Below are 56296 nucleotides of genomic sequence, written 5' to 3' on the forward strand. Positions count from 1 at the left end.
CGTCAAGGCCAAGGACGGCCAGCCGGTGCGCGACGACGACCAGATGCTGGTGTGCAACGTCTCGCTGCATCAGGTTCAGCAATTGCTGATCCGCACTTGCGCGAAAAAGGTGTTCGAAGCCGACAAGAGCGCGCACACGGTCACCGAGACGGTGACCAAGAAGGCGCTGTTCGGCCTGATCAAGAAGACCGAACAGGTCGAGGTCACCCGCGTCGGCAACGACCCGGTCGAGGAACGCAAGCTGCGCGAGCTTTACCGCTATCTGGCCTTCGCGTGGCAATTGCCGCTGCTTTCCGCCTATCGCGAACACCTGACCTATCAGCAGATCATCGAGATCGGCGACGACGTCCTGGCGCTGGCGACGCCCGAAGCGATCGCCACGGTGGGCAAGTTCGACCCCGCCACCCTGAAGAAGGTCAAGGCCGCCGCCGGACCCGACTTCACCGACATCCTGGTCAACCGGCCCCAGGCCATCGCCGGCGTCGCGGTGTGGAACCGCGACATGTACGAATTCTACCGCAAGATGCTGGGCGACGCCGCCTGGGCGTTCTTCGCCCGCGAAAAGGACTTCTTCAACGTGGTCGCCTCGCTGGACAAGCCGGTGGCGCGGGTTTACGGCGACGTCTTGTCCTTCATCTCGTCGGAAAGCCTGGCCGAGATCCAGCGCCTCAACATCGACAAGAGCGAGGTGCTGGTGACGTCCCTGCGCATGGCCTTCGGCAACCGTCTGCCGCTGGTGCTGGGGCATCCCAACTTCGCCAAGGACATCCTGCGCAAGGTGGTGGACAACCTTTTGCACATGAGCCAGGAGAAGGACAAGCTGATGGCGTCCTTCTCGCTGACCTGCAAGGCCATGGTCCCCACCGTCAACGAATGGCTGGCCAAGCAGCCGCGGCCGTGACCCAAATCCTGCACGGTATCGCTGGCGTGGCCGGCTTGCTCGCCATCGCGCTGGCATTGTCCGAGGCCCGTTCGCGCGTGTCGTGGCGCACCGTCGTCGCCGGCCTGGGCGCCCAGTTCCTGATCGCCACGCTGCTGCTCAAGGTGCCCATGGTGCGCCCGCTGTTCATGGCGCTCAACCACGCGGTGGACGTGTTGCAGGCGGCGACGCTGGCCGGCACCTCCTTCGTGTTCGGCTATGTGGGCGGCGGCCCCGCGCCCTTCGCCCTGTCCGACCCGTCCAAGGGCTTCGTGCTGGCCTTCCAGGCGTTGCCGCTGGTGCTGATCATGAGCGCGCTGTCGGCGCTTTTGTACCATTGGCGCATCCTGCCCCTGGTGGTGCGCGGCTTCGCCCTGTTGCTGGAAAAGGGTTTCCGGCTGGGCGGCGCGGTGGGCATGGCCGCCGCCGCCATGCCTTTCCTGGGCATGATCGAAAGCCCGTTGCTGATCCGCCCCTATCTGTCCCGCCTGCAACGGGGCGAACTGTTCGTGATGATGACCGGCGGCATGGCGACCATCGCCGGCACCGTCCTGGTGCTTTACGCCACCTTCCTGTCGGGCACCATTCCCGACGCGGTGGGCCACCTTTTGACCGCGACCCTGGTCAGCGTGCCGGCGGCGGTGATGGTGGCGCGCATCATGGTGCCCGACGATTCCCGCACCGACGCCGGCAAGCTGGACCACACCACCTATTCCGGCAGCATGGACGCGGTGGTGCGCGGCACCATGGACGGGCTGCACCTTCTGGGCGCCATCATCGCCATGCTGGTCGTGCTGGTGGCGCTGGTGCATCTGGTCAACGCCGGCCTGTCGCTGCTGCCCGACGTGGCTGGGGCCAAGCTGACGCTGCAACGCATGATGGGGGTGATCATGTCCCCTGTGGCGTGGCTGATGGGCATTCCGGCCGACGAGATGGCCACCGCCGGCGCGCTGATGGGCACCAAGACCGTGCTCAACGAATTGCTGGCCTATCTCGAGCTGTCCAACCTGCCGCCGGGCGCGCTGTCCGAACGCTCGCGCCTGATCATGAGCTACGGATTGTGCGGCTTCGCCAATTTCGGGTCGCTGGGCATCATGATCGCCGGACTTTCGGCCATGGCGCCCGACCGGCGCGGCGACATCGTCGCGCTGGGCTGGCGGGCCATGGCGGCCGGCACCATCGCCACCTGCCTGACCGCCGCCACCGTGGGCTTGCTGATCTGATACAACCCTGCCGCCATCGTTCGCCAGAGCACGACCTTTCGTTTACAAGGCCGCAACAATACTGCATCTTCCTTCATCATGAGTGTCGGCCAACCGTCCAAACGACTGCTTGTCATCGAGGATAATCCCGGCGACCAGCGCCTCATCGCGATCAAACTCGCCGAGGCGCAGGTGCCGTGGAAAGCCGATTTGTGCGGCACGCTTGCCGATGGCCTGCGTCTGGCCGCCGGCACCCCTTACGAATGCATCCTTGCCGATCTGGGCCTGCCCGATGCCTCGGGGCTGGAATCGGTCATCCGCATGAAGGCGCAATCCCCGGACATCGCCTTGGTGGTGCTGACCGGGTTGGACGACGAACGGGTGGCCCAGGACGCCATCCGCGCCGGCGCCCAGGATTACGTGGTCAAGTCGCTGGCCGGACTGGAGCTGCTGCCGCGCGTCATCCGGCACGCCATCGAGCGCCAGCAGGCCCAGGTGCAACTGGAGCTGTCGCACCACACCACCCAGGCGTTGCTGGATGCCAGCCACGACGTCGCCATGTTGCTGGACGCCGACGGCCGCATCATCACCCTGAACGTCCAGGCCGCCGAGCAACTGGGCCACCGCACCGAGGAACTGGAGGGCGAAAACCTGTTCGCCCTGTTGCCCAGGGGACTGGCGGCCAACCGCCGCGCCTATTTCGATCAGGCGCTGGAGACCGGCCGCACCGTCGAGTTCGAGGATTCCGAGGGCGCACGCTGGTTCGCCAGCCGCATCCTGGCGGTGGGAGAAGCCGGCGAACGGCGCTGCGCCTTCTATTCGCGCGACATCACCGCCGAGCGCGCCGCCGCCGAGAAACTGGCCGAGGCCAAGGAAGACGCCGAACTGGCCAACCGTTCCAAGACCGAGTTCATGGCGCGCATGAGCCGCGACATCCGCACGCCGCTGAACGACGTCATCGGCTTCGCCGAGATGATCTCGACCGAGATGCTGGGGGCCCTCGTTCCCGGCGGCTATCGCGATTATGCCGAAAGCATCCTCAATTCCGGCAGCCAGATCCTCAAGATGCTGGACCGCATCACCGACGTGTCCATGCTGGAATCGGCGCTGTTGAAGGATCAGGCCTCGTACCGCGATCTGGTCGAGCTGTCGCCCGACCTGATCTGCGTGTGCGTCGACGGCGTCATCGAACGCATCAACGCCGCCGGCCTTGGCATGCTGCGTGCGCCGTCGGCCGCCGCGTGCGAGGGCAAGTCGTTCGTGGACTTCGTCCACGCCGACTACCGTGCCCTGTTCGACGCCGGCCTTGAGGCCTTGTACGAGGAAGACCACCCGGTTCCGGTCAAGATCGTCACCTTCGCCGGACGCCTGCGCGATGTCGAACTGAACGCGGTGCCGCTGCGTCGCGACAACCGGCTGGCCACCCTTCTGGTCGGACGCGACACCACCGAGGTCACGGCCGCCATGCGGGCGGTGGCGGCGCGCGAACACCGCATCCGCGCCATCATGGACACCGTGCTGGACGGCATCGTCACCATCGACGACGAAGGCGTCATCGTCTCGGCCAACCTGTCGGTGGAGCGCATCTTCGGCTATTCGCTGTCCGAACTGATCGGCGCGCCGGTGGCGCTGCTGATGCCCGAACCCGACGCCAGCCATCACCAGGACTACGTTCGCCACTACATCGAAGGGGCCGGCGGCGGCGTCATCGGCATGGGCCGCGAGGTGATGGCCAAGCGCAAGGACGGCAGCCTGTTCCCCGTCCACCTGTCGGTGTCGGAATTGCGGCTCGACAAGCGGCGGCTGTTCACCGGCACCATCCGCGACCTGACCGAAAACAAGCAACTGGCCCAGCGCGTCGCCTATCTGGCCAACCACGATTCGCTGACGGACCTGCCCAACCGCACGCTGTTGACCGAACGGTTGGGTCAGGCGGTGGCCCTGGCGCGGGCCGGCGGGCAGCATGTGGCCTGTGTCACCGTCGATCTTGAAGGGTTCACCACCGTCAACGATTCGCTGGGCCGCGACGTCGGCAACGCGCTGCTGCGCGAAACCGCGCGCCGTCTGGGACAGGCGGCGGCGGCCAGCGGCGGCACCGCCGCCCGTCTGGCCGGCGACGAATTCGCCGTGGTGCTGCCCAACCTGCGCGACCTTTCCAGCGTCAGCCGGGCGGTGGAACAGGTGTGCGAGACCCTGGTCCATCCGTTCCACGTCCACGACACCGAACTGACGCTGGCCGCCGATTTCGGCATCTCGGTGTTCCCGCGCGACGGCGACGAGGCGTTGGAGCTGTTGCGCAACGCCGAGATGGCGCTGCATCAGGTCAAGCGCCAGCCCGACAACCATGTGGGCTTCTTCGACGCCGCCATGTCGTTCGCGGTGTCCGAGCGTCTGACGCTGGAACGTTCGCTCAAGGACGCGCTGCGCGACGGCCATTTCGAACTGTTCTACCAGCCGCAGGTGCGGCTCAAGGATTATCGCCTGGTCGGCGCCGAGGCGCTGATCCGCTGGCGTCATCCCGAACTGGGGGTGATCGCCCCCGACAAGTTCATTCCGGTGGCCGAGGAAACCGGCCTGATCGTGCCCATGGGGCGCTGGGTGCTGGAAACCGCCTGTCGCCAGATGCGCACCTGGACCGACCAGGGCCTGATGCCCTTGCGCATCGGCGTCAACATCTCGGGGCGCCAGTTCCGTGACGCCGATCTGGCCGAGACGGTGGCCGCCGCCATCGCCGAAAGCGGCATCGACGCCCGCCGCCTTGACCTGGAACTGACCGAGAGCATGCTGATGGCCGATGGCGAAGGCACGCTCAAGCTGCTGCGTGAATTGGCGGCGCTGGGGGTGACGCTGTCCATCGATGATTTCGGCACCGGCTATTCGTCCCTGGCTTATCTCAAGCGGTTCCCGGTCAACACGGTCAAGATCGACCGCGCCTTCGTGCGCGACCTGGACCATGACGAGGACGGCCGCGCCATCGCCAACGCCATCATCTCGCTGGCCCATTCGCTGTCCATGAAGACCATCGCCGAAGGCGTCGAGACCAAGGCCCAGGCCGCGCTTCTGGCCCGACACGGTTGCGACGAGATCCAGGGATACATGATCGGCCGGCCGCTGCCGGTGGCCGATTTCAGCGTCTTTGCCAGGAACTACCAAGAATCCACCTACAACGGTGGACAGGTCGGCGACGAGACCGACCAACGGGGAGCGGAGCCATGAGCGGGACCGTCGTCATCGTCGAAGACAACGCGATGAACATGAAACTGCTGGAACAGGCGTTGACCATCGCCGGGTACGACACGGTGAAGTCCTTCGACGGCGAAGGGCTGGTCGACCTGACCGCCGGCGCCAGCGCCGCGCTGGTCTTGATGGACATCCAGTTGCCGCGCCATTCCGGCATCGACCTGTTGAAGCTGCTCAAGGCCGACGACCGGACCAGCACCGTGCCGGTGGTGGCGGTGACCGCCTTCGCCGATCCCGATTCGGTGCAAAGCTTCCTTCGGGAAGGGTTCGATCAGGTCATCACCAAACCCATCTCGATCCGCCGCCTGCTGGACGAGGTCGAGCGTTACTGCGCCTGACCGTCCCGCCCGGTGCCGGTCGGCAGACGCACCACGATGGTCGTCCCCTGGCCGGCTTCCGACTTCAGTTCGACCTTTCCGCCGTGCAGTTCGACGAAACGGCGCACCAGCGACAACCCCAGACCGGCGCCGCTGTTGTGCACCGTGCGCACGAAGCTTTCGAACACCCGCGCCTGATCGGCGGGCGGAATGCCCGGCCCGGTATCGGCGACCACCAGCCGCAACTCGCCATCCTGACGCTCGGCGCCGACGGTGATGGCGCCGCCCGGCGGCGTGAACTTCACCGCGTTGCCGATCAGGTTGAACATCACCTGTTTCAGACGGCGCTGGTCGGCGACGATCCAGCCGACGTCCAGCGGACAGGTGAAATCCAGTTGCAGTTTCTTCTCCCGCACCCGTTCGCGTACCAGCGACAATACCGAAGACAGCATGGGGTGGACGTCAACCGCGTCCAGTTCCAGGGTCATCTGGCCGGCTTCGATGGCGGCAAGGTCCAGGATGTCCGACACCAGCCGTTCCAAGGCATGGCCGGCATCCGAGATGCCGCGCAGATAGTCGTGCTGGCGTTTGTTGAGCTTGCCGAAATATTCCGCCGACAGCATTTCGGCGAAACCGATCACCGAGGTCAGGGGTTTGGACACCTCGGCCGAGACGTTGGCGATGAACTCGCTTTTCAAGGTGTCGGCGGCGGCCAGGGCCTCGTTGCGTTCGATCAGCGCGCGTTCGACGCGGGCGCTGTCGGTGACGTCCAGGAAGGTCAGCAGCATGGCGCCATCGGGCAAGGGAACGGCGGTGCAGTCGAGGATGGAACCGTCCTGACGTTCCAACCGCCCTTCCTGCGGGGTCCGGCGATTGACCAAGGCCATCAACTGTTCGTGCGCCGCCGGCCACGCCGACGCCCGGTCGGGCCGCCCCTCGAACAGCGGGCGCAGCCGCTCCACCACCTCGTGCAGGTGGGGCTCGCCGGACAATTCGTCGGCTTCCAGTTTCCAGATACGGCCGAACGCCGGATTGGTGAGCTTGAGCCGGCCGTCGCCGCCGAACACCGCGATGCCCTCGTGCAGGTGGTCCAGCGTCTCGCGCTGAACCGCCTGGGCGGTGTGGTAGGAACGCTCAAGGGCCAAGGTATCGGTGACGTCCTCGTAGGTGTAGATCAGCCCGCCATAGGGATGCGGACTGACCAGCCGGCGCAAGGTGCGGCCGTCGGGCAGGTGCAGCAAGGTCTCGACCGGTTCGATCAGCGAGACGAAGCGCCTCAACTCCTCTTCCTTGGCGGCGCGATAATCGGCGGTTTCCGGCAACAGTCGGCGTTCGCGCAGGGCGTCGAGCACGCCGCCATAGGTCGGCGCCGAGGCCAGCCAGTCGCGGTCCAGCCGCCACAGCCGCACGAAGGCGGTGTTGAAGAAGGTCAGCCGGGTGTCGGTGGAATAGATGGCGATGGCGGTGGACAGACGTTCCAGCACTTCGCCATGGGCGGCGACGTGATGGGCCAGTTCCGATTGCAGTTCCTCGACACGGGTACGGTCCTGGGCGAAACCGGCGGTCAGGCGGGTCTCGCCCACCGACAGCGGCACCTCGATGACCGACGCCAGCAGCCGTTCGCCCGACAGCACCAGATGGAACTGTTCCGAGCGCGATTCGCCGGCGGCGCGGGCACGGGCCGCCAGGGCGCGGGCCTCGCGCACCAGATTGTCGGGAGCCAGTTCCACCTGCCCGGCCACCACCGCCTCGGGGCTGGCGGCATCGACCGCCGCCGCGTAGGCACGGTTGACGGTCATCAGCGACAAATCCTCGTCGCGCAGCCAGACCGGCATGGGCAAGGCGTCGATCATCGCCCGAAGAAACGCGGTATCGGAGGCCAACGCCTGAAGCGAACGGGCCAGGTCTTCGACCGTCCCGGCGCTTTCCGAGACGTCTTGCAGCCAGATCATGTCCGCCAGCGCCTCGCCCTCGGGGGTGGCGGCGCGCATGCCCACGACGCGGACCCGCCGCCCCCCTTCGCCCAGGCGCAGGTCGTGCTCGAAACCGTCGCCCTCGTTCCGCAGAATCCGAACCGCCGTCTCGAGAACGCGGGCGTCGTCGGTGGCGAAGGCCGCCAGCACGTCATCGAACGACGATTCGACACCACGCGGCAGAGCCAGCAGCACCGCCAGCCGGCGCGAACACCACGGCGCCCCCGGACCACCCTCGGGCCAGCAGAAAAACCCCTCGGGGCTGGTGGACAGACATTCCCCGAAGCGGGTCGCCGCGTCCTCGGCGGCACGCAGCCGGGCGGCGGCGCGCATCAGACGCCAGCGCTGCCACAGCGCGACGGCGGTAACGAAGGGAAAGGCCACGGCGGCGCCCAGGATGGCGGCACCCAGCGCCGGACTCATCACCACGTAATCGGCGGCAGCGGCGGCGACGGTTTCGTCCTGAGCCCACGCCGTGGACGCCACCGCCCAAACCATGGCGGTGGATACCAACAGCTTACCCAGGTCTTCACGCATGCTCCCTCTCCGACGGCAGGGCGCGCCCACGCCTTGGCGCGAGAGTGCCCCCCGTCCGTCCGAAAGGCAAGGGCCGGGCGCGACGTTTCGCCGTTGTCGCCGGCAAGCGCGCCTGTTAAACCCTGGCGGTCTCTTCAGACCAAGGATCGTGGCGATGCTGCAAAAGACCTATGACTGGATGATGGAAAAGGCCGCCCACCGGCACGCCGTGTGGTGGCTGGCCTTCATCTCCTTCATCGAAAGCTCGGTCTTTCCCATTCCGCCCGACCTGATGCTGATCCCCATGGTGCTGGCGGCCCCGACACGCTGGTTCCGGCTGGCCATGGTCTGCACGCTGTCGTCGGTGGTGGGGGGCTATCTCGGCTACGCCATCGGCTATTACTTCATGGACAGCATCGGCGCCGCCATCCTGGCCGCCCTGCACCTGACCGAGAAGTTCGACGCTTTCAAGCCGCTGGTGGACGAATACGGCGTGTGGGTGATCATCGTCAAAGGCGCCACCCCCATCCCCTACAAGCTGATCACCATCGCCGCCGGCGCCTTCCATTTCGACCTGGCGCATTTCTCCTTCGCCAGCTTCATCGCCCGCGGCATGCGTTTCTTTCTGGTCGCCGTCCTGCTGTGGCGGTTCGGCCCGCCCATCCGCGTGTTCGTGGAACGCCGGCTGAAGCTGGTCACCACCGCGCTGGTGGTGCTGATGGTGGCCGGCGTGGCGGTGCTGAAGTTCCTGTAGCTCAGGTCAGATGCTGGCGGATGATGTAGTCTTCCGCCTGCATCTCCATCAGCCGCGACACCGTGCGCTGGAACTCGAAGGCGCCGATGCCGCTGGGATACAGCGTCTCGGGCGGCGACGCGGCGGAACAGATCAGCGTCACCTTGTGTTCATAAAGCGCGTCCACCAGGGTGACGAAGCGCCGCGCCTTGTCCTTGTTGTCGGGCGACAGCGTCGGAATGCCCGACAAAATCAAGGTGTGGTAAAGCGTCGCCAGTTCCAGGTAATCGCTGGCCCCCAACGCGGCGCCGCACAATTGCTCGAAGCTGAAGCGGGCGACACCGGCGGCGGCCACCGGCACCGCCACCTTGCGGCCGTTGACCGAAAGCTCGTCGGGACGCGGCACCGCGCCCTCGGTCAGGCGGGCGAAGGCAGCATCCAGCTTGGCTTCGGATTCCGCGCCCAGCGGCGCGTGGTAGACCTGAAGCCCCTTCTTGCGTCCCAGCCGGTAATCGCGCTCGCTGTCCAACTGCAACAAATCCAGCCGCTGTTCGATCAGGCCGATGAACGGCACGAAACGGTCGCGTTGCAGGCCGTCCTTGTACAATTCCTTGGGCGCGCGGTTCGAGGTGATGACCACCACCACCCCGGCATCCAGCAAACCCTGGAACAGGCGGCCGACGATCATGGCGTCGGCGATGTCGGTGACCTGTAGCTCGTCCAGGCACAAAAGCCAGGCGTTGGCGGCAAGATCGCGCACCAGGGTCGGAATGGGGTCGTCGCCCTTGGCCCCGGCCTGGCGCCAGACATGGATGGCGGCGTGCACGTCGCGCATGAATTCATGGAAATGGACGCGGCGCTTGCCGGCGACGGCGGTGTTCTCGAAGAACAGATCCATCAGCATGGACTTGCCGCGCCCGACCTCGCCGAAAATGTAAAGCCCCTGTTTCGGCGCGCAGTCGACGCAATCGCCCGGCACCCATTGCAACGCCGGCCGCGCCGGCTTGCCGCCGATGCCGAAGCGGGCCAGCCAGCCGCCCTGGCCGCTGGCCGGGCGATAGCCGCGAATGGCCTTGGACAGGCTTTGCAGCTTTTCGACCGCCAGTTCCTGGGCGGGGTCGGGACGGATCTCGCCACTTTTCAGGCGGTCGCGATAGGTGAACAAGGGGCCTTCACTCATGGTGCACGAACATTACCGTTTTTGTGCGGCGCGGAAAAGGGGGTCAGGCCGGGTCGTCCCGCCCCTGGAGCCGGCGCCCGGCCACCAATCCGAAACGCAAGGTCATGGACTTGCGCCGCCCGGCGCTGAGCCGGCGTTCGGGGGCGTCGCGCATGACCTGGGCGTCAAAGGAATCGGCCACCATCACCCCCGCCTGTTCGGGCAGCAGGGCCAGGGGAAAGGCCGGATCGACACAGAAATAAAGCGCGTCCACCCAGTCCAGGTATTCCGGCCATTTGCGGTCGGCGGCCAAGTCCGCGACCCCCGACTTGACCTCGATTCCCCACAGTGTGCCATCGGGCAACAGGGCCATCAGATCGAGCCGGCGTCCCGACGGCAACCGGAACTCGGCGACCGCCGCCGCACCCAGATTGGCCAGGAAGCGTTGGGCACCGCGGGCCAGCCTTTCGCTGGCAGCACCTCGTCCTTCAACCCCGTCGCGCCCGACATCGTCCATGTTTCATCCTTGCTTTCAACCGCCGTTGGGTCTATGTCCCACCCCCAACCGCCCCAATGCCCGGACACGCCCATCATGATGAAGGTCATCCGCGCCAAGCTGCACGGCATCCGCGTCACCAGCGCCGACCTCAATTACCACGGTTCCATCACCCTGGACCCCGAGCAATGCGCGCTCGCCGGGATCTATCCCATGGAATTCGTCGAAATCTGGAACAAGAATTCCGGCGCCCGCATCTCGACCTACGTCATCTTCGGCAAGCCCGGCTCGCGCTGCTGCATCCTGAACGGCGCCGCCGCCCGCACCTGCCAGACCGGCGACGAGGTGATCATCGCCTCGGCCGACTATGTCAAGGGTCCCGAGGAGCTTTATGCCCTCAAGCCGCGCATCCTGACCTTCCTGCCCGACAATCAGGTGGATCAGGTGCTTTATTACGACGTGTTCCAGTCGGAACAGCGGCCCTATGATTTCCGTATCATGGACGCCGACAAGCATACCGTCGAGTCCTGCCACACCTGGCCCAACGTGGATGTGGCCGCCGTGCGCGCCGACCTTGCCGCAAAGGGCTGGAGCGAGGCGGAAATCGACGCCTTCGTCGCGTCGCACTTCTCGCTCTGACGGGGGAACCATGGCCGCCAAGACCGCCATCGTCCTGTTGTCGGGCGGCCTGGATTCCGCCACCACCCTGGCCATGGCCCAACAGGCCGGCTTCACCTGCGCCGCGCTGTCGTTCCGCTATGGCCAGCGCCATCTGGCGGAACTGGACTGCGCCCGCAAGGTGGCGGCCCGCGCCGGGGTGATCCGCCATGAAATCTGCGATATCGACCTGCGGGCCTTTGGCGGTTCGGCGCTGACCGCCGACATCGCCGTGCCCAAGGACCGCGACGAGGCGGCCATGGGGGCGGAAATCCCCGTCACCTATGTTCCAGCCCGCAACACCATCATGCTGTCCTTCGCCCTGGCCTTCGCCGAGGTAATGGGGTCCGCCGACATCTTCGTCGGCGTCAACGCGGTGGATTATTCCGGCTATCCCGATTGCCGGCCGGAATACATCGCCGCTTTCGAACGCATGGCCAACCTGGCGACCAAGGCCGGGGTCGAGGGACACCGGCTGACCATCCACGCGCCGCTGATGCGCCTGGGCAAGGCCGACATCATCCGCACCGGCCTGCGGCTGGGGGTGGATTACGGCCTGACCTCGTCGTGCTACGACCCGGACCCGGCGGGCCACGCCTGCGGCCATTGCGACGCCTGCCTGTTGCGGCTGAAGGGCTTCGCCGAAGCCGGCGCCGCCGACCCCGCGCCATACAGTCACAATTCATCACCTGAGCGTATTTGACAGCCTTCCCCCGCTCGCCCATCCTGCCTCGTCTGGACATGATTGACCCATCGGGGAGATAACGGTATGTCGCTGGCCGGTTTCGTGCGTGTGGCCGCTTTGGTGCTGACGGCAAGTGTCGCCGCCTGTGGCGGTGCCCAGAACGGCGCCCAGAACGGCCCGCCCGGACAGGCCGCGCAACCGGCCCGCCGCCTCGGTTCGGTCGCGGTCGAAGAGTTCACCCTGTCGGCCAAGGCCGACGGCATCGACCTTTACCTGCGCAACAAGCATCCGGCCGAATATTACGACGCCAAGCCGGGCAAGACCGTGCTGTTCCTCCATGGCGCCACCTTCCCCGGCTCGGTCACCTTCGACTTGCCGGTGGATGACGCCAGTTGGATGGACTGGATGGCCAAGCGCGGCTACGACGTCTACGCGCTCGACCTGCGCGGCTACGGCAAATCGACGCGCCCGCCGGCCATGGCCCAGGCCGCCGATTCCGCCCCGCCCCAGGTGGACGGCGAAGCCGCGCTCGACGATATCGCCAAGACGGTGGACTTCATCGTATCGCGCAGAAACGTCGAGCGGGTGGTGCTGGTCGGCTGGTCGTGGGGCGCCACCCTGGCCGGGTCCTATGCCGCCAAATATCCGGGCCGTGTCGACCGGCTGGTGCTGTACGCGCCGCAATGGCTGTCGGAGGGCAAACCGGCCGACGACGCGCCCAAGCTGGGGGCGTGGCGCGAGGTGCCTCTGGAATCCATCCGCAAACGCTGGACCCGCGACGTGCCCGGCAGCGAACGCGGCGAACTGGTGTCGCGCAGCACCGTGGACATGTTCCTGGCGGCGCTCAAGGAAACCGACCCCGAAGGCGCCCGCCAGACGCCCCCCGTCCTCAAGGTGCCGACCGGTGCGGTTGCCGACTGGCTGGCGAGTTGGGGCGCGGGCAAACCCTATTGGCACCCCGACCGCGTTTCGGCGCCGACCATGGTCATCCAGGGCGAATGGGACGCCGAGAACCCGCCGGACCAGGGTTTGTCGGTGTTCGCCGGGCTGACCGGCGCCCCCGACCGGCGCTATGTGCTGCTGGGCGAGGCCACCCATACCGTGTTGTTCGAAAAGAACCGCTATCGCCTGTTCCGCGCCGTCCAGGACTTCCTGGAGGAAAAATGAGCCTGCGTCAGGCGCGCACCACGCTTTCGGTGCGCACGCACGGCCAGGGACTGACCGACATCACCCGCGAGGTGGCGGACTTCGTCCGCCGGTCGGGCATCGCCGACGGCCTGTTGACCGCGTTCATCCAGCACACCTCGGCCAGCCTGACCGTCCAGGAGAACGCCGATCCCGACGTGCTGGCCGACCTGAATGACTTTTTCCGCCGGATCGTGCGCGAGGACCCCACGCTTTACCGCCACACCATGGAAGGCCCCGACGACATGCCGGCGCATATCCGCGCCGCCCTGACCTCGGTGCAAGTTTCCATCCCCGTCTTGACCGGAGTAATGGCGCTGGGTACCTGGCAGGGGCTCTATGTGTTCGAGCACCGCGCCCGTCCCCACGACCGCCGCGTGGTGCTGCACCTGTTGGGCAGTTGAACACACGGAGGATTGCGGTGAAGACTTGGTTGCCGGCGGCCATCCTGGCCCTGCTGGCCGCGCCTGTGCTCGCGGCCGATCTCGACCTTCCCGAACCGCCGCCCGGCGACTGGCTGGCCCAGGCCGACCTGTTCGGAGCGGTCGCCCAATCGGCGGACGACGACCGCGTCGTCGCTTGGGAAACCCGCCACGCCAACGCCTTGTCGGCCGGCTACCTGTTCGACCTGGCACGGCGCCTGCTGCCCCGCGATCCAGACCGGGCACTGGAATGGTATGTGGTGGCCCAGGTACGCGGCCGTTACGACGCCGGCCGCTGCGTCGACGACACCGCCGAACGCGCCGTGTCGCGTCTGGCCCGTCAGGCCAATTCCGTGTTGCGTTATGGCGAGGCACGGCGCGCCGAATTCGCCGCCGCCGGACAACGCGCCATGGCGAGGCCCGATTTGCTGGCCCATACCGTCTCTCCCGACTGGATCTGCGCCCAGGGGCTTTCCGGCATGGGCGGACGCAGTGCCGGAACCACGCCGCCCGCCACCTGGCCCAAGCTGGAAAACCGCCTTCGCAGCGAATGGAGCCGACAGTTCGAGGCCATGGCGCGGCGCTGAGCCGGAGCGTATGCTGGAACCAGCCCCGGAGGCGACGCTATGCGAATACTTGCCCTGGCGATGCTGGTGCTGGCCGGACCCGTCCTGATCCAGGAACCCGCCCTGGCCCAGGAAGCGACCGGCACCACCGCCGACACCACCTTGGAACGCCAGTCCTGGCGCGCCCAGCAAACCATCCTGACCCCGGCCGAACGGCGCGAGGGCGAGCGCCGTCTGGACGCTATCGACCTGAGAGCCAAAAGCGACCCGCGCGCCGCACGCGACATGCAGCGCATCTGGGAAGCCGACCGGGCGCTGGGCACCCAGAACCGCCCCGGCCCCGGCGGACCGTCGCTGGTGGGACCCGGCGACCGGAACTAATGCCAAATCCCGATGAGAGGAACTCATCGGGATTTGGTTAGGCCCCTCTGCCGAAGGCGGACATTGTCCGCGATGGGCCGCGCGGCTTACCGCCAACGCTGGGACTGACATACAAGGGGGCCGGGGATCGGAAGCGATCAGCGAAACTTGCGACTAGGCCCCGCCGGGAACGGCGGGGCCTTTTTCGTGCTCAATTGTGGGTGCTGACGATCTTCCACGCCCCGTCCGGCTGGCGGCAGGCGGTGCCATAGGCGTGTTCGCTGCGGCCGCCGATGGTGACGTCTTGCTGGAACTCGCGGCAATAGGCGCCGGAGCTGTCGGTGCCATCGCGCACCGCCACCACCGACCCGCTGGCGCCGCCATCGTTCCAGACGATGCGCTGGCCGATAGGGGCGGTGGCCGCCTGGATCTGGGCGTATTCGTGCGCCCGGCGCTGCTGTTCGGTCATCAGGTCCAGCAAGGACAGGGTGATGGCGGTGAAGGCCAACCATTGCCAGGCGTCGGAATCGCCGCGATAGGGGCCGTAGCCGGGATGCCAGTGGTGGGGCCGTGGGGCGGGGCCACCATGCGGCGCGGGGCCGCCGGGACCGCCGCGCGGGCCGGGATCGCGCGGGTCGAACGGCTGGGCCAGGGCGGAAGAGACGGTGGCCGCAAGAGTGACGGCCAGGGCAAGGCGAGAGAAGAAACGGCGGAACATGGCGTGGGTATCCAGGGACGAAAAAGTCCCCCCTTCGCATGGTTCAACGCGCGGGCGCGTGTTTCCCTGCGCGCGGCCGCGCGTTTTCTCCCGGATCTACTCGATCCACTCGCTTTTGTAGACGCCCCACATCTCGTCGCGTTTCAACCATCCCTGGCTGCGCTCGATCTCGACGCGGCAGAAGTCGCGGTTGCGGGGGCATTGCAAGATGCGGCCGAGAACGCCGGCCTCGACCACCGCCACCGCGTCCGAGGCTTCGGAATCCGAGGAGCGCAGGGTGTGGGACTGGCCGATCACCACCATCATGCGCCGGCCGGTCAGCATGGATTGGTGCACCCAGCCCTCGGTGCCCTGCCAATCGCGTATCTTGCGCCAGGCCTCGAATTCGGCGATGACTTCTACAGGCAGATCCTTGCGGGCGTAAATCCAGTCGATGGGATAGCGCACGCCGGGACCGGTCCGCAAATTGACCTCGTCCGAACGCAACGAGACGAAGCGGGGCAACGGCAACCCGCTGGTTTCGCCGGCCAAGGTGGGGGTCGCAACGAACAACAACCCAAGTCCGACACCAATCGCCAAGCGACGTCCCAGGTTCATCCGCGCCAAGTCCCCGAAAATGTTTCCCATCATTTGCATTATAGGGGTGGACCGGTCCACGCGGTCAAGGAGCGCACCGCTGTAACACTATCACTGGACAAGACTTCGCCATCTTGATAGGTCGAGACACTCGAACGGGGTCCCGGGAGGAGAAAAGCAATGCCACAAAAGAAGCCCCTCGTCGTCGTCACCAGAAAGCTGCCCGACGCCATCGAAACACGCATGATGGAATTGTTCGAGACGCGGCTCAACCTCGACGACCGTCAGATGACCAAGGCCGAACTGATCGAGGCGGTCAAGGTCGCCGACATTCTGGTCCCCACCATCACCGACCGAATCGACGCGGCCGTTCTCAGCCAAGCCGGCACCAACCTCAAGCTGATCGCCAATTTCGGCACCGGCGTCGACCACATCGACCTGGCGACCGCGCGCCAGCGTTCGATCACCGTCACCAACACTCCCGGCGTGCTGACCGAGGATACCGCCGACATGACCATGGCGCTGATCCTGTCGGTGCCGCGCCGTCTGGCCGAGGGCGAACGGCTGATGCGTTCCGGCGACTGGCACGGCTGGAGCCCCACCTTCATGCTGGGCCACCGCATCTGGGGCAAGCGCCTGGGCATCATCGGCATGGGCCGCATCGGCCAGGCGGTGGCGCGCCGCGCCAAGGCGTTCGGCATGTCCATCCACTACCACAACCGCAAGCGCGTCCATCCCGACATCGAGCACGAGCTCGAGGCCACCTATTGGGAGAGCCTGGACCAGATGCTGGCGCGCATGGACGTGATGACCGTGCATTGCCCGCACACCCCGGCCACCTTCCATCTGTTGAGCGCACGCCGGCTCAAGCTGATGCAGCCGCATTCGTACCTGATCAACACCTCGCGCGGCGAGATCGTGGACGAAAACGCCCTGACCCGCATGCTCCAGCGCAAGGAAATCGCCGGGGCCGGCCTGGACGTGTTCGAACACGAACCGGCGGTCAATCCCAAGCTGCTGGAAATGGACAACGTGGTGCTGTTGCCGCATCTCGGGTCGGCCACGCTGGAAGGCCGTGTCGACATGGGTGAAAAGGTCATCGTCAACATCAAGACCTTCGCCGATGGTCACAATCCGCCGGATCGCGTGCTGGCCAGCATGCTGTAAGTGATCCGGGAGGTTCTGGATCTGGCGGCGGCCGACGCGGTCGCCGCCTTCGCCCCCTTGGCCGACGATCCCCTGGCGGTGCTGCTGGACAGTGCCGCCTTGGGCGATCCCCGTTCCCGGTTTTCCTATATTTGCGCCGATCCGGTCGAGGTGTTGACCGGAGCCGACGCCCCCTGGCCCCGTCTGCGGGACGTTCTGGCCCGGCGGCGGCAGGCGCCATTGCCGGGCTTGCCACCCTTCCAGGGGGGCGTGGCCGGCTGGCTGTCCTATGACCTGGGCGGCACGCTGGAACGGGTTCCGCCCCACCGTGTGGTGCCGCCGGCTTTTCCCGCTTTCGTGCTGGGGGTGTTCGACGCGGTGGCCGCCTTCGACCACCATGCCGGCCGGGCCTGGGTGGTGGGTGAGGCCAAGGCTGCGCGGCGGCTGCATGCCCGTTTGAGCGACCCGCCGCCGCTGCCGCCCGTGGATTGGGAATTGGGTGTTCCCGCCACTCCCGACCTGGAGCGTACCGAGTACATGGCCCGGATTGCCCGCGTGGTGGACTACATCCGGGCCGGCGACGTCTTCCAGGCCAATCTGGCGCAGCGTTTCGCCGCCGGCCTGCCACCCGCTTTGGCGCCCTTCACCCTGTACCGTCGCATGCGGGAGCGTGCGCCGGGGCCGTTCTCGGCCTATGTGGCGGGCGGCGGCATGGCGCTGGCCTCGGTGTCGCCGGAACGTTTCCTGGCGCTCGACACCCAAGGCCACGCCGAAAGCCGCCCGATCAAGGGCACCCGCCGACGCGGCGGCGACCCGGCCGAAGACGCGGCGCTGGCCGTCGAATTGGCGGCCAGTGGCAAGGACCGGGCCGAGAACCTGATGATCCTGGATCTCATGCGCAACGATCTGGGTCGGGTCTGCGCCATCGGCAGCGTCAAGGCCCCCCAGCGCATGGCGCTTGAAACCTTTCCCGCCGTCCATCATCTGGTGTCCGCGGTCACCGGCACCTTGCGCCCCGGATTGGGCGCGGTCGATCTTGTGCGGGCGTGTTTTCCGCCCGGTTCGATCACCGGCGCCCCCAAGGTCCGGGCCATGGAAATCATCGCCGAACTGGAAAGCGCCCCGCGCGGACCCTATTGCGGGGCTTTCGGCTGGATCGCCGACAGCGGCGCCATGGATTTGGCGGTGGCAATCCGCACGCTGGCGGTCAAGGATGGGATGGTGGTGGTCCATGCTGGCGGCGGCATCACCGCCGACAGCGTCCCGGCCGCCGAATGCGACGAAACCCTGGTCAAGGCGGCGCCCATGCTGGCGGCGCTGGCAGGAGGGCGGCCATGAGAACTGTCTTGAACGGCCAGGTGATCGACGCGGCCGAGGCCCGCCTGTCCATCGCCGATCGCGGCTTTACCCTGGGGGACGGATTATTCGAGACCGTCAAGGTGGTGAACACGCGCCCACTGCGCCTGGACGCCCATTGGCGGCGGCTGGCCGAGGGGGCGAAGGTGTTGCGGCTGACCCTGCCGTTGGACCGCGCTGGATTGGACCATGCCGTCGCCACGGTCCTGGAGGCCAACGGGCTGGGCTCGGCCGCCCTGCGGTTGACCGTCAGCCGTGGGCCGGGCGTGCGCGGTCTGTTGCCGCCCGATCCCGCCACGCCCACCTGGGTTCTGACGGCCGGACCGTTGCCGCCGGTTCCAGGGCCGGCGCGGGCGGTGGTGGCGCAGAGCGTGCGCCGCAATCCCCATTCGCCGCTGGCCCGGATCAAGGCGCTGTCATACCTGGATAACGTGCTGGCGCGCATCGAGGCCGAGGAACAAGGCGCCGACGAAGCGGTTCTGCTCAACACCAATGGCCGGGTGGCGGAAACCACCATCGCCAATCTGTTCGCGGTGCTGGCCGATGGCACCATGGTCACCCCGCCGGTCGCCGAAGGGGCGCTGCCCGGCGTGCGCCGCGCCGAGATGCTGGAACGCGGGCTGGCGGTGGAGCGGCCGCTGGATTTGGCCGAGGTGGAGACGGCGCGAGAGGTATTCCTGACCAACGCCTTGTCGGTTCGCCCGCTGGTGGCGCTGAACGGACGCCCTATCGGCGATGGCATGCCGGGACCCTTGACCCGGCGGCTGGTGGATGGCATGGACGGCGGCTGATTTGTTGCGGGATACGAGATGAGCAAGGCCTTCACCAAGGAAAGCGACCAGGACGACGACGACCTGCCCGAGGGCGCGACTCCCATTCCCAAGGGTTCGCCCAATTATGTGACGCCGGCCGGGTTCCAGGCGTTACAGGACGAATTGCGCCAGCTTTCCCGTGTCGAGCGGCCAAAGGTGGTGGAAACCGTGTCGTGGGCGGCGGGCAACGGCGACCGTTCGGAGAACGGCGATTACATCTACGGCAAGAAGCGTCTGCGCGAAATCGACCGCCGTATCCGCTTTCTGACCAAGCGTATCGAGAACGCCCGCATGGTCGATCCGGCGCAACAGACCAACCGCGATCAGGTGTTTTTCGGCGCGACCGTCACCTATGCCAATTCCAAGGGTGAAGAGCGTTCGATCACCATCGTCGGCATCGACGAGGCCAATTTGGACCAGGGCAAGATCAGTTGGATCGCCCCCATCTCGCGGGCCCTGATGAAGGCCTACGAGGGTGACGTGGTGCAGTTGCGGGTGCCCGGCGGCATCGAGACGCTGGAAGTGATCGAGATCATGTATCCTTAGGCGGCGGCTGGCGCAGGGTCAGCCCCTGGCCGATTTCCGTGCCCAGACGGGCGGCGGCGGCGCGTTCCTGTTCCCGTTGCCGTTCCGCCTCTTCCTTGGCCGTGGCCTCGCGCTCGGCGCGCTCGCGAACTTCCTGGGCCCGCACGCCGGGGACTTCCTCGTTGGCGAGGAAACGCATCAGATAGGGCAGGCGCTGAACCCGCGTGGCGTGGTCCGACCCCTTGTTGTGGGTGAATTTTTCCAGGAAGACCAAATCGGTGTTGGGAAAGCAGTAATAGCAGACGAGCGCCAGGAAATCGCCGGTACGGTCGGGAAAGGCGTCGATGGCTTCCAGCAAGGAATCGCGCAAGGCGCCCGAACGGGCCCGGTCCTGATACCAGCGGCGGTCCAGTTCCTGTTCGTACATCTGCCGCAGCTTGGTGAAGCAATATTCCAGCCGGGTCAGGTCGAAATCGGTCAACATGGCGATGAAGAAGTCGATCTCGCGGTTGCGGACCGGCGGCATGTCATAGGCGCGCGGATCGGATGGCGTCAGCATCTCGCGGATATTCTTGAGTTCGGGCGTCGCCACCAGGACCTTCCTGGTTTCACCGTTCTCGCCCTTGCGACGCACCTCGTGCTGACGGCACGACGTCCACGCCTCTTCCCAGGCGCCGATCACCGCGATGCGGGTCTTGTCGTTCTCGCCGATCACCGCCCAGAACACCGCCGAGCTGATTTCGTCCCATTTGCGGCTGGTTTCCAGCGCGGTCAGATTGCGCGACATGGAAAACATCTTGGGCACGATGATGGTGTCCACCACCTGCATGAACCGCGTCTCGAATTCCTCGGACAACAGGAAGGGGCGTACCAGCGAACGTCCGGCTTCGTCGTTGCGGCGCTGAAAGAAACGGGTCAGACAACACAGGCGATAGCGCAGGGCGGCGGCGAACAACTCGCGGAAGGTGGCGAATTTCTCCGCCTCGGGGGCGGTGGGAATGTGAATCGACGTCGGCCTTTCCACGTCGGTCACACCCAGCTTGAAATCCGTCAGGTCGATGACCGGGGCGGCGGCCGGCGGCGGGGCCGCGGTCTTTTCCGTGTCGGGCTGGTTCTGGTCGGTGGCGCGCCGACGCGGCGTTTCGGCCGGTGGCGAGGGGGGCGGCAACAGCGGCGCCAGACGTGCCTGGGCCTCGATGCTCACGGGGCGTTCGTCGAACACGATCTGCACCGTCTGCTTGGCAAAACTGCGCAAATGCGCCAGACGGTCGCGCGGCGTCAGTCCCTCGACACCGCGCATATGCAGGAAATAGGCGGAAATGGTCGCCAAGGTGCGGTCGCGCAACGAGGTATCCTCGCCCCGGCGCAGCATGCTGACCACCACGGTCTGCACCAGTTCCTGCAAGGCGCTGATGCTGGCCGCCGAATCCACGGCGGCGAAGGCCCGTTCAAGGCCTTGGAAACCGGAAGACAAAGCCGCCTGCTGCTGCATCGCGCCCGACATACAACCATTCCATGCAAATAAATAGCTTGTGAACAGACGTTATCACCATGTAATTTCCAAGTGATAACAGCCTGTGCCACAATTCTTCACTTCGTTATCTAGGCATTTCTGGCTGTGTCTGCAATGCGTATCCGCACACATAACCCATACAAACGATGTGCGACACATGCAAAAGTATAATTTTTAGAGAAACAGCATCGCCCCGTCGGCGCTGGCGTCGGCCAGGAAGGACACGATGCCGCCGGCGGTCACCGGCACGTCGGGGCGAAGGTCATGCGCTGCGATGCCCAAGGCGCGCAGTCCCATCTCGCACACCATCACGGTGACGCCCAAGGCGACACAGGCTTCCAGCAATTCCTCGAACCCGGCGACGCCGCGCTGGGCCAGGTCCCGGTCGCGTTCGGCACCCGGCAAGGCGCGCCAGTCCACCAGGGCGCGTGCCGCCCCCATGGTGAAGAACAAGGTGACAGCGCGGTTGCTGGCCGCCGCGCCGGCGGCCATGGCCAGGGCGTAATGGACGCGCTCGAACTCGCCCGAGAACACCACCAGCGACAGCTTATCCACAGACATTGGCGGTGCTTCCGTGGCCGGACAGGTCGGTGATGGTGGGGTGGTCGCCGCACAGCGGGCAACCGGGGTCGCGCGGGACCCGCACCATGCGGAAGGTGACCGACAGCGCGTCGTAGATCAGCAGCCGTCCGGCCATGGTCTCGCCGATTCCCAGAAGCTCCTTGACCACCTCGGTCGCCTGAAGCGACCCCATGGTGCCGGCCATGGCCCCCAGCACCCCGGCCGAGGAACAGGTGGGCACGGATCCTTCGGGCGGCGGTTCGCGATAGATGCAGCGATAGCACGGGCCACCGGGGCGATAGGTGGACAATTGCCCGTCGAAGCGCAGGATGGCCGCCGACACCAGAGGCTTGCCCGCCAGCCGGCAGGCGTCGTTGACCAGGAAGCGGGTGGGAAAATTGTCGGAGCCGTCGGCGACCACGTCGTAACCGGCGACGATGGTGGCGATGTTGTCGCGGTCGAGGCGGGTACGGATCGGCACCACGCGGACGTCGGGATTGACGGCGGCCACCGCGCGGACGGCGCTGTCCACCTTGGCGGTGCCCAGGTCGCCGATGCCGTGCAGCACCTGACGTTGCAGGTTCGAAAGGTCGACCACGTCGTCGTCGACCACGCCGATGGTTCCGATTCCGGCGGCCGCCAGGTACAGGATCAGCGGCGAGCCCAGCCCGCCGGCCCCCACCACCAGCACCTTGGATCGCAACAGCCGCGCCTGACCGGTTCCGCCCATTTCGGGCAGGATGATGTGGCGGGCGTAACGGCGGATCTGTTCTTCAGTGAAATCCATGGCGGGCATCCTTTGGCCCATGGGTAGCATGCTCGCCCCCATGCGGCCAACCCGTCATCACAACTTGGGCTCGACCTTCTCGCAGGTGCCGTCGACGCGGATTTGCTTGTCCACCCGCATGAAGCGGCCGTGGATGCGGTCGATGCGGTAGACCACGGTGCCGGGACCGCCGGCCGGGTCCCACAGGCCGAAGCCGTCGCGATAGGCGGTGACGCCGTATTCCTCGCCCGAGCCGGTTTCGGTGGCCTTGGCGGCGGCCATGTCGATGGAGAAGGCCAAGGGCGCGGGCAACAGCGCCGGATTGTCGGCGCGGCACGACAGGCGCAGCGGGCCGTCATCGGCGGCGGCGGGGGTGGCGGCGACAAGCGACAGGGCGGCAAGGGCGAAAAGACGGCGCGACATGGAAAGCTCTCCGGCTGGCGAGGCAACGGGCCACTATAGCATGCTTGCCTTCGTGTCACTTGACCCTGGTCACGATCCGCCGACACATCGCATCGCTTGCCATCGCGGCGGCGCCGCCACATCATTGCGCCGCAAGCTCATGTTCGAGGACCCCCTGAAATGGCCGATATCGAGCGCGACCGTTTTGTCGCCTTGGCCTTTTGCCGTGCTGACCTGTTGTTCGAATTGGATGACGACCATGACGTGGTGTTCGCCGCCGGCGCCACCTCGGTTCTGTTGGGCGAGGCCGCCGAGGCGCTGTCCGGCCGCCGTTTCGTCGACCTGATCGCCGAAAGCGACCGCGGTCTGGCGGTCGAGGTGCTGGAGGCGGCCCGCGCCCAGGGCCGGATCGACGACGTGGTGGTGCGTCTGAACGGCACCGGCAACCGCCGGCCCAACGTCGCCCTGGCCGGCTATCGCGTGCCCGATTTCGACAACCATTTCTTCCTGGCGCTCAAGATGGAACCGGCGTTGCAGTCGGAACGCCTCAGCGAGGCGGAGCTTAAGCGCGACGGCGAATCGGGATTGCTGGACGAGGCGTCCTATGCCGGGCTGGCGGCCGAGCGGGCGCAATCCTTCCGCCGCGCCGGCGGCCGTCCGCAGATCACCATGGTCAAGGTGGAAAGCCTGAACGAGATGACCCAGGCCCTGGGCGCCAGCGACCGCAAGCGCATCATGGGCGAGATCGGCGACATCCTGACGCGGCATTCGCTGGGCGGCGGCACCGCCGGCCGGGTGGGCGACGAGGCCTTCAGCTACCTGCACCGCGACGACGTCGACCCCGAGGAGGTCAGCAGCCTGATCTCGGACGCCGCGCGCAAACTGTTCAACACCGAGGTCAAGCCGCACGCCCACACGCTCGACGCCGACGGCGCCGGTCTGGCCGAACATCAGGTGGCCCGCGCCATCGCCCATACCATCCGCTCGTTCTCGGAAAAGGGCGACCACGCCCTCGACAAGAAGAAATCGCTGGCCCAGGTGTTGTCGGGAATGGTGTCGGACACCATCGACAATGTCGCCTATATCCGTCGCATGGTGGCTGGCCGCGATTTCGACATGGCGTTCATGCCCATCTGCGACCTCAGGCTGGAACGGGTCAGCCATTTCGAGGCGCTGACCCGGCCGCGTGACGCCAAGGCCGGCACCTCGCCCTACCACCTGTTCAGCCTGGCCGAGGAAGTGGGCATCGTCCACGAACTGGACATGGCCATCGTCGAAACCACCATCCAGACCATGAACAGTCTGGTCCGCGAACGCGGATTGATGCCGCCGGTGGCCATCAACCTGTCGGGCCAGTCGCTGTCCAACCCGCAATTCGTCGAGGAACTGACCCGCATGCTCAGGCGGTCGGGCATGCCGCCGCGCAAGCTGATGTTCGAGCTGACCGAATCGGTCAAGGTCGAGCACCTGCCCGAGGTCAACGCCGTCATCCAGGACTTGCGCCGGCTGGGCTATCGCTTCTGTCTCGACGATTTCGGCTCGGGCGCCGCCAGCTTCGACTATCTGAACGGCCTTGACGTCGATATCGTCAAGTTCGACGGTCCGGTGGTCAAGCGCGCCAGCTCCAGCCAGAAAGGCAGCGACCTGCTGTCGTCCATGACCAAGATGTGCGCGTCCATGGGCATCCGCACCGTGGCCGAGATGGTCGAGGACAAGCGCATGGCCGGCCGCGTCTACCAATGCGGTGTCGATTTCGGCCAGGGCTATTATTTCGGCAAGCCCGACTTCAATCCCTTCATCTTCGCCGACCGGTTCATGGGCGGGCTGTGACGCCCGCCCATGATTTTGGTCCTCAGGCCGCCGCCCGCCGCCGGCCGGGCAGCATGGCCGCCGTCACCGCGCCGATGGTGACCACGGCGCCGGCCACTTGCAGGGCGGTCGGCGGGGTTCCGGTCAAGGCGGCGATGGTCATCGCCACCACCGGCACCAGATTGAGGAACAGCGCCGTCCGTCCCGCCCCCAGCCGCGCCAGGGCGGCGTTGTAGAACAGATAGGACAGGACGGTGCCGCCCAATCCCATGGTCAGCACCGCCGCCGTGGCGGTGGGGCCAGGGACCGTCACCGGCACCCCGGCCAAGGTGGCGAAGCTTGCCAGCAATACCGCCCCCACCACCATCAGCGCCGTGGTGTTGGCGATACCCGATACCGGCGGCATCAGGCGCCGCGCCATCACGTTGTAGACGGCCCAGCACAGATTGGCGGCCATGATCAGCCCGTCGCCCGGCGACAGCGCCAGACTGGCGCCGCCGCCCAGCAACACCACCGCGACCCCGGCCAAGGCGACGGGAAAGGCCAGCATCTGCCGCCGGCTGGGCCGCTCGCCCAGGAACAGCGCCGCCAGCAAGGTGGTCACCAGCGGGTTGGTGGCCTGGATCAAGGCGCCGTTGACCGGGGTGGTCGCCTGGAGCCCGTAAAAGAAAAAGACGTTGAAGCCGGCGATGCCCACCAGCCCCAAGGCGCCATAGGCCTTGGCATGGCGCAGCAGCGGGACCCGTTCGCGCCGCCACGCGGCCACGGCGACCATGATCAGCGCCGCCACCGCGAAACGCGCGGCGGCGGCGGCCAATGGATGCATCTCGGCCAGGGCCGGCTGCGACAGATTGAAATTGGCGCCCCACATGACGATGGCCAGCACCAGAAGACCGATGGTCGATTGCGGCCCCATGGTCTTTCACCCTTTCAGAAAAACTTGACGTGTCCCCATGCTGTCACCCCATAATCCTTGAAACAAACGAGTGTTTCTCGGTAGCTCATAAAGGAAAACTAATGGCCCGCCGTCTTCCGCCGCTGCGCAGCCTGCGTGCCTTCGAAGCCGCGGCGCGTCATTTGTCCTTTGCCCGCGCCGCCGACGAACTGCACGTCACGCCGGCTGCCATCAGCCAACAGATCAAGCTGCTCGAGGGGCATCTGGGGCTGGCCCTGTTCAAGCGCGGCCCGCAATTGTCGCTGACCGAAGGGGCGGCGACGGCGTTGCCGCTGGTGTCGGAATCCTTCGACCTGATGGAGCGCGCGGTCGAGCGGCTGCGCCAGGGCCGCGACCATGGCCCCCTGGTGGTCTCGTCTTCGCCGGCCTTCGCCGCGCGCTGGCTGATCCCGCGCATGGGGCGGTTCCAGGACCGTCACCCCGACATCGAATTACGGCTGTCGGCGTCGATCCGGCTGGTGGACTTCGCCACCGAGGACGTGGATTTGGCCATCCGTTACGGCGCCGGCCGCTATCCCGGCATGCATGTGGAACGCCTCAAGGCCGAGGAGGTGGTGCCGGTGGCCTGTCCCCAGATGGCCGAGCGGCTGGGCGGTGTCGCCGATCTGCTGACGGTGCCGCTTTTGCACAACACCGCCATGGATTGGGACGTGACCTTTCCCACCTGGCCGGCCTGGCTGACCAATGCCGGGGTGACGGTTCCGCCGGGTCTGAGCCCGCGCCGGTTCGACGACTTCAATCTGGTGCTTCAGGCGGTTCTGGCCGGATTGGGGGCCGCGCTGGTGTGGCGTACCCTGGTGGCCGAGGAAATCTGTGCCGGCCGTCTGGTGCCGTTGTTTCCGGCCCAACCCCTGGTCAACGCCTATCATCTGGTGTGTCCGCCACGCCACCTGGACAATCCCAAGGTGGCGGCGTTCCGCGCCTGGGTGCTGGAAGAGGCGGCGGATTAACCTTCGTCCTTCCTGGGGCGGCGCACGCCGGGCGGCAGCTTGCTCTTGGCGTCGAACACCGCCTTGTCCATCTGGGCCTGAGTCAGATTTTCCACCTGGGACAGGTCGGCGCCGGACAGGTCGCAGCCGACCAGGATGGCGCCCTTGAAATCGGCGCCGGCCAGCTTGGCTCCGCCCAGCCGCGCTCCCGACAGGTCGGCGCCGCGCAGGCTGGTGCCCTGAAGGTTGGCAAGACGCAGATCGCAATGGCGCAATTGCGCGACGCCAAGGTTCGCCGCCGACAAATCGGCCGCCGACAGCGAGGCATAGCGGAAATCGGCGCCATCCAGACGGGCTTCGGCCAGGTTGGCGTCGGACAGGTCGGCGTCGCGGAAGCCGGCATTGGCCAGGACCGTGCCCGACAATCCCGCCCCGGCCAGATCCATTTTCTTGAAGTCGGCGCGTTTGCCCTCGGCCCCCTGGCTGGTCAGCCACGCCAGATGGGCGGCGACGATGGCGTCCACATCCAACCCGGCCACATCCGTTCCGTCGCGCGAGGAATGCCCGGCCTCGGCCAGTTCCGCCTGCCACCGCTCGCGCTCGGCCAGGGCTGCGTCCTCTTCCTCCTTGCGGCGTTTCTTGGGGCGCAACGCCTCGGGCAGACGCTCGGCCAAGCTTTCGACCAGGGTTTTGGCGGGAGCGGGGGGCGGGGCGTCGTCGCCATAGGACCCGGCCGGCGGCTTGGCCGGTGCCGGCGGCAAGTCATCGTCGCCCCAGGACAGCTTGCCGCCGGAAATCCTTTGTCCCGTCGCCGGCACGTCGTCGTCCAGCCAGCCGCCGCCGGTCCTGGTCTTGCCCGCCAGGGTATCGTGTCCGCCGCCATAGGTGCCCGAACCGATCCGCCCGTTGCCGGCACCCCCGCCGGTGGCCGCCGGTGCCGACGGGGCTGGGGGTGGCGCCGGCTGTGGCTTGGGTTGCGGCGCCGGCAGGCGCCGGCCTTCCTTGAGCACGTCGCTGACCCGGTGCACCAGTTCATGGCCGGAAACCGGCTTGGGCACCACACCCTCGATTCCCATGATCAGGGCGGGGGCCATAGCGGCGCGGTCCGTGGCCCGGGCGACCATCAGCACCGGCATCTCGGGATCGGTGTCGCGCACCCGGCGCAGGAACGCCAAGGCCAGATCCATGTCGCCGTCGGTGTCCACCAGGGCGACGTCGGGAATCTGGGCCAGCATGGGCTGGGCATCGGCGGGAACCGAGGTGGACAACACCTCGCGCACGCCCAGCTTGCGAAAGGTCTGGCGGGCAAGGAAACGGAAGCCGTCGTCCAGGCTGAACACCAGGAGGCGGGTTTTCGACCAGTCGATGTCGCCGGAATGAAGCTGGGTGGGATGACGCATGTGCGAAAGCATAGGCATGCGTCCTGTGCGCAGCAACGGCGCAATCGGTCGATGGTTGACTTGGCCGCGTGTCCCCTCATCTTTAGGCGATGCGACACCGAAGCCCCTCCGAGAACATCCGCACGCCGCAGGCCGGCCCCCGCAACGACTGGAAGACCCTTCGCACCCTGGCCCCTTATCTGTGGCCGCCGGGTCAAGACGGGCTGCGGGCACGGGTGGTGGCCGCCCTGGTCTTCCTGGGACTGGCCAAGGCGATCAATGTCGGCATTCCGCTGCTCTACAAGGAATCGGTGGACGCGCTGACGCCCCGCCCCGACATGTCCATGGTGGCCGTGCCGGTGGTGCTGTTGCTGGCCTATGGCGCGGCGCGGGTGCTGTCGGGAACCTTCGCCGAATTGCGCGACATGGCCTTCGCCCGTGTCGGCCAGCGGGCCATCCGTACCGTCGGGCTTGGCGTGTTCCGCCACCTGCACGGCCTGGCGCTTCGGTTCCATCTCGACCGTCAGACCGGCGGCGTCAGCCGGGCCATCGAGCGCGGCACCAAGGGCATCGAGTTCCTGTTGAACTTCATGCTGTTCAACATCCTGCCGACATTGCTGGAGATCGGGCTGGTCACGGTGGTTCTGGCGCGGCTTTACGCGCCGGCCTTCGCCGTCGTCACCTTCGCCACCATCGCCATCTACATCGCCTATACCCTGACGGTCACCGAATGGCGGACCCAGTTCCGCCGCACCATGAACGAGACCGATTCGGAAGCCAGCACCAAGGCCATCGATTCCTTGCTGAACTTCGAGACGGTCAAATATTTCGGCAACGAGGAACACGAGGCGCGGCGTTACGACAAGGCGTTGTCCCGCTACGAGGAAGCGGCGGTGCGCAGCAAGGTCACGCTGTCCATGCTCAACATCGGCCAGGGCGCGATCATCGCCGTCGGCCTGACCATCGTCATGATCCTGGCGGCCCAGGGCGTGGCCCAAGGCACCATGACGGTGGGCGACTTCGTCCTGGTCAATTCCTACCTGATCCAGCTTTACCTGCCGCTCAACTTCCTGGGTTTCGTCTACCGCGAGATCAAGCAGTCGCTGACCGACATGGAGGCCATGTTCCGTCTGTTGGCGGTCAACGCCGAGGTCACCGACACCCCCGGCGCGCCGCCGCTGGCGGTGGCGGGGGGCGCGCTGCGCTTCGAGGACGTCAGCTTCGCCTATAACCCCGACCGTCCCATCCTGAAGGGCGTGGACTTCACCGTTCCGGCCGGCCATCGCGTCGCCATCGTCGGGCCGTCAGGGGCGGGAAAAAGCACCATCTCGCGGCTGTTGTTCCGGTTCTACGACGTCGGCGGCGGCCGTATCGCCATCGATGGCCAGGACATTCGCGCGGTGACGCAAAAAAGCCTGCGCGACGCCATCGGCATCGTTCCCCAGGACACGGTGCTGTTCAACGACACCATCCGCTACAACATCGCCTATGGCCGCCCCGGCGCCAGCCAGGACGAAATCGAACAGGCGGCGCGGTTGGCACGCATCGACGATTTCATCCACTCGCTGCCCGAAGGCTACGACACCCGCGTCGGCGAACGCGGGCTCAAATTGTCGGGGGGCGAGAAGCAGCGGGTGGCCATCGCCCGGACCATCCTCAAGGGGCCGGCCATCTTGCTGTTCGACGAAGCGACCAGCGCGCTCGACACCACCACCGAAAAGGAAATCCAGGCGTCCCTGCGCGAGGTGTCGCGCGACCGCACCACCTTGGTCATCGCCCACCGGCTGTCCACCGTGGTCGATTGCGACGAGATCATCGTCCTGGAACAGGGCCGCATCGCCGAACGCGGCCGTCACGGCCAGTTGCTGGCCCAAGGCGGACGCTATGCCGACATGTGGGCCAAGCAACAGGAAGCCGACGCCTTGAAGGTGCGTCTGGCCGAGGATCTGGCCGAAGCGTGATTCATACCATGTCTCGGTGATCGGAACCGATCACCGAAGCCCTCAGCGGCGGGCGGGTTTCTCCGAAACCCTTGCCTCCCGCGGCATAAGCCGCGCGGCCCATCGCGGACAACGTCCGCCTTCGGCAGAAGGGCCTAACCAAATCCCGGTGAGTTTCACTCACCGGGATTTGGTATCAAGCTTCCAGCATCTGGAGAATCTGGCCGGCGCCGTCGAAACAGGCGCAGGTCAGGGGGCCGCCGAAACCGGCGCCGGCGTCCAGGGTGGCCGAGAACGCCCCGACCCGGACGCCGCCGCGGCGGCGGTCGGAGCCGCGCACCACCAGCTTGAACTCGCCATAGGGAGCTTCCAGCAATTCGAACCCGGCCGATCCCCACCAAAAGGCATCCATCTGCGCCGACAGCGGTCGCGAGGGGTCGATGCCGGCATGGACGAACAGCAAGGAATTATCCGCGGTGAAGGCGGCGTGCTTGAGCACGCTCATCAGCGCGGTGTGGCCGTCGAAGGACCGCATGTTCTGGCGCAACTGGCCGGTCCAGCGGGTCATGGCCAGAATGCCCTCGCGGGCGGCGCCCATGCCCTCGTCCAGGTTGCCGCCATAGGCGGCGATGGTCGGGCCGATGCCGTGCTCGACCATCCATTTCAACACTTCGGCGGGGTTGGGGGCGAATTGCAGTTGCAGCAGCTTCTGCCACATCTCTTCCTGGGCGCCACGCAGGTAGACCACGTCCTCCATCTCGACGCCCGGCTGGGCCAGGAACCAGCGGCGGAAAACCAGCAAGGAATCGATGGTTTCGCGGACGTTTTGGCCGTATCCCAGGGTATCGCCCAAATAGACGATCTGGTCGCCCGGCCGGATTTCCCCCGCCAGGCGTTGGTGCAGCGCCCCCAGACGCTCGACCTCGCCATGGATGGCGGCGATCGCCCAGATGCGTCCGGCTCCACTCAAGGTGGCGAAGACGTTGGTTTCCGACACGATGGTGTCATGCCCCCGAATGACTTGCGGCGGACTGGCGTCCGCCCTGCGCCATGGTCGCAGGCGCGCCCGGTTCCGTCAACGCTGCAAAGCACAATGGCGGCCCCAGGGGGCCGCCATTGGCTGCATCTTGCGCGTGTCCGGTAAGGATCAGGCCGCATCCAGAAGCTTGCACAGCTTGTCGGCGGCGGTGATGGCGTCGATACGTTCGACCGCCGCCAGTTCGGCCGCCAGACGTTCCAAGGCCGCCTCATAGATCTGGCGCTCGGAATAGGACTGGTCGGGCTGGTTGGCGTTGCGGTGCAGGTCGCGCACCACTTCGGCGATGGATACGGGGTCGCCGGAATTGATCTTGGCCTCGTATTCCTGGGCGCGGCGCGACCACATGGTGCGCTTGACCTTGGCGCGGCCCTTCAGGGTGGACAAGGCGGTGTCCATCACCGAACGCGACGACAGCTTGCGCAGGCCGGCCTTGGTGGCCTTGGCCACCGGCACGCGCAGGGTCATGCGGTCGCGGTCGAAGGTGATGACGAACAGTTGCAGCTTCATGCCGCCGATTTCCTGGTTCTCGATGGAGACGACCTGGCCAACGCCATGGGTCGGGTACACCACGTAATCACCTTCGGCGAAAGAAACGCTCGACATCTGTTCACTTCCCTCGAAAGCCGCCTCGCGCACAGGGTAGACGCCCAAGAAAAAGAAGGGGGCGCCGGCCTCGTCCACGACGGGCGGGGGTTTGCTCACATTACGGTCATGGTCAACTGGGGACGGCGTCGGAGGCCATCCTGGCGGCCCGTCGGCAGAGTTCGACGGACTGGATCTTGTACCACAAACGACCCTTTAAGAACCAGAGAAAAAGCCCGCCCACGGACTCTTCCGGGGCGGGCCTGGTCTAAGGGCTTGACCTGATTGGGAATCAGCGCTTGGCGGGATTGCTCGACAGCAGCGCGGCCTTGCCCGGTTTGCCTTTCCATTCGTCGGCGTCGGCCGGGGCGTCGCCCTTCTTGGTGATGTTCGGCCATTGCCCGGCATATTCCCGGTTGAGATTGGCCCAATCGGCGCTCTTGGGATCGGAATCGGGGAAGATGGCTTCGGCCGGGCATTCCGGTTCGCATACGCCGCAATCGATGCATTCGTCGGGATTGATCACCAGGAAGTTCTCGCCTTCGTAGAAAGCGTCCACCGGGCAAACCTCGACGCAATCCTGGTACTTGCACTTGATGCAGTTCTCGGTAACGACGTAAGTCATGATCAACTCCAGATGTGGGCCCGCTCCGACGCGGCGGCGTCAGGCGATGCCGTCGTGCAAACCCATGCGCGCCAGGACCCGCTTGCGCGCCGCCCCGGCTTCCTGATCGGACACGTAGACCAGCCCGGCCAGACGGCGAAGCAGGTTCGCTTCGTAGTCGTGCAACTGACCATCGGCGTAAGCCACTTCCCATAGCATTTCCAGCACCTCGACACGCTGATCATGATCAAGCGCGTTCTTGATGGTACGGGTCATGCCCTCCAGTCCCGCCGCCCGTTCCTGAACCTTCTCGGCCTCGGCCAGCAAGGTTGCGGCCGCTTTCGGGTCCATGTCGAAGCGGCCTTGCAGCAACGCCAGCATGCGGTCGCGTTCGGTCTGGTCGAAGCTTCCGTCCAAGGTGGCGGCTTCGACCATCAATGCGGCGACGGCGACCCGCAGCGGCTGCTCCGTGGTGTCGGCGGTGCCGCCGCCCCCCAAAAGGGACTTCAGCAGGTCCAGCATGGGTGGCCTCCGGGAATGACGGAAACGGGTGTCCGTCCCCGTCGATACCATGCTCGGCCCGTCGTCTCAACCTTTCCTGAAATGACCGCTACAGGCGGTTGCGCAACTGCACCGCCTTCTTGCGGCCGCGCGCCATCAGGTTCAGCGCCTCGACCAGTACCGAGAAGCCCATGGCGAAGTAGAGATAGCCCTTGGGGATGTGGACGCCCATGCCGTCGGCCACCAGGCTCATGCCCACCAGCAACAGGAAGGACAGCGCCAGCATCTTGACCGTGGGATGGCGCGAGACGAAGGCCGACAGTGGTCCCGACGCCGCCAGCATGACCAGCACGGCGACGATGACGGCGGCGACCATGACCCACAACTGGCTGGCCATGCCGACGGCGGTGATCACCGAATCCAGCGAGAAGACGATGTCGAGGATGCCGATCTGCACGATGGTCACGGCAAAGCCGGCCTGGACCGCCTTGGCGGTGGAAGTGGCCTCGTGGGGGTCGTCTTCCTCGCCTTCCAGCGAACCGTGGATTTCGTGGGTGGCCTTGGCCAACAGGAACACGCCGCCGCCGATCAGGATGATGTCGCGCCACGACACCGCATGGCCGAACAGGCTGAACACCGGATCGACAAGCCCGGCGATCCAGGTCAGGGACGCCAGAAGGGCCAGACGGGTGACCAGGGCGAAGGCCAGGCCCAGCTTGCGCGCCGAGGCCCGCTGATGCTCGGGCAGCCGGTCGGCCAGGATGGCGAGGAACACCAGATTGTCGATGCCGAGCACGATCTCGAGCGCCGACAGGGTCAACAGGCTGATCCAGATTTGCGGGTCGGAAAGCCACTCCATGGAACCGCGTCCTTGGTTTGAGGTCGAAAGCGAAGCGTAGTGTAAGGAGTTTTCCGGACATTTCCAGAGCGCCCCCGTAAAAAGGGAAGCGTCCGGCCGGCGCTCAGAACACCGGGGACTCGCTTCCCGACGCCTGACGCGGGAAGACCAGGGTGAAGCGGGTGCCGTGCCCGTCCTCGCTGTCCACCGACAATTGTCCTTCCAACGGCCCGGTCACCAGATTGTAGACGATGTGCAGGCCCAGGCCGGTGCCGCCAGCCCCGCGTCTGGTGGTGAAGAACGGGTCGAAGATGCGGGTGCGGTGTTCCTCGGCGATGCCGCGGCCGTCGTCGGCATAGACCAGCCGGATCAGGTCGGGGGCCGGTTCGTCCACGGTGATGGACAAGCGCCCGCTCTGGCCCTCGTCATACCCGTGGACGATGGAGTTCATGACGAAGTTGGTCAGCACCTGGCTGAGCGCGCCGGGATAGCCCTCGACCATCAGGCCCGGCGGGCAGTCGATGTCCACACGGTGGCCGGCCTGACGGATGCGCGGTTTGAGCGAGGCCAGGGTCTCGGCGATGTAGGAAGCCAGTTCGAACCGCCGCCGTTCGGCCGAGGTGCGGTCCACCGCCACTTGCTTGAAGCTGCGGATCAGGGCGGCGGCCCGCTCGCAATTGCCCAGGATCAGTTGGGTGGTGTCCGAGGCCGTTTCCATGTAGCGCTCGAAATCCTCGACGCCGATGTCGTCGGCTTCGAACAGCTTGCGCATATGGGTGGTGGCGTCGGCCAGATGCGAGGCGCAGGACAGGGCGATGCCGACCGGGGTGTTGATCTCGTGCGCGACGCCGCCGACCAACGCACCCAACGACGCCAGCTTTTCCGCCTGGACCAGGGTTTCCTGGGCTTCCTTCAGCCGGGCCAGGGCCTCCTCGGCCTGGGCCCTGCGCTTGACCAGTTCCTGGTTGACCGAGGCGAGCTGGTGCTGGAGCCGGTCGGACACCTTGACCAGACGGCGCTGTTCGCGCACCGAGCGGCGATAGGCCTCGGCCAGTGCCTCGACACCGGTCCTGAGCTCGGGGTCGCCATCGGCCAAGCGGCCGCGCAGGGCGACGGCGTCGGCGAGAACGCGCTCCTCGGCATCGAACAGGTTGAAACTGGCGGCGGCCTCTTTTTCCGGCACCGTGCCTAGTCCCCGGTGGCCACCAGGTTGAAGGTCACATGCTCAAGGTCTTCGGAAAAGTCCTCGCCGAATTCCTGCATGGTTTCGTCGTCGGGGGCGTAGAACCAGTTCACCTCGATCTTGACGCCGCGCTCGGCGGCTCCGTCCAACAGTTGGAACATGTTCATCAGTGCCTTGGCGCTGGAGCTGTTGAAATAGATCAGGTTGAAGTCGAAGCGGACGTCGCGCCCCTCGACCTGCTCCAGGAACCGTTCCAGGGCGGCGAAGATGGGGCCGAACACCGTCGAGGCGTCCTCGGGATAGGACTCGCCCTTGAGCGACAGCCGGCCGGCGGCGAAATCGAATTCCACCTCGGGCGAGCGCTCGGTGGCGGCGATCATCAGGTTTTCCATGATCCCCCTCAGATGGAAACTTTGAGGCAGAAGAAGAATTTGTCGCTTTCGATCCGTTCGAAATCGAACTCGATGGGCTCGGATGCCCGCCGCGCGATTTCAATCAGTCCGATGGTGGCGCCGCGGCTTTTCTCCTCCGGCGCTTCCCGCAACTGCTCCTTGTAGTAGGCCTTGATCTCGTCTTTGTCCATCTTCTGAAGCAGTTCCAGGCGCTGCCTGAGCCTGGGAACGTCCTCTTCCAGGATGGTGTTGGCGCAGACGATGAAGAACTTGCCGTTCTCGGTGCCGATGATCACCATGCCCGACGACAATTCGACATTCTTGCCGACCGTTCCCAGAACCTTTTCCGCGGAATAGCGGATGATGTTCTGGGCCTGCTCGATGAACACCGAGAACACCTTCTTGATGGTGGTGACGTCGGTGTCGTCCAGCGTCATCTTCTGGCGCAGGGTGTCGCCCAGGGAATAAAGGATTCCTTCGGACAGGTACCCGGAGAACGAGAACAGGATGCCGCGGGCGTCCAGCATGTGCTTGAACGTGCGGTAGTGGGGCGCCAGACGTTCGGCGCCGGACGCGGTGTTGCCCCCTTCGGGGCCGGGTGCTGGGATCGTCACGGCAGACCTTCCTCGCAGCGAAGAGACGAAGTCTCACTCAAGGTGGGAAACGGGATCAATCACCGCCCTCCTCTTTCAGATAGCTTGAATACCGCTTGACGATGCGGTCATAGGCGCCGCTTTCCCGCAGCTTCCTGAGGCCGCGGTTGAAACTGGCGCAAAGGTCCGGGTCGCGGAACGCTACCCGGTAGTCGGTGGGCGGGAACAACGGATGGATGCGCACCGTCTGCTCGATGTCGGCCTTGGCCCGCACCTCGGGATCGCTGGCGAACCAGCCGAAAATGTAGCGGTCCGACACCACCGCGTCGACGCGCCCCAGGAACAGCAAGGTCGGCTGCACCATCTGGCGCGCCTCTTCGCGGTAATGGGGGTTGGCGGCGGCCATGGCCTTGAAGTCGGGGCCCAGATAGGTGGCGGCGTTCTGGAATGCCAGGACCGATTTGCCGGCCAGGTCCGAGGGGTGGTTGATGGTCAGGTTGCGGCTGGCCAGGGTGATCACCACGTTGCGATAGCTGACATGGACGTCGGAATAACAGGCCTTGACACCGGAATCGGGCCGCATGGTCATGGCCGCGTCGACCTGTCCGCTTTCCATCTCCTTGAGCAGGCGGGCGAACGCCATGAATTTCGGCTTGATGGTGTGGCCTTCCAGCGCCAGGGATTCGCGCACCACGTCGTATTCCAGGCCGCGCCATTCGTCGACGATGATATAGGGCGGCAGCGACCGGCCGACCGCCATCATCACTTCCGCCGCGTGGGCCGGCACGACGGCCAGGATCATCGCGATCGTCATCAGAATGCGCGTCATGACGGTTCCCTTTCGCGCGGTGCCGCCCGCAGGCGGACGGAAAATACGGAACCGCGGCCTTCCTGGCTGTCCACCGAGATGGAGCCGCCGTGCAGTTCGACGATCTGACGGACCATGTGCAAGCCGATCCCGGACCCGGAAAAGCGGTGGGCGTTGGCCGCGCGGTAAAAGCGTTCGAAAATGCGGGGCAGTTCCTCGGGCGGAATGCCGATGCCGTAGTCGCGGATTCGCACCACCACGCCGTCGTGGTCGGGCTTGGCCTCGACGTCCACTGGGCCTTCGGAATATTTCAGGGCGTTGCCCACCAGGTTGCCGAACACCAGGGTCAACAGGCCGGAATCGCCCCACACCGGCTGCAACACGTCCGCCGACAGGGTGATGTCGCGTCCGGGGGTTGCGGTGCGATGGTGGTTGGCGGCCGCTTCCAGGATGGATTTCAGGTCGAGCGCGCGTTCCTGCATGACGATGCGGCCCGATTCCAACTGTTCGTCGGCCAGACAAGTGGCGATCAGATCAACCAGCCGCTGGACCGCGCCGCGGATGGTCTCCAGCCGGGGCAGCATGGCGGAATCGGCCTGTTCCGCCCGCATCATCAGCATCTGCGCCGCCGAATCGACGATGGCCAGCGGCGTACGGAATTCGTGGCTGACCATGGACAGGAACTGGCGCAATTGCTGCTTCGCCTCGGTTTCCCGCGACAGGGCCAGTTCGGCGCGATCCTTGGCCAGAGCCAGGGCCGCGCTCTTGTCCTCCAGTTCGGCGGTGCGTTCCGCCACCTTGTGTTCAAGCGACAGGTTGAGGCCGGCCAGTTCGTCATTGAGCCGGGCGATGGTGGCGATATCGCGCCATGACCGGACCGCGCCGACCAGGGCGGTGAACAGCTTCTGCGCCGTCAGCTCGGATTTGGATTTGTAGTCGTTGATGTCGTAGGCCAGCACCACGTCGCGTTCCGGCGCTTCGCCCGGCTGACCGGTGCGCAGGATGATGCGGATGTTGGTGTTGCCCAACTCGTCGCGAATCTGGCGCACCAGCCGAAGTCCGGCGTCTGGGCTTTCCATCACCACGTCCAGCAGCACCACTGGAATGGTCGGGTCGTCGGCCAGGATGCGCGCCGCCTCGGCGGCACTTGACGCCGACAGCATGTCGAAGCCGCGGCCGTCGAAACTGAAGTCGCGCAACAGGACGCGGGTCATGGTGTGAACCTGATCGTCGTCGTCCACCACCAACACGCGCCAGGGAGCTGCCGCCGTGGCGGGTGTCGGCGGGGTCGCCGGCCGTGTCTTGAAAGAGAGTTTGGCTCCCGGCGCCATCAGCGCACGGTCACCGGCGCGGCGAAAGCGTAGCCGGTTCCGTGCACGGCCTCGATCGGCAGCGCGTGGCCCAGCACTTCCTCGCCCTTGGCGCGCAGGCGCCGCACCATGGAATCCACCGAACGGTCGCCCACGTCCCATTCACGCTTGCCGAGCGCGCGGAAGATGTCGGAACGCGACACCGGCTCGCCGGGGCGTTCCACCAACAGGCTGACGAACACCCGTTCGTTGGCGGTCAGCTTGAGAGACCCGCCGGTCGGCGCCAACAACGCCCAGGCTATCTGGTCGTAGGTCCAGCCGGCGGCGGCGAGGGCGGCGGTTTCGGCCGTCGTGGCGGCGGGTTGCGGCGGCGCGGCGGAAACCTTGAGCCGGCGCGCCAAGGTTCGCACCTGGGCTTCCAGCTCGCGCAGTTCCACCGGTTTGACCAGATAGACGTCGGCGCCGATTTCCAGGCCGACCACGCGGTCGACGTTCACGCCGCGTGCCGTCAGCATGATGATGCCGACGTCGGAATGCTCGCGCAGCCGTTTGGCGATGGAAAATCCGTCTTCGCCCGGCAGGTTGACGTCAAGAATGATGATGTCCGCGGTCTGGCGGCCCAGGGCGGCGTCCAACTCCTTGCCGTCGCCGCATCCGACCACACCGTGACCACAGGCGGAAAGGTATTCCACCAGATCGGCCCGCAGAGAGGACTCGTCCTCTACAACCAAGATATGCGCCATCACACCGCCCCCGAACGGCCATCCTGTGCATAATGGACCATTAGCGTACCAGGGCGTCAAATCGCAAACCATGGCGGAATGTGACATATTGTGACTATTCGCATGGTTCCGCCGACAGGGTCGGCGGAAACCGCGCGAAACGCCAGGAATCCGGGGGTGTCCGTCGCGAGCGGTCAGCCGCGCGGCGTGACGATCTTTTCCACCAGCTTGACCAGCAGACGGTCCATGCGGCCCGCCCACATCTCGTCGGCGTCGATCATCTCGCGGCAACGGCGGAAGGCGCGCAACACGGTGGTGTGGCTGCGTCCTCCGAACACCCGGCCCAATTCGGGCAGCGAACACGAGGTCAGCAGCCGGGCGTAGTACATGGCGGCCATGCGCGGCTTCCAGATTCTGTGGTCGCGCGAATGGACCATCATTTCCCGTTCGGACAGGCCGAACTCGGCGGCCACGGTGGCGATCACCTCGGCCACGAACGGATCGCTGACCTTATAGCGCAGCGGTGCCGTGGTGCGGATTTCAGCAAGGGCGAACGACATCGGATACCCCCTTCATACAAAACTCATAGTGGGATTGTGCGCATGTCGCGGCCCATTTCCCACCCGCGAGTTGCAACGGCTTGTGTCGCGCTGTAACCCGCATTGTGACCAATTCGCAGCCGCCCCAATCGGCTCAAGTCACATACTAGAGTCATAATATATCTATGGCAAGGGTATGTTTATCGTGCGGTGTCTAAAATTTTATGCAAATTTTCCTGGCCCAGAGTTTTCTTGAAATTTTCCACCGCCGCCACCAGGGCCAGCCGGATTCCCGGTTCCATGGCCGAATGGCCGGCGTCGGGGACCATGGTCAGCCGCGCCGTGGGCCAAGCCGCCGCCAGGTCCCAGGCACTGGTCGGCGGACACACCACGTCGTAACGTCCCTGGACGATGGCGGCCGGCAGGTGGCGGATGCGATCCATGTGACGCAGCAACTGGTCGGGTTCGAAAAAACCGCCATGCATCATGTAATGGCATTCCAGCCGGGCCATGGACAGACAACTGGCAAGGTCGGCCTCGGTTCCGTCGCTGCGGGGGATCAGGCGGGCGCAGGCTTCCTCGTAGCCATACCAGATCCTGGCCGCCGGGCCGTGCACCAAGGGGTCGGGATCGGTCAGGCGGCGGTACCACGCGGCCAGTTCCGGCCCGTCGTCTTCGGCCACGTGCTGGGCGAAACGGTGCCGGGCTTCGGGGAAGAAGGTGCCCATGCCGGTCATGAACCACTCGATTTCCGCCGGCCGGCACAAGAAGACGCCGCGCAGCACGAAGGCCAGGACGCGGTCGGGATGGCTCTGCCCATAGGCCAAGGCCAGCGTGCTGCCCCACGATCCCCCGAACAGCGCCCACGCCTCGACCTTCAGAAGCCGCCGCAGTTTTTCCATGTCGGCGACAAGGTGCCAGGTGGTGTTGGCCTGCACCGAGGCATGGGGGCGCGAACGGCCGCAGCCGCGCTGGTCGAACAGGATCACCCGCCAGAACCGGGGGTCGAAGAACCGCCGATAGGGCGCGGCGCAGCCGGCACCGGGGCCGCCGTGCACGAACAGCACCGGCACGCCGTCGGGGTTGCCCGATTCCTCCCAATAAAGGGAATGACCGTCGCCCACGTCCAGCATGCCGGAGGCGTTGGCTTCGAACGGGGGATAAAGGTCCATGGCGGGGATTGTCCGGCGACGATGCAAAGTGTTCCCACAATACCATTGACGCCCGCCCGCCCGCACCCTACACCCCGCCCATGGATGTCGATCTTTTCGATTTCGAGCTGCCGCGCGAACTGATCGCCGAGCGCCCGGTCGCCCCGCGCGACGCCGCCCGCCTGTTGCATGTGACATCCGGCGGTTTGGCCGACCATGTGATTCGCGACCTGACGGAACTGTTGCGTCCCGGCGACGTGCTGGTCAGCAACGACACCCGCGTCATTCCCGCCCGTCTTTTTGGCAGGCGGGGCGAAGCCGGGGTCGAGGTCACCTTGCATGAACGGGTGACGCTCGATTCGTGGAAGGCCTTCGCCCGGCCGGCCAAGAAGCTGCGCCCCGGCGACACCTTGCGTTTCGGCGGCGATTTCTCGGCCGCCGTGGTGGAAAAGGGCGAGGCCGGCGAGGTCTTGCTGCGCTTCGACCGCTCCGGCGACGCGCTGATGGTGGCGCTCGAGGAACATGGCCGCATGCCGTTGCCGCCCTATATCCGCAAGGGCGAGGCCGACGAGGCCGACCGCGCCGATTACCAGACGGTGTTCGCCCGCGAAAAAGGCGCGGTGGCCGCCCCCACCGCCGGCCTGCATTTCACCCCGGAGCTTCTGGCGGCGCTGGACGCGCGCGGGGTCAGGCGGCTGACCGTCACCCTTCACGTCGGCGCCGGCACCTTCCTGCCGGTCAAGGTGGACGACACGAGCGACCACAAGATGCATTCCGAGCGGGGCGTGGTGACGGACACGGTCGCCCATGCCGTCAACGCCGCCAAGGCGGCGGGCGGACGGGTGGTGGCGGTGGGTACCACCAGCTTGCGGCTGTTGGAAAGCGCCACCGGAGAGGACGGCGTGTTGCGGCCGTTCGACGCCGCCACCGACATCTTCATCACGCCGGGGTATCGCTTCCGGCTGGTCGATGTGCTGATGACCAATTTCCATCTGCCGCGTTCGACCCTGTTCATGCTGGTTTCGGCCTTCGCCGGGCTGGAGCGCATGAAAACGGCCTATGAGCACGCCAAGGCGTCGGGCTATCGTTTCTATTCCTACGGCGACGCCTGTCTGTTGGAGAAAGTGCCGTGACCGCCTTTGGCTTCGAAGTCTTCGCCACCGACGGCGCCGCCCGTCTGGGCCGGGTGCATACCGCGCATGGTCCCATGGACACCCCGGCCTTCATGCCGGTGGGGACCGCCGCCACGGTCAAGGCGATGACCCCGGAAAGCGTGGCTTCCACCGGCGCCCAGACCATCCTGGGCAACACCTACCATCTGATGCTGAGGCCCGGTGCCGAACGGGTGGGACGCCTGGGCGGTCTGCACGAATTCATGAACTGGCGGGGGCCAATCCTGACCGATTCCGGCGGCTTCCAGGTCATGAGTCTGGCCAAGCTGCGCAAGATGAGCGAGGAAGGCGTGGCCTTCCAATCGCATATCGACGGCTCGCGTCATCTGTTGACGCCGGAACGCAGCATGGAAATCCAGAATCTGCTGGATGCCGACATCACCATGGCCTTCGACGAATGCACGCCCTTTCCGGCGACGCCGGAACAGGCGGCGGAGAGCATGCGGCTGTCCATGCGCTGGGCGCGGCGCTCGCGCGCGGCCTTCGTCGATCGTCCCGGCTATGGCCTGTTCGGCATCGTCCAGGGGGGTGTCTACCCGGACCTGCGCGCCGAATCGGCCGAGGCCCTGTGCGGGATCGGTTTCGACGGCTACGCCATCGGCGGACTGGCGGTGGGCGAAGGTCAGGAATTGATGTTCCAGACGCTGGACGTCACCACGCCATTGCTGCCCGCCGACCGGCCGCGTTATCTGATGGGGGTGGGCAAGCCCAGCGACATCATTGGCGCCGTGCTGCGCGGCGTCGACATGTTCGACTGTGTCATGCCGACCCGCTCGGGGCGCACCGCCCAGGCGTTCACCCGGCGCGGCACCGTCAACCTGCGCAACGCCCGTCACCAGGACGACCCCCGGCCGCTGTCCGAGAATTGCGCCTGTCCGGCGTGCCGCAATTATTCGCGCGCCTATCTGCATCATCTGATCCGGTCCGAGGAGATTCTGGGGCCGATGCTGCTGACCTGGCATAACATCCAGTTCTATCAGGACGTCATGCGCGGGCTTCGCGCCGCCATCGCCGAAGGCCGGGTCCGGCAATTCGCAGCCCAGGCCCTGGCCGACGAGGCTTTGGGCGACATCGAGCCGCTGTGATGCGCGCCGGGATCGCCTTCGCCCTGGTTTCCGCCGTGCTGTTCGGCGCGTCGGCGCCGTTGGCCAAGCTGTTGCTGGGGCGGGTCGATCCGTGGTTGCTGGCGGGTTTGCTGTATCTGGGCTCGGGTGTCGGTCTGGCGGCGTTGCGTCCCTTGTTGCCGCGCCAGGGCGGGCGCCTTGCCCGCGCCGACTGGCCATGGCTGGCGGCGGCGGTGGCGGCCGGCGGCGTGGTCGGGCCGGTGCTGATGATGCTGGGGCTGGCCCATGCCTCGGCGTCCAGCGCCTCTTTGGTGCTGAACCTCGAAGGGGTGTTCACCCTGGGCTTGGCCTGGGTGGTGTTCCGCGAAAACGTCGATCGCCGCTTGCTGGTGGGGGCTGGCGCCATCCTGGCCGGCGCCGCCCTGTTGTCGTGGCAGGACGGTTCGGGTGGCGGCGGTTGGGGATTGTGGGCGATCACCGGCGCCTGTCTGGCCTGGGCGATCGACAACAACCTGACCCGCAAGGTGTCCGCCGGCGACCCGGTCGAGATCGCCATGATCAAGGGATTGGCCGCAGGCGCGGTCAACACCGCCCTGGCGCTGGCCATCGGCCAGGATCTGCCGGCATGGCCGCTGATCGGCGCCGCCGCCATCCTTGGTCTGGGCGCCTATGGCCTGTCGCTGGTGTTGTTCGTGCTGGCGCTACGCCATCTGGGGACGGCGCGGACCGGGGCCTATTTCTCCACCGCGCCTTTCGTCGGCGCGGCGCTGGCCGTCGTGGTGCTGGGCGAAGCCCCGACGCCGCTTTTGGCCGCCGCCGGTTTGCTGATGGCGTTGGGGCTTTATCTGCATCTGACCGAAAGCCACGCCCACGACCACGTGCACGAGGCGTTGGAACACGACCATTCCCACCGCCACGACGATCATCACCAGCATGGTCATGCCGGCCAGGACCCGGCCGTGCCGCACAGCCATGCCCACCAGCACCAGCGGCTGGTGCACCGCCATCCCCATTACCCCGACATCCACCACCGCCACACCCATTAGGCCGTGACGTTCACTCGCGGCCGAGGCGGGGCTCCCATCCACGCTGGCGGAAGGCGCGGGCCAGGGCAAGGGTCACGCAGATGGCCAGCCACGATCCCGCCACCGCGTCCGACAGGTAATGCACGGTGGTCACCACCCGCGACATCGCCACCAGGACGGCGATGGTCAGCCACAGGGCGGCGTGGCGGGGAAAGATCACCATCAACGCGGTCATGGCGGCGAACGCCGCCTGGCTGTGTCCCGACGGGAACGAGTTCATGCCCCAATGGCGGCTGAACGGATTGAAGCCGTAGGTGCCGTCCTCGAACAGGTAACGCGGGCGATAGCGGCCCAGGCTGACCTTGATGGCGTTGCTGATCAGTCCCGACACGGCGATGGACAGGAACAGGAAGCCCGGCGTCACCGCCCAAGCCCGCAATTTCTGTCGCGTGGCGAAGGTGGCGACGCGCAGCGAGGCCGCCATCAATCCGGCCCAGGCCAATCCGGCCGGCACCAGATAAAGCTGGGCCTCGCCAAGTCGGGTCACCACCTGGAAGAAGCCTTCGACGTCGCCGCCCACATGGGCCTTGAGCAGGCGGGCGACCGGGCGGTCGACGGCCCACATGGCCAGCGCGCAGAACGCCGCCACGTACAGGAACGACCACCAGAACGGATGGCGCCGGGTGCGTTGCCATTGCTCGACACAGGCGGCGCGGGCCGGGGCGGTGGCCCGCCAGCCGCCGGCGATGGCGATGGCCAATCCTTCGGCGGCCAGTTGCAGACGCTCCAGCCAGGACAGCACGCCGCGTTGCCAGCTCATGGGTTCTTGACCCCCAGCACCACCAAGGTGGTGGGCTTGCCACGGGAATAGTTCAGGCCGTCGATGCGGCCGAATTCCTCGGTCTCAAGCCCGGCCTGGGTGGCGGCGGCGAAGAACGCCGGCAATTCGCGGTCCGACACCACCGCCAGGGTGCGGCGATGGGCGGCCAGATGGCTGGCGGCGCCGGCTCCGTCGGTGAAGCGGGTGTCGGTGCCCAGCATGAACACCAGACTGGGTTCGGAATAACCGGCCGCCGCCACCGGTCCGTCGGAACCGACGGTGCCGACGATGCGGGCGGCCGAACGCGACAGGAACAGATGGTCCAGACTGGGGGCCACGCCTTGGAACGCCACGGGATAGGTGGCGGCGGCGGTCAGCGACAGCGCCAGGATGGCGGTCACGATCTGGCCTCGCCACGCCAGCACCGCCGGCAACACGGTGGCCAGGGTGATGCCGATGGCCGCCGGCACGGTCAAGGGATCGAAACCGTCGCCGAATTTGATCGGCAAGATCACCATGGCCGCCGCCAGGGCCAGGCCGATCAGCACCCACACCGCGTACCACGCCTTGGCGGCGCGGTGGCGGAACACTTCGGCCCCTTCGCAGGCCATGGCGCCGATCATCAGCGCCAGCGCCGGAAAGGCCGGCAACACGTAATGGGGCAGCTTGGTGGGGATCAGTTCGAACATCAGCCAGGTCGGCACCGCCCAGGCCAGCAAGACCCGATAGGCCAACCGCTTGCGATGGCTCCACAGCTTGGCCACCACCGGCCACAGCACCATGGACGCCGGCCAGAAGGTGGCCGAGGCCAGCAACAGATAAAGGCCGGGAATGCCGCCATGGCTTTCCTGGGCGCCCAACAGCTTGGGCAACAGGTCGCCCTTGACCGCCTCGCCGACGAAGGCGCCGTCGGTGGCGTTCGACACCGCGGCGAACCATGGCGCGGCGATGGCGGCGGCGACGATGGTGCCCATCAACGGCTTCATGGCCACGAACCAGCGGACATGGCGGTCGGCCGCCCACAGGGTCAACAGGGTCAACAGGCTGATCATCGGCACCACCGGGCCCTTGATCAGGATGGCCACGCCCTGCGCCAGCCAGAAGGCCAGCGCCTCGGCGGTGCCGGGCATCATCATGCTGTTGGCGCTTGTGGGGGCGCCCGAGCCGGTGCCGCACGACCCGGTGCCGCACGACGATCCGCCGCCGCCCATGGCCTCGCGCGCCTTGGCGCCCACATAGAACCGCGCCAGCGTGCCTTGCGCAGCCACGGCGCAGGCCAGCAACAGCGCGTCGCTCTTGCCCTGATGCGCCTCGAGGGTCAGCATCAGCGACCCGGCCAGCAGGACGCCGGCCAACAGCGCCGGCCGGTCGCCGACCAGCGAACGGCCGAAGGCGAAGGTCATCAGCACCGCCGCCCACGCCGCCAGTGCCGACGGCAGGCGATAGGGCCACAGCTCGGTCGAGGAGGCATGGGACAGGGCTTTCACCGCCGCCGCCTGAAGCCAATAGGTGCCGGCCGGTTTCTTGGCCCGCATTTCGTCCTGGAACTGGATGCGAACGTAATCGCCGGTTTCCAGCATTTGCCGGGTGGCCTGGACGAAGCGCGATTCGTCGCGGTCCATGGCCGGCAACGCCGCCAGTCCGGGCAGGTACAGCACCAGACACAGCAATGAAAGCGCGAGATAGGGGCGAAGGCCACCGGTCAATCGATGTACCACGAGCATTCCTTCGGCAGAAAATCCCCTTTTCTAGAGCACGAAGCACCGGTGGGGATCAAGAGGCCAGCTCGCGGTACCGGCATGCGCCGACACGGCGCGGCCGGACGGACAGACGCAAGGAAGGGGTCAGCGCACCCCGCCGAAACCGCTGGGCGCGGCCGAGGCGCCGCCCAGGTTGCGGCAATAGATGCCACGCTGTTCGGGGATCGGCTTGAACTTGTCCGAGATGCCGAGAACCGTCTCGGCGCCTCCGAGATAGAGGAAGCCGTCGTCGGGGATGATCTTGCTGATGTTGTCGAGCACCCGACCCTTGGTCGGCTGGTCGAAATAGATCAGCACGTTGCGACAGAACACCACGTCGAACTGGCCCAGCGACTTGAGGTCGTGCAACAGGTTGTACTCGCGGAACTGAACCATGGCGCGGATCGACGGATCGATCTGCCACATCTCGTTGTTCTTCTTGAAGTACTTGACCAGCAACTGGATGGGCAGACCGCGCTGCACCTCGAACTGGGAATAAAGACCGGCCTTGGCCTTTTCCAGCATCTCGTTGGAAATGTCGGTGCCGACGATCTCGACCCGCCAGCCGGGCATCTTCGGCGCTTCTTCCTTGAGGATCATGGCGAGGCTGTATGCCTCCTGACCCGAGGACGAGGCGGCGGACCAGATGCGGAAGCTCTTTTTCGCCGCCCGCGTTTTCAGCATGGCGGGCAGCACCACGTCCTTGAACTGGTCGAACGGCTTGATGTCGCGGAAGAAGAAGGATTCGTTGGTGGTCATCGCCTCGGTGACCTCGCGCAGGAGGTCCTCGCCGGCGGTGCGCAAACTGGCGACCAGATCGTCCAAACCCTTGAGGCCGCGCTTGCGCGCCACCGGGGTCAGGCGCGATTCCAGCAGGTACGCCTTGTCGCGGGTGATGACCAGACCGGAACGGTCCTTCAGCAGCTTGGCGATGAAATCGAAATCTTCGGGTCGCATGGCCTTAGCGCCTCGACGCCAGCTTGATCATCCACGGCGCGATCTCGGGCAGCGGCAACACGGCGGAACAGATGCCGGCATTGGCCGCGGCGCCGGGCATGCCCCAGACGACGGAGGTTGCTTCATCCTGGGCGATCACCGTACCGCCGCCCTGGACCACCACTTGGCCGCCCTTGGCGCCGTCCGACCCCATGCCGGTCAGGATGACCGCCAGCACCCGCTTGCCATAGGCGGCGGAAATGCTGCGCAACATGGGATCGACCGCCGGGCGGCAGAAATTCTCGGGTGGGTTCTTGTTGAGCCGGATGACCTTGTCGGCGCCCTTGCTCTCGACCTGCATGTGGAAGTCGCCGGGCGCGATGTAGACCCGGCCGCTCTTGATCACCTCGCCATCGACGCCTTCCTTGGCGTCCCACCCCGACACCCGGCTGATGTGTTCGGCCAGGATGGTGGTGAAGGTGGCGGGCATGTGCTGGGTGATCAGGATCGGCTGTTTCACGGTGCCGGCCCGCATGGTGCCCAACAGGTTGAACAGCGCCTGCGGTCCGCCGGTCGAACTGCCGATGGCGATGACGTCCGGGACCTCGGGCGCGTGGCTGCGCAACTGGAGGGGGCCGGTCGGATGCAGCGCGCTGGGGCGCGGCGCCGGGGCCGACAGACGTGGGGAAGAGGCGACGCCGGGGCGCGGCTTGCGGTTGGGATCGCGGCGCCGCGCATGGCCCAGCGCCTTGACCTTGCCCAAAAGTTCGCTCTTGAAATCCATGCCGCCGGCCAGATCGCGGGTGGCGGTGGGCTTGGGGATGTAGTCGGCGGCGCCCATCTCGAGCGCCCGCATGGAAATGTCGGCGCCTTTCAGCGTCAACGTCGACTGCATGATGATGCGGACGCCGGGGTCGGCGGCCAACAGCTTGGGCAATGCGGTCATGCCGTCCATGATCGGCATCTCGATGTCCAGGACGATGACGTCCACTTCCTGGCGGTCAAGCGCCGACAGCGCCATCTGGCCGTTGCCGACCGAGGCGACGACGGCGATGGCGGGGTCTTCTTCCAGGATGCGGGTAACCAATCCGCGCACGACCGCCGAATCGTCCACGAGCATGACGCGGATCTGGTCGGCGTTACCGGCGGCGGCGGACGGGGCGGGTTCGAGGGCCATAGAGGCGGGGCATCCTTGCGACGAAAGGGATCGGACCTACAGCAGCCCGACTTGCGAGAACTTGGCCTGGAGGATTTCGCTGTCGAACGGCTTCATGATGTATTCGTTGGCGCCGGCGGTGATCGCTTCCTGGATGTGGTCGATGTCGTTCTCGGTGGTGCAGAACACCACCACCGGTTTGTCGCCGCCCGGCAATTTCCTGAGTTCGCGCAGGAAGTCGATGCCGTTCATCACCGGCATGTTCCAGTCCAACAGCACCGCGTCGGGCAGGGCTTCCTTACAGCGATCAAGCGCTTGCTGTCCATCCTCGGCCTCGACGGTGGTGAAGGACAGTTCATGCAGGATCTTCCGGGCCACCATGCGAATGACCTTGGAATCATCGACGATCAAACAGGACTTCATGCCCTTGGTGCCTCCTTAAGCAAGGTTCCGCTGCCCCGGGGATCCTTGCCGGTGAACCTTCCCCAGACCTTCTTGTTTTACTCTTACTATTCGTTCCTGTTGAAATCCAGCAGCTTGGCGACGTCGAGCACCACCAAGAGCTTGTCTTCGAGGCGATAGATGCCGGCCGAGAACTCGCGCCACATGGGGTCCAGCGTCGGCGGGTTGCGTTCGAACTTGGCGGCCGGCAGGCTGAGGACCTCGCCCACCTGGTCAACCATCAGGGAATAAAGCTCGCCGCCGTGGTCCACCACGACGCTCATCCCCTTGTTCTCGCCGCTGTTGTTGGGCAGGCCGAGGCGCAGGCGGACGTCGATGGCGGTGACGATGCGGCCGCGCAGGTTCAAGGACCCGGCCACCTCACGCGGGGCCAGGGGGATGCGGGTGATCTTCTGCGGCCCCAGCACGTCCTGGACGGTGAGGACCGGGATGCCGAACATCTGGCCCTCGATGTACATGGTCACGTAGTCCTGGGTTTCCGGAGCGGCGAGCTCGGTCCCCGGACGCTTTCCGGCGGGAACGATCTGGTTCATGCGGCACCTTTGATGGCGGCAAGCGTGGTGGCGATGGTCACCAGCAACGAGTCACGGTCGAACTTGGCGACATAGTCGTTGAAGCCGACCTGGCGGCCACGTTCGAAGTCCTTTTCGGTGGCGTGGCTGGACAGGGCGATCATCGGCGTCGTTTGCCAGCGACCCTCGGCCCGCACCGCCTGGGCGAAGTCGAAGCCGCTCATGCCGGGCATCTCGATGTCGCTGATGATCATGTCGAAGTCATGACCCTGTTCGCGCAGTTGCAAGGCGCGGTCGGGACCTTCGACCGCCGTCACCTCGTAGCCGGCGACCCCCAGGAGCGGGGTCAGCAGGTTGCGGAAGAACGGGCTGTCGTCCACCAGCAGGATGCGCGGCTGGCCGTGTTCGTCGCTGCCATATTCCTTTTCGCCGCGGCCGAACCAGTCGCCGAAGGCCTGCGGCAGATAGTAGCCGGCATCGACGATGGTGGTGGCCTTGCCGGCGATCACCGCGGTGCCGATGACACCGGGGTTGTCGGCCGACAGCTCGACCTTCAGGCGATCCTCGACGATGTCGACGATCTCGTCGACCACCAGACCCATGGTGTGGTCGCGGTCCGAGAACACCAGAACCGGCTGGCGTCCTTCGTCGCGGAAATGGGTCGAGCCGTCGATGGCCACCAGCGGCATGAGATGGCCGCGATACTGGACCATCGGCTTGCCGTGGCTGTATTCGACGTCCTTGACCTCGATTTCCTCGAGGCGTGCCACCAGGGCCAACGGCACCGCCTTGAGGTCGTCGCCGCCGGCGCGGAACACCAGCAACGAGGTCTTGGCGTCGCCGCGCATATCGCGCGCCACCGTCTGTTCCGTGGTCTGGCCGCCGCCCAACAGGCCCGATTCGCCGGTGGCGCCGGCGATGCCGTTGGGGTCGAGGATCATGATCACCGAACCGTCGCCCAGGATGGTGTTGCCCGAGAACATGTTGATGTGGCGCAGGATCGGCGCCACCGGCTTGACCACGATTTCCTCGGTGTCGAACACCCGGTCGACGATGATGCCGAAGGTGTAGGTGCCGACCTGGGTCACCACGATGAAGGTTTCCTGGACGCCCTGTTCGTCGTTCAGGCGCAGCAGCTTCTTCAGCGACACCAGCGGCAGCAGGCGGTCACGCAGCCTGAGCACCGGGGCGTTGTTGATCATCTCGATGCCGTGTTCGGAATTGGCGGTGGTCCGCACCAGTTCCAGCACGCTGATCTGCGGGATGGCGAAGCGTTCGGAGGCGCATTCGACGATCAGCGCCGAGACGATGGCCAGCGTCAGCGGAATCTTGATGACGAAGGTCGATCCCTTGCCCGGCCAGGACTTCAGTTCGACGGTGCCGCCGATTTTTTCGATGTTGGTGCGCACCACGTCCATGCCGACGCCGCGGCCCGACACCGAGGTCACCTTCTCGGCGGTGGAGAAGCCGGCCTTGAAGATGAACTGGTAGATCTGTTGCGGGGTCATCGAATCCAGTTCGGATTCGGAGGCCAGACCGTTGCCGATGGCCTTTTGCTTGATCTTGTCGAGGTTGAGGCCGCGGCCGTCGTCGGAAATCTCGATGATGATGTGGCCGCCTTCGTGGAAGGCGTTCAACACCACCTTGCCGATTTCCGGCTTGCCGGCGGCACGACGCTCGTCGGGGCCTTCCAGCCCGTGGTCGGCCGAGTTGCGGACCATGTGGGTCAGCGGGTCCTTGATCAGTTCAAGCACCTGACGGTCCAGCTCGGTCTCGGCACCCAGCATCTGAAGGTCGATCTTCTTGCCCATTTCGACCGACAGGTCGCGCACGATGCGCGGCAGCTTGGCCCAGGCGTTGCCGATGGGCTGCATGCGGGTCTTCATCACCCCTTCCTGAAGGTCGGTGGTGATGTGGCTCAGGCGCTGAAGCGGCGCGGTGAACTCGCTGTCGTCGCGGCCACGGACCATCTGGAGCAGCTGGTTGCGGGTCAGCACCAGCTCGGACACCAGGGTCATCAGGTTTTCCAGCAATTCCACGTTGACGCGGATGGTCTGGGCGGCGACGGCCGATTCCTTGGCCTCGGGGGCGGCGCCACCGCCTGGCGGTCCGGCGTCCTTGATCACCGCCGGCGGGGCGGCGGTGGGGGCGGGAACGTTGGCCTTGGGGGCGGGCGCCGGCTCGGGCTCGGCGGCGGCCGCGTCCTTGGCGGCCTGGGCGGTGGCCTCCTTGGCGCGTTCCTTGGCCATCTCGGCCAGGATGTCGGTCTCGCTGGCGGCCTTCTTGCCGGCGGCGTAGGCGGCCTCGACCTCGGCCAGCAAATCGGCGGCGACCGGGAACGGCGTGTCCTCGGCCGGGGCGGCGGCGGCGGGGGCGGCGCCAGCCGGCTGGAAGCGGCCCTCGGCCATGGCGTTGAGCTGGCCGATCAAATCCTCGTCGCTGCCTTCCGGCTCGCACTCGTTCTGCTCGAGATGGGCCAGGATCAGCTTGATGCGGTCGATGGCCTGTAGGATCAGGGTCACCGCGTCGGCGGTCACCTCAAGCTCGCCGTCGCGGATCTTGCCCAGCACGTTCTCGCCGGCGTGGGCCACATGCTCCAGGCGGGGCAGGCCAAGGAAGCCGCAAGTGCCCTTGATGGTGTGAACCAGTCGGAAGATGTTCTGCAAAATCGCCGGTTCGGGGTTTTGTTCCAGCTTCACCAGCTCGACGTCGAGAACGGAAAGGCTTTCCGAGGTCTCGGTCAAAAACTCGCTGAGGAGATCATCCATGGTCGACTCCAGCTCCACACCTTTTCCGCTGTCCGCGCCCGTAAACCCGTTTTGCCCCCAGGGTAGAGCAGACAGCAACTCCGTTTAATAGCATGGTCCTGTGGGCAATAGAAGGACCCTAACCATCCGAACGAGATAGCGTATTCCTTGGAAGGACGGCCGCAAGCACCAGCCCCTCCGCAGAAATGGCGACGTCGAGCGTCCGCCCGAGCCGTTCCGCCAACAACCGCGCCAACTCGGCCTGGGCGCCGCGCGGCCCGCCAGGGGGCGCTTTTTCCACCAGCACGACGCGCGCTTCCTCGCTCAGGCTGGCTGGCTCGCCGTGGGCGGTGACGGCAAGGCCGCCGCCCTGGGCGGCGACCTGGATGCGCCCGCCGCGCGGCAGCGCGTCCTTGGCCAACAGCACCAGATTGAGCAACAGGTGCGCGGTCGTTCCCTCCAGCGCCTGGGGCGCCTCGGGCCAGGACAGCACGATTCCCGGCGAGGCGGCGGAGACCTGCGTCGCCAGATACCCTTCGATCAGTTCGGTCAGCACCACCGAGCTTTGCGGAGTGCTCGCCGCCGGGCCCAGGGCCGCGCGAAAGAACTTCAGCCGCGCCGCCGCGCCGCCGGCCGCGCCGGCCACCAGGGTCAAGGTCTCCGGGTCGGGCGCAACCTGCATGTCCTCAAGCAGTTCAGCCCCGGCCGCCGCCGCGCCCACCGGACCCGACAGGTCGTGGCAGATACGGGCGCACAGCAATTCGGCGAGCTGAACAAAATCCATCGAGACGGGGCCTGATCGGTTACAAAATTGATACATACTTAAGTAGCGTAGCAGTCTTGACCGTCCCCCGGAAGGGAGATTCGTCAACGCGGAATGTTTCCCTGTGCGCGGGGCCTGTTCAGGCGGTTTTTTCCGCTTCCAGCCAAGCCTGGAACATCAAGACGTGCCAAAGTTCGGTCTGCCAGTTCTTGGCCCCCGAGCGATGGTCGCGCCAGCACCGCGCCACCAGCCGGGGCTCCAGCAATCCCTGGCGGTGCAGCATGTCCTCGGCCAACAAATCGTCGGCCCAACCCTTGAGGCGGCCGGACAGCCAGCGTCCGATCGGCACCTCGAACCCCATCTTGGGCCGGTCCACCAGCTCGCGCGGGACGTATTGGTAAAGCACGTCGCGCAGCACCGCCTTGCCGGTGGTGCCTTCGATCTTCATGGCGTTGGGCAGGCTCCAGGCGAATTCCACCACCGCGTGGTCGAGGAACGGCAACCGCGCCTCAAGCGACGCCGCCATGGTGGCGCGGTCGGTTTTCACGCACAAATCGTCGGGCAGGTAGCCCAACACGTCCATCACCATCACCGTCAGGGCCGGGTCCGACAGCTCCGGCTGGCGGGCCGGGTTGCCGAATACCGTGTCGGCGGGGCGGGCCCCGGCGACCAGGGACGGCATGCCGCGCCAGCGCGAATAATGCAGTCCCAGAAGCTCCGGGATCGAAGCGGCGTTCAGCGTTTCGAAGGTTTTCTTGAACCGATAGCCGGGGTAGGATCGGCGCTTGCGCCCGCCCAGCGCGGCCAGTCCGGCCAGGGTGTTGAACGGACCGGCCGGCAGCGCCGCCACCAGCCCGGCCAGCCGGCGCGACCATTTCGGCGTGGCGCGCAACCGTTGCCAATCGGCGGGGATGGAGCGGTAGATGCCATAGCCGCCGAACAGTTCGTCCGCGCCGTCTCCCGACAACGCCACCGTCACCTGTTTGCGGGTCACCTCGGCCAACAGACAGGTGGGCAGGCCGGCCGGGTCGGCGAAGGGCTCGTCCCAGATGGCCGGCAGGCGGGGCACCAGATCCAGTGCCTCGTCGTCGCCGACGCGAAGCTCGGTGTGGACGGTGCCCAGGTGGTCGGCGACGGCGCGGGCATGCGGGCTTTCGTCGTATCCTTGCTGGTCGAAACCGACGGTGAAGGTGTGGACCGGCGTGCTGGACAATTCGCACATCATGGCGGCCGTCAGCGACGAATCGATGCCGCCGGACAGGAACACGCCGACCGGCACGTCGGCCTGCATGCGAAGGCCCACCGAGGCGCGCAGCAACTGGTTCAGCCGCTCGGCCGCCGCCGCCCGGCCGCCGGTGAAGCCACCGGCCATGGCGTGGGCCCGCTCGGTGGCCGACCAATAGGTCCGCACCGTCACGCTGTCGCCCTTGACGGCCATCACCGTTCCGGGTGCCAGCTTGCGGGCGGCGGCGTAGATGGTGTGCGGCGACGGCACCCATCCCAGGCGCAGATAGGCGGCCAGGGCGTCGCGGTCGATGGTGCGGTCGAAGGCGGGATGGCGTTTGAGCGCCTTGAGTTCGGACGCGAACAGCATCGTTCCGCCGCTTTTGGCCCAATAAAGCGGTTTCTCGCCGATGCGGTCGCGGGCCAGATACAAGACACGTTCCAGCCGGTCCCACAGGGCAAAGGCGAACATGCCGTCGAAATGGGCCAGGGCCTTGTCCACGCCCCAGCGGGCCACCGCCTCCAGCAACACCTCGGTGTCGGAATGCCCCTGCCAGTTCGCGTCGCCGAGCCGTGCCCGCAATTCGACGTGGTTGTAGATCTCGCCGTTGAAGGTGACCACCCAGCGGCCGTCGTGGGATTCCATGGGCTGGTGGCCCTGGGGGCTGAGGTCCAGGATGGACAGACGGCGGAACCCCAGGGCGATTCCGGCGGAATCGTCGCACCACGTGCCCGAATCGTCGGGGCCGCGATGGACCAGGGTGTCGGCCATGGCCCGGACCACCCGCTCGCGTTCGGGGGTGTCGGCGCCGATGTCGAGAAAACCTGCGAAGCCGCACATGGACCGGTCCAGCCTGTGAAATCGGGAACGGCGGCGACCTTAACGCCGCCGAAGGCTGCGGGCAAGGTTCGCCCGCCGTTTCCCAAGAGACACCGGATAGAAGGGATTGGGGGCCATCCGGCGGGAAACGGCGGGCGATCGGGTGGTCAGTGTCCCCCGCCACCGGCGGCGGAGGGATGACCGACCTTGTGCACAAACGGCATCAGCAGCAGGCCGAAGGCGAAAACCATGCTCATCACCAACAGCACGTCGCCATAGGACAAGGTGGTGGCCTGTTGCCTGGTGATGTTGTAGAGCGCGCGCAACGCCGCCTGGTCGGGATCGCCGGGGATCAGGGTGGCATAGCGCGAGGACATGCTTTCCAGGCGGGTGACCGCCTCCAGGTTGGCCTGGGTCAGGCTCTCGCCCAGGCGGCTCATGTGCAGGTCGATGCGGTTGCTGACCATGGTGGTGATGGCGGCCAGCCCCACGGCGCCGCCGGTGTTGCGCATCAGGTTGTAAAGGCCGGATGCGTTCTGGACCTTGTTGGGCGGCAGGTGGCCCAAGGCCACGGCGTTGATCGGCACCATGCAGAACATCAGCGACAGCCCGCGCACCGCCTGGGGCAGGAACAGGTCCCAATATCCCCATTCGCTGGTCAGGTGGCTGTTGAGCCACAAGCCGGTGCCGAACAACCCCAGGCCGATTCCCAGCATGGCGCGCAGGTCCATGTGGCGGGCCAGGTTGCCGGCCAGCGGCGCCGACAGGAACTGGAACAGGCCGGTGACCATCATGGTCAGGCCGATGTCGATGGAGGAATAGCCCTGGACGCGGCCGAGATACAGCGGGATGACGTAGACCGAACCGTAAAGGCCGATGCCGATGATGAAGCTGAAGACGCAGCCCACCAGGAAGTTGCGGTCGGCAAAGGCGCGCAGGTCCACCACCGGATGGTCGCAGGTCAGCTCGCGCCACAGGAAGGCGATGCCCGCCACCACCATGACCACGGTGAACACGGCGATGGTCGGGTCCTCGAACCAATCCTCGCGCGGGCCTTCCTCCAGCACGTATTGCATGGACCCCAGGAACAGGGCGATGAACACCACCCCGGCCAGGTCGAACCCCTTCAGCAATTCCAGGCGCGGCCGGTCGATGTTGACGAAGGCCAGGACCACGAAGGCGACGATGGTTCCCGGCACCACGTTGATCAGGAACAGCCAGTGCCAGCTCCACAGATCGGTCAGGTAACCGCCGAGCGTCGGCCCCAAGGTGGGGGCCATGGTGGCGGTCAGCCCGATGATCACCGATACGCCGGCCTGCATGCGCGGCGGGAACAGGATGTAGCTGGTGGAAAACACCAGCGGGATCATGGCGCCGCCCAGGAAACCCTGGATGCCGCGCAGCACGATCATGGATTCCACGCTCCAGGCCATGGCGCACAACGCGCTGGCGATGGTGAAGGTGACGCAGCTGGCGAAGAACAGCCAGCGCGTGGACAGCACGCGGGCCAGCCACCCCGACAGCGGGATCATCACCACCTCGGCGATCAGGTAGGCGGTCTGGACCCAGCTTACCTCGTCGGCCGAGGCCGAGATGCCGGCCTGGATCTGGCTCAGCGAACTGGCGACGATCTGGATGTCCAGGATCGCCATGAACATGCCGACCACCATGGCGTAAAAGCCGATCCAGTCGCGCGTGGTGACCACGCGCTGGTCTGGTGGGATCGACGTGCGGTCGATGTGGGTCATTGCCCGGCCGTCTGTCGCGTCGTCAATTG

The 56296-nt window shown here is 66.2% G+C and carries 56 protein-coding genes (2 of these 56 only partly in view); 21 read left to right on the forward strand and 35 right to left on the reverse strand.

The window, feature by feature from the left end; translation table 11 throughout:
• The 4 genes from G4223_RS01035 to G4223_RS01050 all read left to right on the forward strand — a co-directional run.
• Positions 1-901: the 3' portion of a hypothetical protein gene (locus G4223_RS01035; protein WP_163673869.1), read on the forward strand. 209 nt of this gene lie to the left of the window's left edge; only the last 901 of its 1110 coding nucleotides appear in the window; its start codon lies beyond the left edge, outside the window; its stop codon occupies positions 899-901.
• Positions 898-2142, forward strand: coding sequence for a NupC/NupG family nucleoside CNT transporter (locus G4223_RS01040; RefSeq protein WP_338086789.1), 1245 nt, complete (start codon positions 898-900; stop codon positions 2140-2142). The genes G4223_RS01035 and G4223_RS01040 overlap by 4 nt, the downstream gene beginning before the upstream one ends.
• A 78-nt stretch (positions 2143-2220) precedes the next feature.
• Entirely contained in the window at positions 2221-5337 is a 3117-nt protein-coding gene (locus G4223_RS01045; RefSeq protein ID WP_163673873.1) for an EAL domain-containing protein, read from the forward strand.
• Positions 5334-5699: a response regulator gene (locus G4223_RS01050; RefSeq protein WP_163673875.1), complete on the forward strand. Its 366-nt coding sequence runs from the start codon at positions 5334-5336 to the stop codon at positions 5697-5699. The genes G4223_RS01045 and G4223_RS01050 overlap by 4 nt, the downstream gene beginning before the upstream one ends.
• Here G4223_RS01050 and G4223_RS01055 read toward each other — a convergent pair.
• Entirely contained in the window at positions 5687-8188 is a 2502-nt protein-coding gene (locus G4223_RS01055; protein WP_241003885.1) for a PAS domain-containing sensor histidine kinase, read from the reverse strand. The genes G4223_RS01050 and G4223_RS01055 overlap by 13 nt on opposite strands.
• A 154-nt stretch (positions 8189-8342) precedes the next feature.
• Between G4223_RS01055 and G4223_RS01060 the strand changes: the two genes are divergently transcribed.
• A complete protein-coding gene (locus G4223_RS01060) occupies positions 8343-8921 on the forward strand; it encodes a YqaA family protein (RefSeq protein WP_163673878.1) in 579 nt (192 codons plus the stop codon).
• Between the two features lies 1 nt (position 8922).
• On the opposite strand, the gene zapE is transcribed toward G4223_RS01060, so the two are convergent.
• The gene (zapE, locus tag G4223_RS01065; protein WP_163673880.1) at positions 8923-10080 is read right to left on the reverse strand and encodes a cell division protein ZapE; all 1158 of its coding nucleotides are present in this window, start codon (positions 10078-10080) and stop codon (positions 8923-8925) included.
• A 43-nt stretch (positions 10081-10123) separates the two neighbouring features.
• Positions 10124-10576 (reverse strand): MmcB family DNA repair protein, encoded by a 453-nt coding sequence (locus tag G4223_RS01070; protein WP_163673882.1) that lies wholly within the window; start codon positions 10574-10576, stop codon positions 10124-10126.
• 75 nt (positions 10577-10651) lie between these two features.
• Between G4223_RS01070 and panD the strand changes: the two genes are divergently transcribed.
• From panD to G4223_RS01100, 6 genes are all read left to right on the forward strand, one after another.
• Positions 10652-11194, forward strand: coding sequence for an aspartate 1-decarboxylase (panD, locus tag G4223_RS01075; protein WP_163673884.1), 543 nt, complete (start codon positions 10652-10654; stop codon positions 11192-11194).
• A 10-nt stretch (positions 11195-11204) separates the two neighbouring features.
• Positions 11205-11915 carry a 7-cyano-7-deazaguanine synthase QueC gene (gene queC / locus G4223_RS01080; RefSeq protein WP_163673886.1) on the forward strand — a complete coding sequence of 237 codons (711 nt, stop codon included), beginning with the start codon at positions 11205-11207 and terminating at the stop codon, positions 11913-11915.
• A 66-nt stretch (positions 11916-11981) separates the two neighbouring features.
• Positions 11982-13064 (forward strand): alpha/beta hydrolase, encoded by a 1083-nt coding sequence (locus G4223_RS01085; protein ID WP_163673888.1) that lies wholly within the window; start codon positions 11982-11984, stop codon positions 13062-13064.
• The gene (locus G4223_RS01090) at positions 13061-13486 is read left to right on the forward strand and encodes a secondary thiamine-phosphate synthase enzyme YjbQ (protein ID WP_163673890.1); all 426 of its coding nucleotides are present in this window, start codon (positions 13061-13063) and stop codon (positions 13484-13486) included. Before G4223_RS01085 ends, G4223_RS01090 begins: the two co-directional genes overlap by 4 nt.
• A 17-nt stretch (positions 13487-13503) precedes the next feature.
• Positions 13504-14091: a hypothetical protein gene (locus tag G4223_RS01095; protein WP_163673892.1), complete on the forward strand. Its 588-nt coding sequence runs from the start codon at positions 13504-13506 to the stop codon at positions 14089-14091.
• A 39-nt stretch (positions 14092-14130) separates the two neighbouring features.
• On the forward strand, positions 14131-14451 hold the full coding sequence (locus G4223_RS01100; RefSeq protein WP_163673894.1) for a hypothetical protein: 321 nt from the start codon (positions 14131-14133) through the stop codon (positions 14449-14451).
• A gap of 190 nt (positions 14452-14641) precedes the next feature.
• Here the strand turns inward: G4223_RS01100 and G4223_RS01105 are convergent, their stop codons facing one another.
• Together G4223_RS01105 and G4223_RS01110 are read right to left on the reverse strand one after the other, a co-directional pair.
• Complete coding sequence (locus G4223_RS01105; RefSeq protein WP_163673690.1) at positions 14642-15148, reverse strand: hypothetical protein; 507 nt, start codon at positions 15146-15148, stop codon at positions 14642-14644.
• Between the two features lie 96 nt (positions 15149-15244).
• On the reverse strand, positions 15245-15745 hold the full coding sequence (locus tag G4223_RS01110) for an SH3 domain-containing protein (RefSeq protein ID WP_163673896.1): 501 nt from the start codon (positions 15743-15745) through the stop codon (positions 15245-15247).
• Positions 15746-15904: 159 nt separating this feature from the next.
• Between G4223_RS01110 and G4223_RS01115 the strand changes: the two genes are divergently transcribed.
• Genes G4223_RS01115 through greB form a run of 4 tightly spaced genes read left to right on the forward strand, consistent with a single transcriptional unit; the run spans position 15905 to position 19584 of the window.
• Complete coding sequence (locus tag G4223_RS01115) at positions 15905-16891, forward strand: 2-hydroxyacid dehydrogenase (RefSeq protein WP_163673898.1); 987 nt, start codon at positions 15905-15907, stop codon at positions 16889-16891.
• Entirely contained in the window at positions 16892-18208 is a 1317-nt protein-coding gene (pabB, locus tag G4223_RS01120; protein WP_163673900.1) for an aminodeoxychorismate synthase component I, read from the forward strand.
• On the forward strand, positions 18205-19017 hold the full coding sequence (locus G4223_RS01125; protein ID WP_163673902.1) for an aminotransferase class IV: 813 nt from the start codon (positions 18205-18207) through the stop codon (positions 19015-19017). Before pabB ends, G4223_RS01125 begins: the two co-directional genes overlap by 4 nt.
• Positions 19018-19035: 18 nt before the next feature.
• Positions 19036-19584 (forward strand): transcription elongation factor GreB, encoded by a 549-nt coding sequence (gene greB, locus G4223_RS01130; RefSeq protein ID WP_163673904.1) that lies wholly within the window; start codon positions 19036-19038, stop codon positions 19582-19584.
• On the opposite strand, the gene G4223_RS01135 is transcribed toward greB, so the two are convergent.
• The 4 genes from G4223_RS01135 to G4223_RS01150 all read right to left on the reverse strand — a co-directional run bounded on the left by G4223_RS01135 (position 19571) and on the right by G4223_RS01150 (position 22826).
• On the reverse strand, positions 19571-21067 hold the full coding sequence (locus G4223_RS01135) for a hypothetical protein (protein WP_163673906.1): 1497 nt from the start codon (positions 21065-21067) through the stop codon (positions 19571-19573). The two genes, greB and G4223_RS01135, sit on opposite strands and share 14 nt — an antisense overlap.
• Before the next feature lie 183 nt (positions 21068-21250).
• Positions 21251-21637, reverse strand: coding sequence for a DsrE family protein (locus tag G4223_RS01140; protein WP_163673908.1), 387 nt, complete (start codon positions 21635-21637; stop codon positions 21251-21253).
• Positions 21624-22424: a HesA/MoeB/ThiF family protein gene (locus G4223_RS01145; RefSeq protein ID WP_163673911.1), complete on the reverse strand. Its 801-nt coding sequence runs from the start codon at positions 22422-22424 to the stop codon at positions 21624-21626. Before G4223_RS01145 ends, G4223_RS01140 begins: the two co-directional genes overlap by 14 nt.
• Before the next feature lie 57 nt (positions 22425-22481).
• On the reverse strand, positions 22482-22826 hold the full coding sequence (locus G4223_RS01150; RefSeq protein WP_163673912.1) for a hypothetical protein: 345 nt from the start codon (positions 22824-22826) through the stop codon (positions 22482-22484).
• 159 nt (positions 22827-22985) lie between these two features.
• On the opposite strand from G4223_RS01150, the gene G4223_RS01155 reads away from it, so the two are divergent.
• A complete protein-coding gene (locus tag G4223_RS01155; RefSeq protein ID WP_163673914.1) occupies positions 22986-24635 on the forward strand; it encodes an EAL domain-containing protein in 1650 nt (549 codons plus the stop codon).
• Positions 24636-24657: 22 nt separating this feature from the next.
• On the opposite strand, the gene G4223_RS01160 is transcribed toward G4223_RS01155, so the two are convergent.
• Complete coding sequence (locus G4223_RS01160; RefSeq protein ID WP_163673916.1) at positions 24658-25530, reverse strand: DMT family transporter; 873 nt, start codon at positions 25528-25530, stop codon at positions 24658-24660.
• A gap of 101 nt (positions 25531-25631) precedes the next feature.
• On the opposite strand from G4223_RS01160, the gene gcvA reads away from it, so the two are divergent.
• Positions 25632-26519, forward strand: coding sequence for a transcriptional regulator GcvA (gcvA, locus tag G4223_RS01165; RefSeq protein ID WP_163673918.1), 888 nt, complete (start codon positions 25632-25634; stop codon positions 26517-26519).
• Here gcvA and G4223_RS01170 read toward each other — a convergent pair.
• The gene (locus tag G4223_RS01170; RefSeq protein ID WP_241003886.1) at positions 26516-27916 is read right to left on the reverse strand and encodes a pentapeptide repeat-containing protein; all 1401 of its coding nucleotides are present in this window, start codon (positions 27914-27916) and stop codon (positions 26516-26518) included. The genes gcvA and G4223_RS01170 overlap by 4 nt on opposite strands.
• Before the next feature lie 71 nt (positions 27917-27987).
• Here G4223_RS01170 and G4223_RS01175 point away from each other — a divergent pair, with 71 nt between their 5' ends.
• Positions 27988-29838 carry an ABCB family ABC transporter ATP-binding protein/permease gene (locus G4223_RS01175; RefSeq protein ID WP_163673920.1) on the forward strand — a complete coding sequence of 617 codons (1851 nt, stop codon included), beginning with the start codon at positions 27988-27990 and terminating at the stop codon, positions 29836-29838.
• Positions 29839-30013: 175 nt separating this feature from the next.
• Here G4223_RS01175 and G4223_RS01180 read toward each other — a convergent pair whose 3' ends face one another.
• From G4223_RS01180 to pip, 13 genes are all read right to left on the reverse strand, one after another.
• On the reverse strand, positions 30014-30814 hold the full coding sequence (locus G4223_RS01180; protein WP_163673922.1) for a hypothetical protein: 801 nt from the start codon (positions 30812-30814) through the stop codon (positions 30014-30016).
• A 150-nt stretch (positions 30815-30964) separates the two neighbouring features.
• Positions 30965-31459 (reverse strand): CarD family transcriptional regulator, encoded by a 495-nt coding sequence (locus G4223_RS01185; protein WP_163673924.1) that lies wholly within the window; start codon positions 31457-31459, stop codon positions 30965-30967.
• A gap of 271 nt (positions 31460-31730) precedes the next feature.
• Positions 31731-32063, reverse strand: coding sequence for a ferredoxin FdxA (fdxA, locus tag G4223_RS01190; RefSeq protein WP_163673926.1), 333 nt, complete (start codon positions 32061-32063; stop codon positions 31731-31733).
• A gap of 39 nt (positions 32064-32102) precedes the next feature.
• Complete coding sequence (locus G4223_RS01195) at positions 32103-32564, reverse strand: tellurite resistance TerB family protein (protein ID WP_163673928.1); 462 nt, start codon at positions 32562-32564, stop codon at positions 32103-32105.
• 88 nt (positions 32565-32652) lie between these two features.
• The gene (locus G4223_RS01200) at positions 32653-33402 is read right to left on the reverse strand and encodes a TerC family protein (protein ID WP_163673930.1); all 750 of its coding nucleotides are present in this window, start codon (positions 33400-33402) and stop codon (positions 32653-32655) included.
• A gap of 103 nt (positions 33403-33505) precedes the next feature.
• Positions 33506-34564: an ATP-binding protein gene (locus G4223_RS20165; RefSeq protein WP_163673932.1), complete on the reverse strand. Its 1059-nt coding sequence runs from the start codon at positions 34562-34564 to the stop codon at positions 33506-33508.
• Between the two features lie 5 nt (positions 34565-34569).
• Positions 34570-34956 carry a DUF1987 domain-containing protein gene (locus G4223_RS01210; protein WP_163673935.1) on the reverse strand — a complete coding sequence of 129 codons (387 nt, stop codon included), beginning with the start codon at positions 34954-34956 and terminating at the stop codon, positions 34570-34572.
• Between the two features lie 8 nt (positions 34957-34964).
• Positions 34965-35570, reverse strand: a complete 606-nt coding sequence (locus G4223_RS01215; RefSeq protein ID WP_338086790.1) for a SiaB family protein kinase — start codon at positions 35568-35570, stop codon at positions 34965-34967.
• A 55-nt stretch (positions 35571-35625) separates the two neighbouring features.
• A complete protein-coding gene (locus tag G4223_RS01220) occupies positions 35626-36378 on the reverse strand; it encodes a substrate-binding periplasmic protein (protein WP_163673937.1) in 753 nt (250 codons plus the stop codon).
• The gene (locus G4223_RS01225; RefSeq protein ID WP_163673939.1) at positions 36375-37688 is read right to left on the reverse strand and encodes a sensor histidine kinase; all 1314 of its coding nucleotides are present in this window, start codon (positions 37686-37688) and stop codon (positions 36375-36377) included. The genes G4223_RS01220 and G4223_RS01225 overlap by 4 nt, the downstream gene beginning before the upstream one ends.
• Positions 37688-38410, reverse strand: a complete 723-nt coding sequence (locus tag G4223_RS01230) for a response regulator transcription factor (protein ID WP_163673941.1) — start codon at positions 38408-38410, stop codon at positions 37688-37690. Before G4223_RS01230 ends, G4223_RS01225 begins: the two co-directional genes overlap by 1 nt.
• A 173-nt stretch (positions 38411-38583) precedes the next feature.
• Complete coding sequence (locus tag G4223_RS01235) at positions 38584-38949, reverse strand: helix-turn-helix domain-containing protein (protein ID WP_163673943.1); 366 nt, start codon at positions 38947-38949, stop codon at positions 38584-38586.
• A gap of 179 nt (positions 38950-39128) precedes the next feature.
• On the reverse strand, positions 39129-40100 hold the full coding sequence (gene pip / locus G4223_RS01240; protein ID WP_163673944.1) for a prolyl aminopeptidase: 972 nt from the start codon (positions 40098-40100) through the stop codon (positions 39129-39131).
• 80 nt (positions 40101-40180) lie between these two features.
• Here pip and queA point away from each other — a divergent pair, with 80 nt between their 5' ends.
• Genes queA through G4223_RS01255 form a run of 3 tightly spaced genes read left to right on the forward strand, consistent with a single transcriptional unit; the run spans position 40181 to position 43361 of the window.
• Entirely contained in the window at positions 40181-41212 is a 1032-nt protein-coding gene (queA, locus tag G4223_RS01245; RefSeq protein ID WP_163673946.1) for a tRNA preQ1(34) S-adenosylmethionine ribosyltransferase-isomerase QueA, read from the forward strand.
• Positions 41209-42336: a tRNA guanosine(34) transglycosylase Tgt gene (tgt, locus tag G4223_RS01250; RefSeq protein ID WP_163673948.1), complete on the forward strand. Its 1128-nt coding sequence runs from the start codon at positions 41209-41211 to the stop codon at positions 42334-42336. The genes queA and tgt overlap by 4 nt, the downstream gene beginning before the upstream one ends.
• Complete coding sequence (locus tag G4223_RS01255; RefSeq protein WP_205762310.1) at positions 42336-43361, forward strand: DMT family transporter; 1026 nt, start codon at positions 42336-42338, stop codon at positions 43359-43361. The genes tgt and G4223_RS01255 overlap by 1 nt, the downstream gene beginning before the upstream one ends.
• Positions 43362-43371: 10 nt before the next feature.
• Here G4223_RS01255 and G4223_RS01260 read toward each other — a convergent pair whose 3' ends face one another.
• The 11 genes from G4223_RS01260 to G4223_RS01310 all read right to left on the reverse strand — a co-directional run.
• Positions 43372-44160 (reverse strand): phosphatase PAP2 family protein, encoded by a 789-nt coding sequence (locus tag G4223_RS01260; protein WP_163673952.1) that lies wholly within the window; start codon positions 44158-44160, stop codon positions 43372-43374.
• Positions 44157-45878, reverse strand: a complete 1722-nt coding sequence (locus tag G4223_RS01265; RefSeq protein WP_338086791.1) for an ArnT family glycosyltransferase — start codon at positions 45876-45878, stop codon at positions 44157-44159. The genes G4223_RS01260 and G4223_RS01265 overlap by 4 nt, the downstream gene beginning before the upstream one ends.
• Positions 45879-46004: 126 nt before the next feature.
• Positions 46005-46856: a CheR family methyltransferase gene (locus G4223_RS01270; protein ID WP_163673956.1), complete on the reverse strand. Its 852-nt coding sequence runs from the start codon at positions 46854-46856 to the stop codon at positions 46005-46007.
• A gap of 4 nt (positions 46857-46860) precedes the next feature.
• The gene (locus G4223_RS01275) at positions 46861-48012 is read right to left on the reverse strand and encodes a protein-glutamate methylesterase/protein-glutamine glutaminase (protein ID WP_163673957.1); all 1152 of its coding nucleotides are present in this window, start codon (positions 48010-48012) and stop codon (positions 46861-46863) included.
• 36 nt (positions 48013-48048) lie between these two features.
• Positions 48049-48414 (reverse strand): response regulator, encoded by a 366-nt coding sequence (locus tag G4223_RS01280; protein WP_163673959.1) that lies wholly within the window; start codon positions 48412-48414, stop codon positions 48049-48051.
• An 86-nt stretch (positions 48415-48500) separates the two neighbouring features.
• Positions 48501-48986 (reverse strand): chemotaxis protein CheW, encoded by a 486-nt coding sequence (locus G4223_RS01285; RefSeq protein WP_163673961.1) that lies wholly within the window; start codon positions 48984-48986, stop codon positions 48501-48503.
• The gene (locus G4223_RS01290; protein WP_163673964.1) at positions 48983-51733 is read right to left on the reverse strand and encodes a hybrid sensor histidine kinase/response regulator; all 2751 of its coding nucleotides are present in this window, start codon (positions 51731-51733) and stop codon (positions 48983-48985) included. Before G4223_RS01290 ends, G4223_RS01285 begins: the two co-directional genes overlap by 4 nt.
• Before the next feature lie 118 nt (positions 51734-51851).
• On the reverse strand, positions 51852-52496 hold the full coding sequence (locus tag G4223_RS01295) for a histidine phosphotransferase family protein (protein ID WP_163673965.1): 645 nt from the start codon (positions 52494-52496) through the stop codon (positions 51852-51854).
• A 118-nt stretch (positions 52497-52614) separates the two neighbouring features.
• Complete coding sequence (asnB, locus tag G4223_RS01300) at positions 52615-54540, reverse strand: asparagine synthase (glutamine-hydrolyzing) (RefSeq protein ID WP_163673967.1); 1926 nt, start codon at positions 54538-54540, stop codon at positions 52615-52617.
• A gap of 146 nt (positions 54541-54686) precedes the next feature.
• The gene (locus tag G4223_RS01305) at positions 54687-56267 is read right to left on the reverse strand and encodes a DHA2 family efflux MFS transporter permease subunit (protein WP_163673970.1); all 1581 of its coding nucleotides are present in this window, start codon (positions 56265-56267) and stop codon (positions 54687-54689) included.
• On the reverse strand, positions 56264-56296 hold the 3' end of the coding sequence (locus G4223_RS01310) for an HlyD family secretion protein (protein ID WP_163673972.1). It continues 1032 nt past the right edge of the window; the window shows 33 of its 1065 coding nt (coding positions 1033-1065); its start codon lies beyond the right edge, outside the window — the gene reads right to left on this strand; the stop codon is at positions 56264-56266. The genes G4223_RS01305 and G4223_RS01310 overlap by 4 nt, the downstream gene beginning before the upstream one ends.

Origin of the sequence: Magnetospirillum aberrantis SpK, from assembly GCF_011022235.1 — a bacterium.
GTDB lineage: Bacteria > Pseudomonadota > Alphaproteobacteria > Rhodospirillales > Magnetospirillaceae > Magnetospirillum > Magnetospirillum aberrantis.

Excerpts from the sequence above, each read along its gene's own strand:
- G4223_RS01305 (WP_163673970.1), bottom strand. The coding sequence starts at position 56,267 with ATGACCCACATCGACCGCACGTCGATCCCACCAGACCAGCGCGTGGTC.
- G4223_RS01145 (WP_163673911.1), bottom strand. The coding sequence starts at position 22,424 with ATGGATTTCACTGAAGAACAGATCCGCCGTTACGCCCGCCACATCATC.
- G4223_RS01115 (WP_163673898.1), top strand. The coding sequence starts at position 15,905 with ATGCCACAAAAGAAGCCCCTCGTCGTCGTCACCAGAAAGCTGCCCGAC.
- G4223_RS01045 (WP_163673873.1), top strand. The coding sequence starts at position 2,221 with ATGAGTGTCGGCCAACCGTCCAAACGACTGCTTGTCATCGAGGATAAT.
- G4223_RS01295 (WP_163673965.1), bottom strand. The coding sequence starts at position 52,496 with ATGGATTTTGTTCAGCTCGCCGAATTGCTGTGCGCCCGTATCTGCCAC.
- G4223_RS01155 (WP_163673914.1), top strand. The coding sequence starts at position 22,986 with ATGGCCGATATCGAGCGCGACCGTTTTGTCGCCTTGGCCTTTTGCCGT.
- G4223_RS01140 (WP_163673908.1), bottom strand. The coding sequence starts at position 21,637 with ATGTCTGTGGATAAGCTGTCGCTGGTGGTGTTCTCGGGCGAGTTCGAG.
- fdxA (WP_163673926.1), bottom strand. The coding sequence starts at position 32,063 with ATGACTTACGTCGTTACCGAGAACTGCATCAAGTGCAAGTACCAGGAT.
- G4223_RS01220 (WP_163673937.1), bottom strand. The coding sequence starts at position 36,378 with ATGACGCGCATTCTGATGACGATCGCGATGATCCTGGCCGTCGTGCCG.
- G4223_RS01230 (WP_163673941.1), bottom strand. The coding sequence starts at position 38,410 with ATGGCGCATATCTTGGTTGTAGAGGACGAGTCCTCTCTGCGGGCCGAT.
- G4223_RS01135 (WP_163673906.1), bottom strand. The coding sequence starts at position 21,067 with ATGTCGGGCGCGATGCAGCAGCAGGCGGCTTTGTCTTCCGGTTTCCAA.
- G4223_RS01290 (WP_163673964.1), bottom strand. The coding sequence starts at position 51,733 with ATGGATGATCTCCTCAGCGAGTTTTTGACCGAGACCTCGGAAAGCCTT.
- G4223_RS01195 (WP_163673928.1), bottom strand. The coding sequence starts at position 32,564 with ATGCTGGACCTGCTGAAGTCCCTTTTGGGGGGCGGCGGCACCGCCGAC.
- greB (WP_163673904.1), top strand. The coding sequence starts at position 19,036 with ATGAGCAAGGCCTTCACCAAGGAAAGCGACCAGGACGACGACGACCTG.
- G4223_RS01060 (WP_163673878.1), top strand. The coding sequence starts at position 8,343 with ATGCTGCAAAAGACCTATGACTGGATGATGGAAAAGGCCGCCCACCGG.
- queC (WP_163673886.1), top strand. The coding sequence starts at position 11,205 with ATGGCCGCCAAGACCGCCATCGTCCTGTTGTCGGGCGGCCTGGATTCC.
- queA (WP_163673946.1), top strand. The coding sequence starts at position 40,181 with ATGGATGTCGATCTTTTCGATTTCGAGCTGCCGCGCGAACTGATCGCC.
- G4223_RS01070 (WP_163673882.1), bottom strand. The coding sequence starts at position 10,576 with ATGGACGATGTCGGGCGCGACGGGGTTGAAGGACGAGGTGCTGCCAGC.
- G4223_RS01185 (WP_163673924.1), bottom strand. The coding sequence starts at position 31,459 with ATGTCGAGCGTTTCTTTCGCCGAAGGTGATTACGTGGTGTACCCGACC.
- G4223_RS01050 (WP_163673875.1), top strand. The coding sequence starts at position 5,334 with ATGAGCGGGACCGTCGTCATCGTCGAAGACAACGCGATGAACATGAAA.
- G4223_RS01085 (WP_163673888.1), top strand. The coding sequence starts at position 11,982 with ATGTCGCTGGCCGGTTTCGTGCGTGTGGCCGCTTTGGTGCTGACGGCA.
- G4223_RS01150 (WP_163673912.1), bottom strand. The coding sequence starts at position 22,826 with ATGTCGCGCCGTCTTTTCGCCCTTGCCGCCCTGTCGCTTGTCGCCGCC.
- G4223_RS01175 (WP_163673920.1), top strand. The coding sequence starts at position 27,988 with ATGCGACACCGAAGCCCCTCCGAGAACATCCGCACGCCGCAGGCCGGC.
- G4223_RS01225 (WP_163673939.1), bottom strand. The coding sequence starts at position 37,688 with ATGGCGCCGGGAGCCAAACTCTCTTTCAAGACACGGCCGGCGACCCCG.
- G4223_RS01110 (WP_163673896.1), bottom strand. The coding sequence starts at position 15,745 with ATGAACCTGGGACGTCGCTTGGCGATTGGTGTCGGACTTGGGTTGTTG.
- G4223_RS01090 (WP_163673890.1), top strand. The coding sequence starts at position 13,061 with ATGAGCCTGCGTCAGGCGCGCACCACGCTTTCGGTGCGCACGCACGGC.
- gcvA (WP_163673918.1), top strand. The coding sequence starts at position 25,632 with ATGGCCCGCCGTCTTCCGCCGCTGCGCAGCCTGCGTGCCTTCGAAGCC.
- G4223_RS01235 (WP_163673943.1), bottom strand. The coding sequence starts at position 38,949 with ATGTCGTTCGCCCTTGCTGAAATCCGCACCACGGCACCGCTGCGCTAT.
- G4223_RS01270 (WP_163673956.1), bottom strand. The coding sequence starts at position 46,856 with ATGCGACCCGAAGATTTCGATTTCATCGCCAAGCTGCTGAAGGACCGT.
- G4223_RS01260 (WP_163673952.1), bottom strand. The coding sequence starts at position 44,160 with ATGAGCTGGCAACGCGGCGTGCTGTCCTGGCTGGAGCGTCTGCAACTG.
- G4223_RS01105 (WP_163673690.1), bottom strand. The coding sequence starts at position 15,148 with ATGTTCCGCCGTTTCTTCTCTCGCCTTGCCCTGGCCGTCACTCTTGCG.
- G4223_RS01280 (WP_163673959.1), bottom strand. The coding sequence starts at position 48,414 with ATGAAGTCCTGTTTGATCGTCGATGATTCCAAGGTCATTCGCATGGTG.
- G4223_RS01275 (WP_163673957.1), bottom strand. The coding sequence starts at position 48,012 with ATGGCCCTCGAACCCGCCCCGTCCGCCGCCGCCGGTAACGCCGACCAG.
- G4223_RS01055 (WP_241003885.1), bottom strand. The coding sequence starts at position 8,188 with ATGCGTGAAGACCTGGGTAAGCTGTTGGTATCCACCGCCATGGTTTGG.
- G4223_RS01100 (WP_163673894.1), top strand. The coding sequence starts at position 14,131 with ATGCGAATACTTGCCCTGGCGATGCTGGTGCTGGCCGGACCCGTCCTG.
- asnB (WP_163673967.1), bottom strand. The coding sequence starts at position 54,540 with ATGTGCGGCTTCGCAGGTTTTCTCGACATCGGCGCCGACACCCCCGAA.
- G4223_RS01200 (WP_163673930.1), bottom strand. The coding sequence starts at position 33,402 with ATGGAGTGGCTTTCCGACCCGCAAATCTGGATCAGCCTGTTGACCCTG.
- G4223_RS01160 (WP_163673916.1), bottom strand. The coding sequence starts at position 25,530 with ATGGGGCCGCAATCGACCATCGGTCTTCTGGTGCTGGCCATCGTCATG.
- G4223_RS01255 (WP_205762310.1), top strand. The coding sequence starts at position 42,336 with ATGCGCGCCGGGATCGCCTTCGCCCTGGTTTCCGCCGTGCTGTTCGGC.
- G4223_RS01210 (WP_163673935.1), bottom strand. The coding sequence starts at position 34,956 with ATGGAAAACCTGATGATCGCCGCCACCGAGCGCTCGCCCGAGGTGGAA.
- pip (WP_163673944.1), bottom strand. The coding sequence starts at position 40,100 with ATGGACCTTTATCCCCCGTTCGAAGCCAACGCCTCCGGCATGCTGGAC.
- zapE (WP_163673880.1), bottom strand. The coding sequence starts at position 10,080 with ATGAGTGAAGGCCCCTTGTTCACCTATCGCGACCGCCTGAAAAGTGGC.
- G4223_RS01285 (WP_163673961.1), bottom strand. The coding sequence starts at position 48,986 with ATGAACCAGATCGTTCCCGCCGGAAAGCGTCCGGGGACCGAGCTCGCC.
- G4223_RS01125 (WP_163673902.1), top strand. The coding sequence starts at position 18,205 with ATGAGAACTGTCTTGAACGGCCAGGTGATCGACGCGGCCGAGGCCCGC.
- panD (WP_163673884.1), top strand. The coding sequence starts at position 10,652 with ATGATGAAGGTCATCCGCGCCAAGCTGCACGGCATCCGCGTCACCAGC.
- G4223_RS01170 (WP_241003886.1), bottom strand. The coding sequence starts at position 27,916 with ATGCCTATGCTTTCGCACATGCGTCATCCCACCCAGCTTCATTCCGGC.